General features: G+C 42.5%; 56 protein-coding genes and 2 tRNA genes (1 of these 58 only partly in view). 39 read left to right on the forward strand and 19 right to left on the reverse strand.

Translation table 11 applies throughout. The annotated features are described in order from the left end of the window. Nucleotides 1-21: 21 nt before the first annotated feature. From ACQKIC_RS17555 to ACQKIC_RS17565, 3 genes are all read left to right on the forward strand, one after another. Nucleotides 22-95, forward strand: a tRNA-Gly gene (locus ACQKIC_RS17555). A 171-nt stretch (nt 96-266) separates the two neighbouring features. Further along, nucleotides 267-340: transfer RNA gene (locus ACQKIC_RS17560), tRNA-Gly, on the forward strand. A gap of 179 nt (nt 341-519) precedes the next feature. Next, nucleotides 520-2,250, forward strand: a complete 1,731-nt coding sequence (locus ACQKIC_RS17565; RefSeq protein WP_427592046.1) for an ABC transporter ATP-binding protein — start codon at nt 520-522, stop codon at nt 2,248-2,250. 87 nt (nt 2,251-2,337) lie between these two features. Here ACQKIC_RS17565 and ACQKIC_RS17570 read toward each other — a convergent pair whose 3' ends face one another. Then, nucleotides 2,338-3,006 (reverse strand): B3/B4 domain-containing protein, encoded by a 669-nt coding sequence (locus ACQKIC_RS17570; protein WP_402867499.1) that lies wholly within the window; start codon nt 3,004-3,006, stop codon nt 2,338-2,340. Between the two features lie 105 nt (nt 3,007-3,111). Between ACQKIC_RS17570 and queG the strand changes: the two genes are divergently transcribed. After that, on the forward strand, nt 3,112-4,251 hold the full coding sequence (queG, locus tag ACQKIC_RS17575; RefSeq protein ID WP_402955236.1) for a tRNA epoxyqueuosine(34) reductase QueG: 1,140 nt from the start codon (nt 3,112-3,114) through the stop codon (nt 4,249-4,251). Here queG and ACQKIC_RS17580 read toward each other — a convergent pair. Further along, the gene (locus ACQKIC_RS17580; RefSeq protein WP_427592047.1) at nt 4,232-4,444 is read right to left on the reverse strand and encodes a hypothetical protein; all 213 of its coding nucleotides are present in this window, start codon (nt 4,442-4,444) and stop codon (nt 4,232-4,234) included. The genes queG and ACQKIC_RS17580 overlap by 20 nt on opposite strands. Nucleotides 4,445-4,493: 49 nt before the next feature. Here ACQKIC_RS17580 and ACQKIC_RS17585 point away from each other — a divergent pair, with 49 nt between their 5' ends. From ACQKIC_RS17585 to ACQKIC_RS17610, 6 genes are all read left to right on the forward strand, one after another. Then, on the forward strand, nt 4,494-5,351 hold the full coding sequence (locus ACQKIC_RS17585) for an amidase domain-containing protein (RefSeq protein ID WP_402955239.1): 858 nt from the start codon (nt 4,494-4,496) through the stop codon (nt 5,349-5,351). A 64-nt stretch (nt 5,352-5,415) separates the two neighbouring features. Next, nucleotides 5,416-5,904: a tRNA (uridine(34)/cytosine(34)/5-carboxymethylaminomethyluridine(34)-2'-O)-methyltransferase TrmL gene (gene trmL, locus ACQKIC_RS17590; protein ID WP_402867501.1), complete on the forward strand. Its 489-nt coding sequence runs from the start codon at nt 5,416-5,418 to the stop codon at nt 5,902-5,904. 69 nt (nt 5,905-5,973) lie between these two features. Beyond that, complete coding sequence (gene nfsA, locus ACQKIC_RS17595; RefSeq protein ID WP_402955242.1) at nt 5,974-6,723, forward strand: oxygen-insensitive NADPH nitroreductase; 750 nt, start codon at nt 5,974-5,976, stop codon at nt 6,721-6,723. Between the two features lie 351 nt (nt 6,724-7,074). Then, nucleotides 7,075-7,818 carry a hypothetical protein gene (locus ACQKIC_RS17600; RefSeq protein ID WP_402867503.1) on the forward strand — a complete coding sequence of 248 codons (744 nt, stop codon included), beginning with the start codon at nt 7,075-7,077 and terminating at the stop codon, nt 7,816-7,818. Nucleotides 7,819-8,284: 466 nt separating this feature from the next. Beyond that, nucleotides 8,285-10,180, forward strand: coding sequence for a PrkA family serine protein kinase (locus tag ACQKIC_RS17605; protein WP_402867504.1), 1,896 nt, complete (start codon nt 8,285-8,287; stop codon nt 10,178-10,180). Between the two features lie 268 nt (nt 10,181-10,448). Beyond that, nucleotides 10,449-10,775, forward strand: coding sequence for an SCP2 sterol-binding domain-containing protein (locus ACQKIC_RS17610; RefSeq protein ID WP_427592048.1), 327 nt, complete (start codon nt 10,449-10,451; stop codon nt 10,773-10,775). Between the two features lie 57 nt (nt 10,776-10,832). Here ACQKIC_RS17610 and ACQKIC_RS17615 read toward each other — a convergent pair whose 3' ends face one another. Continuing rightward, a complete protein-coding gene (locus ACQKIC_RS17615; RefSeq protein ID WP_402955245.1) occupies nt 10,833-11,042 on the reverse strand; it encodes a heavy-metal-associated domain-containing protein in 210 nt (69 codons plus the stop codon). A gap of 118 nt (nt 11,043-11,160) precedes the next feature. Between ACQKIC_RS17615 and ACQKIC_RS17620 the strand changes: the two genes are divergently transcribed. The 6 genes from ACQKIC_RS17620 to ACQKIC_RS17645 all read left to right on the forward strand — a co-directional run bounded on the left by ACQKIC_RS17620 (nt 11,161) and on the right by ACQKIC_RS17645 (nt 18,658). Then, nucleotides 11,161-11,340: a hypothetical protein gene (locus ACQKIC_RS17620; RefSeq protein ID WP_402955248.1), complete on the forward strand. Its 180-nt coding sequence runs from the start codon at nt 11,161-11,163 to the stop codon at nt 11,338-11,340. Nucleotides 11,341-11,918: 578 nt separating this feature from the next. Further along, nucleotides 11,919-13,088, forward strand: a complete 1,170-nt coding sequence (gene yhbH / locus ACQKIC_RS17625; RefSeq protein ID WP_427592049.1) for a sporulation protein YhbH — start codon at nt 11,919-11,921, stop codon at nt 13,086-13,088. Between the two features lie 340 nt (nt 13,089-13,428). Continuing rightward, a complete protein-coding gene (locus tag ACQKIC_RS17630) occupies nt 13,429-15,123 on the forward strand; it encodes a methyl-accepting chemotaxis protein (RefSeq protein ID WP_427668721.1) in 1,695 nt (564 codons plus the stop codon). A gap of 180 nt (nt 15,124-15,303) precedes the next feature. Then, a complete protein-coding gene (locus ACQKIC_RS17635; protein WP_427668723.1) occupies nt 15,304-16,419 on the forward strand; it encodes an HD domain-containing phosphohydrolase in 1,116 nt (371 codons plus the stop codon). A 91-nt stretch (nt 16,420-16,510) separates the two neighbouring features. Further along, on the forward strand, nt 16,511-16,717 hold the full coding sequence (locus ACQKIC_RS17640) for a hypothetical protein (RefSeq protein WP_427592051.1): 207 nt from the start codon (nt 16,511-16,513) through the stop codon (nt 16,715-16,717). Nucleotides 16,718-16,777: 60 nt separating this feature from the next. Next, the gene (locus tag ACQKIC_RS17645; RefSeq protein WP_427592052.1) at nt 16,778-18,658 is read left to right on the forward strand and encodes an adenylate/guanylate cyclase domain-containing protein; all 1,881 of its coding nucleotides are present in this window, start codon (nt 16,778-16,780) and stop codon (nt 18,656-18,658) included. A gap of 54 nt (nt 18,659-18,712) precedes the next feature. Here ACQKIC_RS17645 and ACQKIC_RS17650 read toward each other — a convergent pair whose 3' ends face one another. Both ACQKIC_RS17650 and ACQKIC_RS17655 read right to left on the reverse strand, forming a co-directional pair. Continuing rightward, nucleotides 18,713-19,258, reverse strand: coding sequence for an NADPH-dependent FMN reductase (locus ACQKIC_RS17650; RefSeq protein ID WP_427592071.1), 546 nt, complete (start codon nt 19,256-19,258; stop codon nt 18,713-18,715). 128 nt (nt 19,259-19,386) lie between these two features. Continuing rightward, nucleotides 19,387-20,343, reverse strand: a complete 957-nt coding sequence (locus tag ACQKIC_RS17655) for a bile acid:sodium symporter family protein (RefSeq protein WP_402990701.1) — start codon at nt 20,341-20,343, stop codon at nt 19,387-19,389. Nucleotides 20,344-20,510: 167 nt separating this feature from the next. Between ACQKIC_RS17655 and lepB the strand changes: the two genes are divergently transcribed. Together lepB and cobT are read left to right on the forward strand one after the other, a co-directional pair. After that, entirely contained in the window at nt 20,511-21,026 is a 516-nt protein-coding gene (gene lepB / locus ACQKIC_RS17660) for a signal peptidase I (RefSeq protein WP_402990698.1), read from the forward strand. 134 nt (nt 21,027-21,160) lie between these two features. Beyond that, entirely contained in the window at nt 21,161-22,207 is a 1,047-nt protein-coding gene (gene cobT, locus ACQKIC_RS17665) for a nicotinate-nucleotide--dimethylbenzimidazole phosphoribosyltransferase (protein ID WP_402990786.1), read from the forward strand. Between the two features lie 40 nt (nt 22,208-22,247). Here cobT and ACQKIC_RS17670 read toward each other — a convergent pair whose 3' ends face one another. The 4 genes from ACQKIC_RS17670 to ACQKIC_RS17685 all read right to left on the reverse strand — a co-directional run bounded on the left by ACQKIC_RS17670 (nt 22,248) and on the right by ACQKIC_RS17685 (nt 27,579). Beyond that, nucleotides 22,248-22,772: an HXXEE domain-containing protein gene (locus tag ACQKIC_RS17670; protein ID WP_402990783.1), complete on the reverse strand. Its 525-nt coding sequence runs from the start codon at nt 22,770-22,772 to the stop codon at nt 22,248-22,250. Nucleotides 22,773-22,805: 33 nt separating this feature from the next. Then, nucleotides 22,806-24,701 (reverse strand): N-acetylmuramoyl-L-alanine amidase, encoded by a 1,896-nt coding sequence (locus tag ACQKIC_RS17675; protein WP_402990695.1) that lies wholly within the window; start codon nt 24,699-24,701, stop codon nt 22,806-22,808. A gap of 601 nt (nt 24,702-25,302) precedes the next feature. Beyond that, nucleotides 25,303-25,902 (reverse strand): DNA-3-methyladenine glycosylase, encoded by a 600-nt coding sequence (locus ACQKIC_RS17680; RefSeq protein ID WP_402867519.1) that lies wholly within the window; start codon nt 25,900-25,902, stop codon nt 25,303-25,305. Nucleotides 25,903-26,010: 108 nt separating this feature from the next. After that, the gene (locus ACQKIC_RS17685; RefSeq protein ID WP_427592054.1) at nt 26,011-27,579 is read right to left on the reverse strand and encodes an MDR family MFS transporter; all 1,569 of its coding nucleotides are present in this window, start codon (nt 27,577-27,579) and stop codon (nt 26,011-26,013) included. A 254-nt stretch (nt 27,580-27,833) separates the two neighbouring features. Between ACQKIC_RS17685 and proC the strand changes: the two genes are divergently transcribed. Beyond that, nucleotides 27,834-28,640 (forward strand): pyrroline-5-carboxylate reductase, encoded by an 807-nt coding sequence (gene proC / locus ACQKIC_RS17690; RefSeq protein ID WP_427592055.1) that lies wholly within the window; start codon nt 27,834-27,836, stop codon nt 28,638-28,640. Between the two features lie 83 nt (nt 28,641-28,723). Continuing rightward, nucleotides 28,724-30,091: an FAD-binding oxidoreductase gene (locus ACQKIC_RS17695; protein ID WP_427592056.1), complete on the forward strand. Its 1,368-nt coding sequence runs from the start codon at nt 28,724-28,726 to the stop codon at nt 30,089-30,091. 106 nt (nt 30,092-30,197) lie between these two features. Here ACQKIC_RS17695 and ald read toward each other — a convergent pair whose 3' ends face one another. The 6 genes from ald to ACQKIC_RS17725 form a co-directional block, all read right to left on the reverse strand. Further along, on the reverse strand, nt 30,198-31,331 hold the full coding sequence (gene ald / locus ACQKIC_RS17700) for an alanine dehydrogenase (RefSeq protein WP_402867523.1): 1,134 nt from the start codon (nt 31,329-31,331) through the stop codon (nt 30,198-30,200). Between the two features lie 195 nt (nt 31,332-31,526). Beyond that, on the reverse strand, nt 31,527-32,351 hold the full coding sequence (locus ACQKIC_RS17705; RefSeq protein ID WP_402867524.1) for an EcsC family protein: 825 nt from the start codon (nt 32,349-32,351) through the stop codon (nt 31,527-31,529). A gap of 49 nt (nt 32,352-32,400) precedes the next feature. Then, entirely contained in the window at nt 32,401-33,654 is a 1,254-nt protein-coding gene (locus tag ACQKIC_RS17710; RefSeq protein ID WP_402867525.1) for a PucR family transcriptional regulator, read from the reverse strand. A 134-nt stretch (nt 33,655-33,788) separates the two neighbouring features. Then, entirely contained in the window at nt 33,789-34,787 is a 999-nt protein-coding gene (locus ACQKIC_RS17715) for an inorganic phosphate transporter (RefSeq protein WP_402867526.1), read from the reverse strand. A gap of 15 nt (nt 34,788-34,802) precedes the next feature. Further along, on the reverse strand, nt 34,803-35,423 hold the full coding sequence (locus ACQKIC_RS17720; protein ID WP_402868506.1) for a DUF47 domain-containing protein: 621 nt from the start codon (nt 35,421-35,423) through the stop codon (nt 34,803-34,805). Nucleotides 35,424-35,666: 243 nt separating this feature from the next. Further along, nucleotides 35,667-36,665, reverse strand: a complete 999-nt coding sequence (locus tag ACQKIC_RS17725) for an inorganic phosphate transporter (protein ID WP_402867527.1) — start codon at nt 36,663-36,665, stop codon at nt 35,667-35,669. A 447-nt stretch (nt 36,666-37,112) separates the two neighbouring features. Here ACQKIC_RS17725 and ACQKIC_RS17730 point away from each other — a divergent pair, with 447 nt between their 5' ends. The 5 genes from ACQKIC_RS17730 to ACQKIC_RS17750 all read left to right on the forward strand — a co-directional run bounded on the left by ACQKIC_RS17730 (nt 37,113) and on the right by ACQKIC_RS17750 (nt 41,455). After that, entirely contained in the window at nt 37,113-37,895 is a 783-nt protein-coding gene (locus ACQKIC_RS17730) for an aldo/keto reductase (protein WP_402956022.1), read from the forward strand. A 454-nt stretch (nt 37,896-38,349) separates the two neighbouring features. Continuing rightward, a complete protein-coding gene (locus tag ACQKIC_RS17735) occupies nt 38,350-38,604 on the forward strand; it encodes a GlsB/YeaQ/YmgE family stress response membrane protein (RefSeq protein WP_402867528.1) in 255 nt (84 codons plus the stop codon). A gap of 253 nt (nt 38,605-38,857) precedes the next feature. Beyond that, nucleotides 38,858-39,676, forward strand: coding sequence for a MetQ/NlpA family ABC transporter substrate-binding protein (locus ACQKIC_RS17740; protein ID WP_402990680.1), 819 nt, complete (start codon nt 38,858-38,860; stop codon nt 39,674-39,676). Nucleotides 39,677-39,752: 76 nt separating this feature from the next. Beyond that, a complete protein-coding gene (locus ACQKIC_RS17745; RefSeq protein WP_427592057.1) occupies nt 39,753-40,793 on the forward strand; it encodes a methionine ABC transporter ATP-binding protein in 1,041 nt (346 codons plus the stop codon). After that, nucleotides 40,793-41,455: a methionine ABC transporter permease gene (locus ACQKIC_RS17750; protein ID WP_427592072.1), complete on the forward strand. Its 663-nt coding sequence runs from the start codon at nt 40,793-40,795 to the stop codon at nt 41,453-41,455. The genes ACQKIC_RS17745 and ACQKIC_RS17750 overlap by 1 nt, the downstream gene beginning before the upstream one ends. 47 nt (nt 41,456-41,502) lie before the next feature. Here ACQKIC_RS17750 and ACQKIC_RS17755 read toward each other — a convergent pair whose 3' ends face one another. Continuing rightward, nucleotides 41,503-42,408 carry an RluA family pseudouridine synthase gene (locus ACQKIC_RS17755; RefSeq protein WP_427592058.1) on the reverse strand — a complete coding sequence of 302 codons (906 nt, stop codon included), beginning with the start codon at nt 42,406-42,408 and terminating at the stop codon, nt 41,503-41,505. A gap of 227 nt (nt 42,409-42,635) precedes the next feature. Here ACQKIC_RS17755 and ACQKIC_RS17760 point away from each other — a divergent pair, with 227 nt between their 5' ends. Beyond that, complete coding sequence (locus ACQKIC_RS17760; RefSeq protein WP_427592059.1) at nt 42,636-43,058, forward strand: DUF5365 family protein; 423 nt, start codon at nt 42,636-42,638, stop codon at nt 43,056-43,058. A gap of 57 nt (nt 43,059-43,115) precedes the next feature. Here ACQKIC_RS17760 and ACQKIC_RS17765 read toward each other — a convergent pair whose 3' ends face one another. Then, nucleotides 43,116-43,586, reverse strand: coding sequence for a thioredoxin family protein (locus tag ACQKIC_RS17765; protein WP_402990665.1), 471 nt, complete (start codon nt 43,584-43,586; stop codon nt 43,116-43,118). After that, nucleotides 43,586-44,023, reverse strand: coding sequence for a disulfide oxidoreductase (locus ACQKIC_RS17770; RefSeq protein ID WP_427592060.1), 438 nt, complete (start codon nt 44,021-44,023; stop codon nt 43,586-43,588). The genes ACQKIC_RS17765 and ACQKIC_RS17770 overlap by 1 nt, the downstream gene beginning before the upstream one ends. Before the next feature lie 199 nt (nt 44,024-44,222). Between ACQKIC_RS17770 and ACQKIC_RS17775 the strand changes: the two genes are divergently transcribed. From ACQKIC_RS17775 to ACQKIC_RS17785, 3 genes are all read left to right on the forward strand, one after another. Continuing rightward, nucleotides 44,223-45,770: a GNAT family N-acetyltransferase gene (locus tag ACQKIC_RS17775; protein ID WP_402867535.1), complete on the forward strand. Its 1,548-nt coding sequence runs from the start codon at nt 44,223-44,225 to the stop codon at nt 45,768-45,770. A gap of 145 nt (nt 45,771-45,915) precedes the next feature. Then, complete coding sequence (locus ACQKIC_RS17780; RefSeq protein WP_427592061.1) at nt 45,916-47,646, forward strand: phospho-sugar mutase; 1,731 nt, start codon at nt 45,916-45,918, stop codon at nt 47,644-47,646. A 182-nt stretch (nt 47,647-47,828) separates the two neighbouring features. Further along, on the forward strand, nt 47,829-48,356 hold the full coding sequence (locus ACQKIC_RS17785) for an NADPH-dependent FMN reductase (protein ID WP_402867537.1): 528 nt from the start codon (nt 47,829-47,831) through the stop codon (nt 48,354-48,356). Between the two features lie 118 nt (nt 48,357-48,474). Here the strand turns inward: ACQKIC_RS17785 and ACQKIC_RS17790 are convergent, their stop codons facing one another. Beyond that, a complete protein-coding gene (locus ACQKIC_RS17790; protein ID WP_402867538.1) occupies nt 48,475-48,723 on the reverse strand; it encodes a YhdB family protein in 249 nt (82 codons plus the stop codon). A gap of 132 nt (nt 48,724-48,855) precedes the next feature. Here ACQKIC_RS17790 and ACQKIC_RS17795 point away from each other — a divergent pair, with 132 nt between their 5' ends. From ACQKIC_RS17795 to ACQKIC_RS17840, 10 genes are all read left to right on the forward strand, one after another. Then, the gene (locus ACQKIC_RS17795; RefSeq protein ID WP_427592062.1) at nt 48,856-49,824 is read left to right on the forward strand and encodes a M14 family zinc carboxypeptidase; all 969 of its coding nucleotides are present in this window, start codon (nt 48,856-48,858) and stop codon (nt 49,822-49,824) included. Between the two features lie 51 nt (nt 49,825-49,875). Next, nucleotides 49,876-50,196, forward strand: coding sequence for a DUF3889 domain-containing protein (locus ACQKIC_RS17800; protein WP_427592063.1), 321 nt, complete (start codon nt 49,876-49,878; stop codon nt 50,194-50,196). Nucleotides 50,197-50,356: 160 nt separating this feature from the next. Next, nucleotides 50,357-51,148 carry a phosphotransferase gene (locus tag ACQKIC_RS17805; protein ID WP_427592064.1) on the forward strand — a complete coding sequence of 264 codons (792 nt, stop codon included), beginning with the start codon at nt 50,357-50,359 and terminating at the stop codon, nt 51,146-51,148. Nucleotides 51,149-51,311: 163 nt separating this feature from the next. Next, nucleotides 51,312-52,193, forward strand: coding sequence for a radical SAM/SPASM domain-containing protein (locus ACQKIC_RS17810; protein WP_402867542.1), 882 nt, complete (start codon nt 51,312-51,314; stop codon nt 52,191-52,193). A gap of 198 nt (nt 52,194-52,391) precedes the next feature. Further along, the gene (locus tag ACQKIC_RS17815; RefSeq protein WP_427592065.1) at nt 52,392-53,234 is read left to right on the forward strand and encodes a MurR/RpiR family transcriptional regulator; all 843 of its coding nucleotides are present in this window, start codon (nt 52,392-52,394) and stop codon (nt 53,232-53,234) included. A 13-nt stretch (nt 53,235-53,247) separates the two neighbouring features. Continuing rightward, nucleotides 53,248-54,402, forward strand: a complete 1,155-nt coding sequence (locus tag ACQKIC_RS17820; RefSeq protein ID WP_427592066.1) for a M20 peptidase aminoacylase family protein — start codon at nt 53,248-53,250, stop codon at nt 54,400-54,402. Then, nucleotides 54,392-55,186 carry a GNAT family N-acetyltransferase gene (locus tag ACQKIC_RS17825; RefSeq protein WP_403123383.1) on the forward strand — a complete coding sequence of 265 codons (795 nt, stop codon included), beginning with the start codon at nt 54,392-54,394 and terminating at the stop codon, nt 55,184-55,186. Before ACQKIC_RS17820 ends, ACQKIC_RS17825 begins: the two co-directional genes overlap by 11 nt. Before the next feature lie 15 nt (nt 55,187-55,201). Then, complete coding sequence (gene menC, locus ACQKIC_RS17830) at nt 55,202-56,311, forward strand: o-succinylbenzoate synthase (protein ID WP_407406470.1); 1,110 nt, start codon at nt 55,202-55,204, stop codon at nt 56,309-56,311. A 126-nt stretch (nt 56,312-56,437) separates the two neighbouring features. Further along, nucleotides 56,438-57,514, forward strand: coding sequence for a YkvI family membrane protein (locus tag ACQKIC_RS17835; protein ID WP_427592067.1), 1,077 nt, complete (start codon nt 56,438-56,440; stop codon nt 57,512-57,514). Between the two features lie 156 nt (nt 57,515-57,670). Continuing rightward, nucleotide 57,671, forward strand: part of the annotated coding region (locus ACQKIC_RS17840; protein ID WP_427592068.1) for a SpoVR family protein (this coding region is incomplete at its 3' end). The annotated region continues 988 nt past the right edge of the window; 1 of its 989 annotated nt is in view.

Consider the following 57,671-nt stretch of genomic DNA (forward strand, 5'->3'; position numbering starts at 1 on the left):
GACAAAATTCTACAAGGATATGCGGGTGTAGTTTAGTGGTAAAACCTCAGCCTTCCAAGCTGATGATGAGGGTTCGATTCCCTTCACCCGCTCCAACTATACATACTCATAACGCAGGGTTTCGTTACCTGGAGAACGAAGCTTTGCGTTTTTTATTTTCAAACAATAAGCGGGTATGAAAAAAGTTTCATTTAATGGTTGCATATTTTTCTATTAAGATATATAATTATTTTATTAGTTAATTCGACAAAATTCTACAAGGATATGCGGGTGTAGTTTAGTGGTAAAACCTCAGCCTTCCAAGCTGATGATGAGGGTTCGATTCCCTTCACCCGCTCCAATCATACATACTCATAACGCAGGGTTTCGTTACTTGGAGAACGAAGCTTTGCGTTTTTTATATTTTCGGGCAGAAATCCTACTGATTACAGCAGGATTTCTTTTTATTGTGCAAATTTGTAAGTATCTGTTCTTTTGCCTATAATTCAGGTAAGCACAAATGGAGGAATGAGGTTGTACATGGATAAGAAGCTGAATGTGAAATCATTTTTTTCTTTGTTAAGATCGGAAAAACTGCCAATGGGAATGGTGTTATTTGTCGTAGTGTTAAGTTTGGTGGAAACGGTAGCGAGTCTCGTCGTCCCGTTGGTTACGAAGAATCTGGTTGATATGATATCTGGAAGCGGGATAGAGCGAACAACGATATTCCTTTTGCTAGGGGCTTTTATTGTCCAGACCGTTGCGGGAGGTTTTTCCTTCTACTTTTTGAGCTATATCGGTGAAAATGTTGTAGCTGGAATCCGCCGGAAATTATGGGACCATATTTTACAATTACCCGTATCATTTTTTGATTCCCATCAGTCCGGTGAAACGCTTAGCCGGATCACTCAGGATACAAATACGATTAAGACGATCATCACGAATCATTTCGTGACATTCATTTCAGGGATCATATCGATCATCGGGTCGATCATCATCTTATTCCTGTTGGACTGGCGGATGACGGTCATCATGATCAGCATCGTACCGCTATCCATGCTGATCCTGATTCCGCTTGGGCGGAAGATGTATAAAGTCTCTAAGCAGACGCAGGATGAAATGGCCACCTTCAGCGGAAATCTAGGGAGGGTCCTAGGCGAGGTCCGTCTAGTGAAGTCGCATAATGGCGAAGAGTTGGAACGTGAAAAAGGCAATCGTGGCGTTAGGGAGCTCTTTCGTTTTGGATTGAAGGAGGCTAGGATCCAAGCCATCATTTCCCCCTTCATGACGACAATCATGATGGTGATTCTCGTAATCCTTATTGGATATGGGGGAGTTCGGGTGGCTTCTGGTGCACTGACAGCGGGGACACTTGTTGCCATCATTATTTATATGATCCAGATCATCGTGCCCTTTAGTCAGATGGCCTCATTTTTTACGGCATTTCAAAAGGCGATGGGAGCGACGGAACGAATCCAGGGCGTCCTTTCGATACCTGGTGAAACCTATGAAGGGAAGCATAACACATTGGTCACAGCTGATTTGACGTTTAAGGATGTATCATTTTCCTATCAAGCGTCTAAGCCCATTTTGAATGATTTATCGTTTACGGTTCCTGCCAATAAGACGGTCGCCCTGGTGGGACCAAGCGGTGGTGGGAAGACGACGATATTTTCGTTGATTGAACGTTTTTATGAACCCACGAATGGGATGGTCTCGTTGGGAACGGTGTCAATTAAGGATATTGAACTTTCCATATGGCGGTCGCAAATTGGGTATGTGTCACAGGAAAGTCCAATCATGACGGGGACGATAAAAGAAAATATAGCGTACGGGCTAGGCCGTCAAGTTAAAATGGATGAAATCATCGAAGCAGCAAAGATGGCAAATGCCAACCAGTTTATCGAAAGGCTTCCGGATGGCTTTGATACGGAGGTAGGGGAAAGAGGCGTGAAGTTATCGGGTGGTCAACGGCAGCGGATTGCCATTGCCCGGGCTGTGTTGCGCAATCCGAAAATCCTGCTATTGGACGAAGCGACATCCAATCTCGATAGTGAATCGGAACTTCTTGTTCAGCATGCCATCAAGAACCTGATGGCGGGCAGGACGACCCTGATCATTGCCCATCGGCTGTCGACGGTCATTGATGCGGATCGATTACTGGTTGTGGAAGAAGGGCGGATTACTGGGGCGGGGACACATGAAGAATTGCTTGCAAGTCATGGCTTGTATCGAAAGCTCGCCACGCAGCAATTGCAACTGCAGAATTGAGCACTTCAGGGGAGTAGCCTCCGAATCTGTTAAAAAATACACAAAAAAAACATGAGCCATTATCTCGATATGACTCATGTTTTTGCATTATCCTTCTAGGACGGAAAAAGATCCTTCTCCGCCGTGAATCTCGAGGAACATATCCATCAATGACTTTGTGAGCTGTTCGGCTTCTTTGATGGGTGTCTTTGCTTGTAAATAGATGATCTGGATGGCATGTTTGGTGTCTTCGGTGACCTTCGTCCGTTCCGAATCGACGTAGGGACTCCCGAATGCGCCGTCATCATCAGCTGAAACGATCATGTTTTCCATCGAGTTCACCCGCCCATTCAATCCAGGATATTGGTCCGGACTTCCACCAATTTTAATGGAGAGATCACCTGATAATGCATCTGCATCATAGATGCCAATCGGGACCTCGTATAAAAGCGAGAAGAAGTTATTCAAGTCGATGGCTGAATGGATAGGGGATAAGTAATTCTGCTTTTTGACTCGGCGGTATAGGGCCTCGACGGAAGGGCGATAGCGTGAAGGGTTCGTCCCGGTCATTTTGAAAATCTCCCGCCATTCTTTGATACCCGGAAAATCCGTGAGTTCCTTTTCTTCAAGATCAAAAAATAAAGCTTCTTGAAATAATTGAAGTCTCCCTTTTACCATTTGCGGCGAGGGGCCGACTTCGATGTTTTCGTATGTAATGAAACCAATCTTGAAATCGGGAACTTTGCTTGCGAGATTAGAGGAAATCTTAATTTCCAAGTGATACACCTCCAAAAATGATTGAAATTAGTTTATCATAGATACCAATGGTTTGATATGTTACAAGCATCATTGGGTAGAATGAAGAGAACGAAGGTGATAGAAATGGATATGCATGCACTCAAGCAAGAAGTGATTTTATATAGTAAGGAAATAGGCATCGATAAAATCGGTTTTACGTCAGCCACGACGTTCACGGAGTTGAAAAGCAGGCTGATCCGACAGCAGGAGCTGGATTATCAGTCCGGCTTCGAAGAAAAGGATATCGAAAAAAGGGTCAGGCCCGAATTGATCTTCGATAAACCGCAATCAATCATATCAATTGCGCTTGCCTACCCTTCGAAATTGAAGGATGCCCCTCAAAGCAAGAAAGGAGAGCGTCGCGGGATTTTTTGCCGGGCCTCCTGGGGAACGGATTACCATACCGTGCTCCGTAATAAACTGCAGCTACTTGAAGATTTTATAAAAGGGAAAGTCCCTGGAGCCATGGCGAAATCAATGGTGGATACGGGGGAGCTATCGGACCGGGCCGTTGCAGAGCGGGCAGGAATCGGATGGAGCGCTAAAAACAGCATGATCATCACTCCGGAATTTGGTTCGTATGTGTATTTGGGTGACATGATTACCAACTTGCCGTTCGAGCCGGATCAGCCGATGGAGGATCAGTGCGGCACATGCAATAAGTGTGTGGATGTATGCCCAACAGGTGCCCTTGTGCAAGGTGGACAGTTGAATGCCAAACGCTGTATTGCATTTTTGACGCAGACGAAAGATTTCCTTCCGGATGAATTCAGGACGAAAATAGGCAACCGGTTATATGGATGTGATACGTGTCAGACTGTCTGTCCAAAAAATAAAGGGATGGATTTTCATTTTCATGAAGAGATGGAGCCGGATCCCGAGCTTGCCAAACCGCTGCTGAAGCCATTGCTCACCATCTCCAATCGCGATTTTAAAGAGACATACGGACATGTATCTGGATCATGGCGTGGCAAAAAGCCGATTCAGCGGAATGCCATCTTGGCATTGGCTCACTTTAAGGATGAAACCGCCATGCCGGAACTGATCCAAATCATGCAAGAAGACCCGCGCCCCGTTTTGCGTGGCACGGCTGCCTGGGCGATCGGGAAAATCGGTCGGGAACGGTCGACCTCCATTTTGGAAGAAGCCAGGTTGAAGGAAAAAGACGAAGAAGTGCTCGCGGAAATTGAAAAAGGATTACAGTTCACTTACCATAATGAATAAAAAGGAAGGCCCCGAATGCAACCATTCGGGGCCTTTCCATTTTTAGCAGTTTGACCGATAAATAGTGTGATTTGACCGATAAAAGTGGCAAAACGACCGATAAAAAGCCGAATTGACTGATAAAACCACCCCATCGACCGATAATTGCTCCTCGGTTGAGCAATGGACCGAATGAAGTTGTGTTTTTAACCAAGCCCTCCTTCATACACATTAGAAGAGGCGCTATGAAGGAGGGCTTGATTTTGAGGGAACAGTTGAAACGGCTTTTACAGGAAAGGGTTGAACTTTACACTTCCAATGAGCATGTACGGGGAGAGGGTAAGATCTATCTGAAAAAGGAAGCACTGAAGAAGCATGATACGGAAATTGTCCGTGTGAATGCTGCTGGAAAGGTTGACTCGGAACGGCAGGAAGGGGATTTGAAAATCCTGACCTATCAAGTGCATCTGCAGTATTTAATGAAGCAGGAGGATGGCTTCTATATAGAAGAGGAGATGGAAGAGAGGGAGGCGCGGTTTCGGGATGAATACTTAATAGAAGAACGGGAGCTTGAACCTGATTTAGAACCTGACGAGGACCCGGAAAATTGGGAAGTGGGTTTGGATCGGCTTACTTATAAGTATGACCGGATGAAGGCGGTTCAGTATGCGGAGCGATGGTGGAATGAGTTCAATCCACAGTATTATAAATTCACCGATGACTGCACCAACTTTATTTCCCAGTGCTTGCATGCCGGGAACATCCCGATGTGGGGCGAGCCGAACAAGAATAAAGGGTGGTGGATCAGAGGAAAGAATTGGAGCTATACCTGGACGACAGCTCATTCTTTGTATCATCTGCTTAAGGGAGGGAAAGGGATCAGGACAAAAGAAGTGGAGACGGCACAGGAATTGAACCTGGGTGACATCCTGTGCATTGACTTTGAAGGTGACGGGCGGTTCGATCATAACTTGATTGTGACGGCAAAGGACCAAAAAGGCATGCCTCTTGTGAATGCCCATACGATGAATAGTCGCCATCGATATTGGACGTATGAGGATTCGACTCGATATACACCGAACATCGTCTATAAATTTTTCGTGATATTAGATGGAGTGTGATTGTTTTTAGTCTGTTTGTTTAATGCTATAATTAGTTGAAGTTTAAACTAGAGGTGAAAATGAAGTGGCAATACATGTAGTTTTATATCAACCACAGATTCCAGCAAATACAGGAAATATCGCAAGAACATGCGCAGGAACGGATTCACACCTGCACCTTATCCGTCCGCTTGGTTTTTCAACGGATGATAAACAGCTTAAACGGGCTGGGCTCGATTATTGGGAACATGTGAAGATTCATTATTATGATTCATTGGAAGAGTTTTTTGAGAAGAATGCCGGCGGTGCATTTTATTACTTAACCAAATTTGGTGAACAGCCGCATACAACCTTCGATTACAGTGATCAAGAAAGTGAAATTTATTTTATTTTCGGACGCGAAACGACAGGACTGCCAAAAGAGTTGATCAAAGAGAATATGGACAGATGTCTCCGTATTCCAATGACGGATAAAATCCGGTCACTGAACCTTTCCAATACGGCCGCCATCTTGATTTATGAGGCGTTAAGACAACAGGATTACCGTGACTTGGAATTAAAAAGAGAATATTAAGGAGTTATTCGTCAGCGGGGTGGGGATGCTTTGCTGACGAATGCTTATACATAATTAGGGGGTAAAGCAATGAATAACATCATCGAGAAAATTCTGGACCACCGTTCCGTCCGTTCTTTTGAGGACAAGCTATTGTCTGCGGAACAAATTTCCACGATTGTTGAGTGTGCACAGGCTGCATCAACTTCAAGCTATATCCAGGCCTATTCGATCATCGGGGTGACCGACCCGGAAAAGAAAGCCAAGCTTGCTGAATTGGCTGGACCTCAATCATATGTAGAGAATAATGGACATTTATTCGTGTTTTGTGCCGATTTACATCGTATGGACATAGTAGCCGAGATGGAAAACGAAGATCTTACTGCACCAATTGAAAGTACGGAAAAATTCATGGTGGCCTGCATCGATGCCGCACTCGCTGCTCAAAATGCGGCGCTTGCTGCTGAATCAATGGACCTCGGCATTTGCTATATTGGTGGTATTCGTAATGACCTTCAACAAGTTTCGGAAATCCTGGACATCCCACATCGTGTCGTTCCTCTATTCGGCCTTGTTGTCGGGTATCCAAAAAAACGTTCAGACAAAAAGCCAAGACTTCCTCAAGCCAATGTATATCATGAAAATGGCTATCAAACGGATAAACAGACCTTCATCGGTCAGCTAGAAGCATACAATGAAACGATTTCCGACTATTATGAGCAACGGACCAAAGGAAAACGGAAAGAAACCTGGACGCAACAAATGGCGGACATGGCCGGCAAGAAAAGCCGGATGTATATGAAGGACTTTGTGGAAAAACAAGGATTGAAAAAACAATAATTATAGGTGGATGATTCTCTACTTCATGTTCGAGCATCCATTTAAAAGGATTACATCTCATTAATTATATAGAGCTTAAAAATAAGAGCCTGACACTAAGTGTTGGGCTCTTATTTCTTGTATAAATTAAAATAATGCAGATATTCTTTTTCTGATAGGATGTAAAAAAATTTTCCGATGAATTATTTCGAAGGTTCAAGGAGGCATGTCATAAATCAAGTATAAGGAGATTATCCGCTTTTTAACAAAGTAAATATTAACAAAGGCAATAGTGAGAAAACTTCACAGCCTAATTAAGTATATAATAAACATTTGTACTGATAACTTCATAATAAGAAAGGAAGTAACAATTTGCAGGTATTAGGTGGTATTTTATTTTTTTGTAGCTTCATATCTATCTTTGTATTTATCATTTTAGGTATAGTAGCACTACTCAAAAAGAACGGAAAGGCAAAATCACGTTTTATTGGAGTGGGTGGTTCATTTATTGTCGCCATCATTTCATTTATTATTATAGGAGCAAGCGGGGAATCTGAAGAAACCACAACAGATAAAGAGAAGCCAGCTCAAGAACAGAAAACAGAAAAGGCAGAAACACCTGAAGAGAAAGCAGAGAGAGAGGCCAAAGAGAAGGCCATTGTTGAGGAGAAAGCGAAACAGGCTGCTGAAGAAAAAGCTAAGGATGAAGCAGAGGCTAAGAAGAAGGCTGAAGCTGAGAAGAAAGCCAAAGAAGAAGCTGAAAAGAAAGCTAAAGAAGAAGCGGCTGCTAAAAAAGCAAATGCAAAACCTATTGAATATAATAGGTTGAAGAAAAATCCAGATAAAATGATTGGTGAGTATACGAAATATACGGGTGAGGTTATTCAGATCCAGGAAGAAGAGGACTTTACGGCCATCCGTTTAGCTGTTACAAAAACATCATATGGATATGATCCTAATGACATTATAATGGTCATGTATGCAGGTACGACCGATTATATAGAAGATGATGTTATTACTGTGTACGGAACTATTTCTGGCGAATACAGCTACACTTCCCAAGCCGGTTGGGAAATCTCTATTCCAAGCATGCTTGCTGAAGAGTTTGAAAAGTAAAAGGAAAGTCACTCTTAGTGGAGGCACTTATATGGTGTCTCTTTTTTATATGCCTTCCAAAAAAAAGGGGCTACCCCCACAAGTCATTCCCATGACTTGTGGGGATAGCTCCCTTTTTCGTATGCTCTTATTTATTTTTCACACCTGGTTTGTCGGCATATCCACCAGTGAAGATGGCAGCTAAAAACGCAATTGTTACGGCAATGACAATAACTGTTCCCATGATGTAACCTCCCTTTACCCATATTGTCCCACTTAAGTATAGGCTTAGTATACCCCAATTTTTAGTAGATGTGCACGTAAAATTTCTTGCCTCGTGATTTGTCACCAAATATTCAAGACTTTAAAGGAAAACCTTGGATTGGGCAGCCGGACAAGATGAACCTCTTTGGAAAGTCTGACATGTTTGTCAAACTCGGCGCATAGATTTAAGTATTCTCTGAAAGTGATAGGGGGAGGTTCCTAGATGGATATTTTAAAGAAAATCGAAAAATTTAGAGAAGATGAACAGAAGCTGAAGTGGGAAGGCACCTTCGCAGAATACTTAGAGATACTGAAAGAAAAGCCATTAGTTGCACAATCTGCTCATTCGCGTGTATACAACATGATCAGAGATGCTGGGATAGAGGAAGTAGATGGAACGAAGAAGTACAACTTTTTCAGTGGTCAGCTGTTTGGACTTGAGGATTCATTGGAGAGGCTCATCGAGGAGTATTTTCATCCCGCCGCTAAGCGGTTGGATGTCCGAAAGAGGATTTTGCTTTTGATGGGACCGGTATCTGGCGGGAAGTCTACATTGGTTTCACTCCTTAAGAGGGGGCTTGAAAGTTATTCGTTAAATGACTCAGGGGCGATCTATGCGATAAAAGGATGTCCGATGCATGAAGATCCACTGCATCTCATTCCCCAAAACTTGCGGCAGGATTTCTTTGAGGAATATGGCATCCGAATTGAGGGGAATCTGTCACCGCTGAATGTGATGAGATTGGAACAGGAATATGGCAGCCGGATTGAAGACGTGATGGTTGAGCGTATCTTCCTTTCAGAAGACAAACGTGTGGGGATTGGTACATTCAGTCCGTCCGACCCTAAATCACAGGATATTGCCGACTTGACCGGAAGCATCGACTTTTCGACGATCGCCGAATTCGGATCTGAATCAGATCCGCGAGCCTATCGCTTTGATGGTGAGCTCAATAAGGCAAATCGCGGAATGATGGAGTTCCAGGAAATGCTGAAATGTGATGAGAAGTTTTTATGGCATTTGCTCTCACTGACTCAGGAGGGGAATTTCAAAGCAGGAAGGTTCGCATTGATCAGTGCAGATGAACTGATCGTTGCCCATACGAATGAAACGGAGTACAAGGCATTCATATCCAACAAAAAAAATGAAGCCCTACATTCCCGGATTATCGTCATGCCGATCCCGTATAACTTAAAGGTGAGCGAAGAAGAGAAGATTTATGAAAAAATGATCCATGAAAGCGATGTTTCCGATGTCCACATTGCTCCGCATACATTGCGGGTGGCAGCCATTTTCAGTATCATGACCCGTTTAAAGGATCCGAAAAAGGGTGATATCGATTTATTGAAAAAGATGAGATTGTACGATGGGGAAAATGTTGAAGGATTCAACTCCGCGGACATCAATGAACTGAAGAAGGAATACCAAGATGAAGGCATGAGCGGGATCGATCCACGGTATGTCATTAACCGGATATCCTCCACAATCATTCGGAAGGAAAACCCGTCCATCAACGCACTTGACGTATTGATGTCGTTGAAGGCAGGCCTTGACCAGCATCCGTCGATAACGAACGAGCTAAGGGAACGATATTTGAATTTCATTTCGCTTGCACGTAAGGAATATGATTCGATTGCCAAAAATGAAGTGCAAAAAGCGTTTGTGTATTCCTATGAAGAGTCGGCGAAGATCCTTATGGACAATTACCTAGATAACGTCGAAGCATACTGCAATAAATCAAGACTGCGCGACCCACTTACTGGGGAGGAAATCAATCCAGACGAGAAATTGATGCGTTCGATTGAAGAACAAATCGGCATTTCTGAAAATGCCAAAAAAGCCTTCCGTGAAGAAATCCTGATCCGTATCTCGGCCTATGCAAGGAAAGGAAAACGATTTGATTATAATTCCCATGACCGCCTACGTGAAGCCATTCAGAAAAAGCTGTTTGCTGATTTGAAGGATGTTGTCAAAATCACGACTTCAACCAAGACACCGGATGAAAGACAATTGAAGAAAGTGAATGAAGTCATCAAGAGGCTTATTGACGAACATGGGTATAACTCGACTTCCGCCAATGACTTACTTCGCTACGTAGGAAGCTTGTTAAACCGCTAAAACAAGAAGACCCCTGCCTTAAAAGGTGGGGGTATTTATTGGAAGAAAATATTGTAAACAATACCAGTTCGTGGTATCTTTTAGCTGAAGCAGTTATTATCCGATGTTAATAAAACAACCTATTAAAATCCTCTGAAATACTTCGCGCTTCGGGTATTTTCACATGATCGGACAACATGTACATGAAGAAACGTTGTCGTGCCATGGATTAGTAAGGTTTTTCTGTTTTGTAAGCGTAATCATAAAAAGGTTGATGGAGGGATTTCAAATGAGTGTAATTGCTGAATTGAATGAATTGGCTGGTAAAATCAACAGTAATCCGGAGCATATCCAAAACGAGGAAAATCGTGTGTATCAATTCAACATTGAAGAGATTGGACCGATTCAGCTGTTGATTAATAATGGACAAGTTGAAGTGATCGAAGGTACGACAAATGATCCAGAAGTGACATTGAAATTATCAGAGAAGAATTTCTCCAAGTTATTAAAGGACGATTTAAATACAACGGTCGCTTTCATGACAGGTGGCCTAAAGGTAGATGGAAACATCGCTTTGGCATTGAAACTGCAGGAAATTGTAAAACGTTATAAATGAAAATACCGAACTCTGCCGTTCTTGGGAGAGTTCGGTATTTTTGTGTTGTGGGTTCTTTTATTCAGTGACATTTAATCCGTATTGTTCGATGAGTGTGACGAGCTGGCTTGGTGATAATTTGTCTTCGCGGTATTCGATTTTGATTTCGCCGTCATCCACATCGATGATGGCACGCTCGACGCCTTCCGTACTCAATAGGATGGACTCTAAATTTAAAATCGGGCCCTCGGTTGTCGCTTCCCTCACATAGAGTGTAGTGGTTTCCATGCTCCATTCACCTCCTGGATTTTTTCCATATAGATTATCTATACCCTTTATCCATTGGACATATGTACGGTTTGAAAATTGGAAATATAGGGTATCAATAAGGTAGAGGTGATATAAAATGAGTAAAGAAGAATTGAAAAGAGAACATGTTCCAGAGAACAGTTCGATGGCGAAAGACTTAGACGAGATGAAAGAACTTGGGAAGCAAATGGAACGGCAGAGAACGAACGAAGAACTGAAGGAATGGGATAAACGACCAGGTACCGTCCAACATGAAGTCGAGGAAAAAAAAGAGTGAAAAGGCCTGCCATTGAAATCGTTCCATCCATGTAAAAGGGTATCCAAGGAAATCACAGGATGCCCTTTTATTTGTGTCAATGCCTATCGAAAAACCGCATTGATCGGGATGGGAGACCGACATCCCCTGCAACTCCTCCTTTTATAGATCCTTCAAATCTTAATAACCCGTAACGTAACTACTTCATTCTCTTTGTTTTCTCTCTAAAACAACGATTCCGCCCGCTTATATCATTTCATTAGCACCGGTCACTCACTGAGGATATTCCACGCAGTGAGTTTCTTGATGTTCAGGTTTATCCTTCCCTGTCGGCCTGGGACAGCTGCAAAGCATGTCCAATTTCTTTTATCGTGTAGGAACCCGTCTTATTTTTTTTAGGCAAAACAACCATTAATGAATTTTTGTGTAAATTATCCAACGCCGCTGCATAGGATAGAGTAATACTTTTATTTTTATCCGATTTTTCTCGAATTGTATATTTGAATAGCTAAACCTGTGTTGATGTGGGCTTTCTCACACTAATTTATTATATGAAGGAATGATGAAAAGCGTGCAAACATTTTTAAGGGGGGAAGAGAATGTCAGAAGAGAATAATAAACAATACGTGATCTCAGAGGAAAACTGGTCCCTCCATCGGAAAGGCTATGATGATCAACAACGCCATCAGGAAAAGGTGCAAGAGGCTATCAAGAATAATCTGCCTGATTTGATTTCTGAAGAAAGCATCGTGATGTCCAATGGTAAGGATGTTATCAAAATCCCGATTCGCTCCTTGGATGAATATAAAATCCGCTATAACTATGATAAAAACAAACATGTCGGTCAAGGGGACGGAGATAGTAAAGTCGGGGATGTCATTGCAAGAGATGGATCGCCATCGAATGCCGGTTCCGGAAAAGGGCAAGGTGCTGGGGACAAGGCGGGCGAGGATTATTATGAGGCCGAAGTGTCGATGATGGAGTTGGAGGAAGCATTGTTTAGCCAATTGGAGCTGCCGAACCTTCAGAAAAAGGAACATGCGGAGCATACGCTTGAGCATATTGAATTCAATGATATCCGGAAAACCGGCTTGATGGGGAATATCGACAAAAAGAAAACGATGATATCGGCCTTCAAACGGAATGCCTTAAGCGGCGATCCAGGCTTTCATCCCATTTATAAGGAAGACTTCAAATTCAAGACATGGAATGAGGTCGAAAAGCCGGATTCCAAAGCGGTCGTGCTGGCGATGATGGATACATCAGGAAGCATGGGTCTTTGGGAAAAATATATGGCCAGGAGCTTCTTCTTTTGGATGAACCGCTTTTTACGGACAAAATATGAAACTGTCGAGATAGAATTCATTGCCCATCACACCGAAGCGAAAGTTGTGCCTGAAGAGGATTTCTTTTCAAAAGGGGAAAGCGGTGGAACGATTTGTTCATCCGTCTACCGTAAAGCATTAGAACTTATCGATCATAAATATGACCCTGTGAAATTCAATATCTACCCGTTCCATTTTTCCGATGGCGACAACCTTACGTCCGATAATGCCAGGTGCGTCAAGCTCGTAGAAGAACTCATGAAGGTCTCCAATATGTTCGGTTACGGCGAAGTCAACCAGTATAACCGCCATTCCACCCTCATGACTGCCTATAAGAACATTAACAATGAAAAATTCAGGCATTATATCCTTAAGCAAAAGGCCGATGTATTCCATGCGATGAAGAGCTTTTTCAAGGAAGAAGAAAGTAAGAAATACGCATAAAACAAAGAAAAAGAAGCCTGTGATGGCTTCTTTTTTTGTTAGTTTAAGAGGTCCGAGCTTAGTTATCGAGTAACCAGGGATCATCCCTTTATGTAAATTGGCTGGTAATCCAAGGGCATTGGTCGATGTTTACTCACAAAATATCCTGGTGATCGATGGATAACACTTTTTTTCAAGGGAAGCTAAAACTAAAATTATTAATGTGAGTGTGCTGGTTGCATTAACTAATTTCTTGAAGTGCCGATATAAGAAAAGAATGAAGGATTTTATACCTAAAAGGGGAGAGTTTTAAGAATAATAATAGTATACGGAGGGAAATAAAGTGAAGATGTATAGGAACTTGAAGATAAAAGTAAAATTGATTGTGGCATTTTTGTTAATGAGCATGATTCTAGGAGCTGTCGGAATATACGGATTAACGAATCTAAGTCATTCTAACGATGATCTTGAATCCATGTATCATGACCAGCTGGTGCCCCAGCAATATCTTAATGAAATCGAGGTTGCGTATCAAGATATTCGAATCGGTGTCCGTAATTTGGCATTTGTCGCAAAAACGCCTGCAGAAAAAGAAGCGGGTGAGCAGGTAATCCTTGAAAAGATGGACGAAATTGATGCATTAACGAAGAAATTTGAAAGCAGTAATATGAATGCTTCTGAAAGAAGCCTTGTTGAAGAATACAAGATAGCCCTGGCGGATTTTTATGTCCTGACGGAAAAAAATATGGCATTAGGGAAGGCGAATGATATAGAAGGATTCCTCCGAACATTAAAAGAAAACAAAGGGAAGGGCGACCAATTGGAAATAAAGATTGAGGAGCTAAATATCATGACGGATGAATTGGCCCGTGATGCTTATAAAAGCGCCAATGATTCCTTCACCCATACTAAGAGCACTACATATATCCTTATCATTTTTTCAGTATTGCTTAGTATTGCTCTAGGCTATTTTATTTCTCAGGTGATATCGAAACCGTTGAATAAGGTCGTGCAATTGGTCGTGGATATCTCAAAAGGAGATTTAACCCAAACATCGGATATTGATACGAAAGATGAAGTGGGGGTTCTTGCCAAATCAATGAATGAAATGGTAAGCAATCTTAGAAATATGATGAAGGGGGCATTCCACACATCCGATCAGGTGGCTGCCTCGTCAGAAGAGCTGACAGCAAGTGCTGAACAAACAAGTAAGGCAACGGCGGATATCTCCAGTGCCATCCAAATGATAGCGGATGGAGCCGGCAGCTCTGCAGCAAGCCTTGAGGAAAGTTCGACGGAGTTAGGGGAAGTATCGCTTTCCATTCATCATATGGCAGAAAGTTCCCATGCCATTGCGAAGTCTGGATTACATGTCGCTGAGCAAGCGAAATTGGGTGGCGAATTCGTTGATAAAACGGCGCTACAGATTCAGACGATTTCCCAATCAGTTGATAAAAGTGGAGAAGCGATTCAATCACTGGATAAAAGGTCTCAGGAAATAGGCGAAATAACAAAAGCGATTACAGAGATAGCGAATCAGACGAACCTGTTAGCATTGAATGCGGCCATCGAAGCAGCTAGGGCAGGAGAACACGGGAAAGGGTTTGCCGTGGTCGCTGATGAGGTCCGTAAGCTGGCTGAACAGTCTCAGCACTCTTCGACTCAAATCGCTGAACTTATTAAAGAAATTCAAGAAGACATGATGAAATCCAATCAATCCATCAACCAAGTCAAATTGGACGTGAAAGAGGGACTTGGTATCGTCTCGAAAACAGAGGAAAGTTTCAAAGTCATCTTGGATTCGATTAGGGATTCGAGTGATCAAATCGAAGAAATGGTCGCAACTTCCGAGCAAATGTCAGATAGTGCTCAAGAGGTTTTAACCAATTTAACGGGCATCACGACCATTGCAAGAAATGCAACAGGTCATAGTCAAAACGTTGCAGCTGCCACGGAAGAACAATTGGCATCCATGGAAGAAATAGCTTCTGCCTCAAATAATCTTTCGAGGATGGCCAGTGACTTACAGGAACTATTAGGTACGTTCAAACTATAAAAACGTCCAGCTCCGCCATCCCTACACTTCATAGGGATGGCATTTCCATTAGCGGTTTGTTTTCAAGTACGAAGCTCGGCAGGGAATAGATAAATAAAAACAATAAACAGCCGATATTATGGAATAAATTGATAATTCGGCCGGATGAAAGGATCAAAAATGAGTGAAGAAACTAGGTATATGGAAAATGAATTATTAAATCTTTTAGATGCTTTCAAGGAGTTGAATTCAGATTTAGATGTGAAGGTTGTCTTTCAGAATATCATTCTCCAGATGGCCAAGCTTTTGGATGCAGAAGCAGGTACGTTATGGGTGACAGATCCCGATCGTGATGTAATAAAAGCCACTGCCGTATATGGGCCGACTTCCTCATCCATTCTCAAAGTAGAATTGAAAATGGATGAGGGAATCGTCGGAAAGGTGATCTGTTCAGGAAAACTACAGTTGATTTCTGATGTATCAACAGATCCGGCTTGGGCACCGAGAGTGGACAAGGATAGCGGTTTTACCACCAAGTCCATGCTTACGGTTCCGTTAATTGCAAAAGGGAAAGCGATTGGTGCCATGCAGCTTCTTAATAAAAAGAACGGCCAAAATTTCACTAGGAAAGATGCCCAAATGGCCCTCGTCTTAGCCAACCAGTCAGCATTGGCACTGTACAATAGCCAAATGTTCGAGGAAATTCAAAATATTAATCTAAGCATGATCCGCACGCTTGCCAAAACCCTGGATAAGAGAGACCCATATACTGCCGGTCACTCGGAAAGGGTGGCCACTTATTCTAAATGGATGGCTCTAAAAATCGGCTTGGATACCAAAACATGTGAGGAATTGTATAAAGCGGCCTTGCTTCATGACATTGGGAAAATCGGTATCCCCGATGAAATTCTACGAAAGCCTACTAAACTGTCGAATGAAGAATACGAGATCATAAAAAAGCATCCTGAAATCGGCGCGGATATTTTGTCGACCATGGAGCCAAAAAGAACAATCATGAATGCGGTGGAAACGGCAAGATACCATCATGAAAGGCTGAATGGAAGTGGATACCCTGATCAATTGGCAGGAAAGGAAATCCCTCTCTTTGCGAAAATCGTCGGAATTGCCGATACTTTCGATGCGATGACGACAGATCGACCATATAACAAGGGACTTAGTTACCATGAAGCGGCAAAAGAGCTGATGACATGCAGGGATACACATTTCGATGAAGCATTGGTTATTGCTTTTCTGACCGCCTTGGAAGAGCGGAAATACATAACGATAGAAGAGGGACATGCATTGGAGGGAAGGTAAATGAATCCATTTGATTTCATGCTGATTGGGCATTTCGTGGGGGACTTTCTGTTTTTAGACCCGGTGGATTGGCTAGCAACAAAGCCACAAAGTGGATTCTTCTATTCACGCATGTGACTGTCTATACTTCATCGTTTTTTTATTCGGTCTATTGGCAGGAGGAATCTTACTTTGGGGGCTCACAGTCATCTATTTCGGACATATCGTATTGGATCGGCAAACCTTCGTCTCTTTCTGGGGGAGGAATATCCAAATGGCCGATGAAGATCCAGGGTTGGTTATCGATCATGGTCGATGAAATCTTCCATATCATTCTACTGGCCATAGCGATTTATCTTTCATAAAGGGGGAACAGGGAATGGAACGTTTTATAAGAAAATATAGCATCGAAAAAGATTTTCCTTTATCTAGATCCTTCGTTTGGAAGGTGTTGGGGGACAATGATCGCTTAAACCGGTTCATTGGTTTATTCCCTGTCGAATTCGGTAAAGTGGAAAACAAGCAAGGTGGGATTTTTTATCGAGATGCAATAGCAAAGGTAGCTGGATTCGTCGATATCTTGTGGAAGGAATATCCCTTTCAGTGGGTGAAAAATGAACAATATACCTTTGAACGCATATACGAAAAAGGTCCTTTTACTAAGTTGGTAACCACTTTTGAATTTTTGGAATCAACGATATACGAAAATGGATGCAAGGTCTTGATCAAGAGTGAATTTACTCCTCGTAATCTATTGGGTTTGGCGGCGATCCCCCTCATAGGAATCAAATCAATGAAAAACACGATCCGGTATGTGGACGAGCAGATGCTAGTGGCCAACGGTACCATTGAAAAAATCCACTATCAGAAAAAATCAGTAGGACAAGTAAATCTTGAGGAATTGAATCGCTTAGAAACGCTGCTTGATGAAGCACCCGTTAACCCGGATTATAGGATAAAGTTGCATGGATTATTGAGGGATGGCGAAAGCAATGATGTAGTCAAGATGAATCCTTATAAAGTTGCAAGCGAATGGGGAGCGGAGCCACTAGAGGTCTTGCGTCTTTTTCTCTACGCAACAAAAGCGGGCCTCTTAAATTTAAGCTGGAACCTGATTTGCCCGAATTGTCGTGTCTCCAAGGTGGAATATACGACTTTATCAAAGCTGGAAGGTCAATTTCATTGTGATTTATGCGGAATTGACTATAACGCGGACTTCGGTAAATATGTGGAACTGAATTTTTCCGTGCATCCATCCATAAGGAAAGCATATGACCAGGTTTTTTGTGTAGGCGGGCCGATGATCACCCCGCATGTACACATGCAAAGGGTGATACAAAAGGGGGATTCCTTTGCCTTCCCTCTTCCCGATGGTTTTGTGAAAATGAGGATACGCGTGTTGCAGGCGAATCATATTGTTACATTCGATGAATGGCCGGAAGATGAAAATATTAAGGCGATGGCCTATACATATGAGGACAACGGTTGGCATAGAAGCGGAGAACAATATAATCTAAAGAATGATGAAATGATGATATCCAATGAAAGTTCGTCGGATATCGTCGTTGTCATGGAAAAAGCCGAATGGAACCAAGAAGTCGTAACAGCTGCTTGGGTCACCTCTTTGCAGGAATTCCGGGACCTGTTTTCGTCTGAAGTATTATCCCCCGGGCAGCAGGTTGGCATCGAGAGCGTGACCATTTTATTTAGCGACCTTCAAGGATCGACATCCTTATACGAAAGCATAGGGGATGCAGACGCCTACGGGCAGGTTCGCAGGCATTTCGAGTTTCTGAGCCATTGGATTTCAAAGAATTCCGGGGGTGTCGTCAAGACGATCGGAGATGCCGTGATGGCGGTATTTCATCTGCCGGAGGATGCCCTGAAAGCCGCCATTCAAATACAAGAACATGTGTCAGAGTTCAATGCCACGGTAGGTGATCCCATTGTCTTGAAACTAGGTTTATATAGTGGCCCAGCGATTGCCGTGAATTCGAATGATCGATTGGATTACTTTGGAAGGACTGTGAATATGGCTGCACGCGTACAAGGTCAAAGCGCCGGTCATGATTTAGTGCTTAGTGAGGATGCCCTTCAAAATGAAAAAATGCAAGCAATCATCATGGGGCTCGAAAGGTTTGAGATAATTCCATTCAAGGCTTCTCTAAAAGGAATCAATGATGATGTGGCGTTAATTCAGCTAAAAAAAAGAGTACCAGGCTCCCTTATCGTACAGAATGAAGAAGTGAGTGATGTATAATAAATACAAAAAATCCCAGTAAAATGAAGACTACTGGGATTTTCAGGCTGAGTATTACCGATTATGCTGGTTAAACCAAGTAATGAAATTATCGACGACCACATCCAAAAACTGTACAGTCGGTTCATGGGTCAGGTTGCCTTCTTGATCGAATTTTTCATGCACGGCCCCTACATACACTTCATTTCCAGGAAGAAGCGGAGACGAGACGCCTGCGGCAAATAAGATATCCCGTAAATGCAATTGGGCCTTAACCGTCCCCAAATTCCCCATGGAAGCCCCGACGATCCACGATGGTTTACCAATCAAGACTTTATCCACACGAGACATCCAATCAATCGCATTGACTAACACGCCTGGCACTGTCCCGTTGTATTCAGGGGTCACCCACAAAACCGCATCCGCATGGGCCACTTTGTTTTTAAACTCTTTCACAACGACTGGCGGGTCGTTTTCGATATCCTGGTCGAAAAATGGTAGATCCCGAATGTTCAAGATTTCAAGTTCGAATTTATCTTGATACCGCTTTTGAATGTATTTAGCGAGTTTCAGGTTATAAGATTCCTTTCGAATGCTTCCAACGATGGCAACAACTTTCATCATAAAACCTCCTATTATTTGATTGCACGAGCTGATTCTTCATTAATAGTATAATTGTTATTTTATTGAAAGGGAAAAGAGACGCTCATATGCTTTGCTCGAATGTCTCCATTCAAGAGATAAAAAATCTATGCCTCGTTTACCCTTCGATGGTAATACTTATCAAGGAAATAGCCGAAAACGGATGCAAGCATTTGTTGAAAGAGCATCCCGAGAATCACGGGCACGGCAACGGCTGCAGGGAAATAGGTGGTGGCAAGGACTGCACCGGCACTGATATTGCGCATCCCCCCGGTAAAGGTCAAGGTAATGACGTCTTCTTTTTCCCAGTGTAGTAGTTTACCAATCCACCAGGAAAATGCATAGCCTGAAGCGGCGATGAAGAGTACCAAGAGTGCCATGACCAGTAGTTTCTCGTTGAAATGGGTCAGGTAGGGTGCGATTTTTGAACTGTTCAAGATCACGACAATCCCTACGCTTAGTTTGGAAAAAGGAGCCAGACGGGGGGCAAGCCTCTCTTTTATTTTCCCTTTTGTGGCCTGGTTCAAGAACATCGCAAGCATCGAAGGTATAACGATCATCCCGATCAGGCCTTTCACCATGGGCCATATCTCTATTTCAATCGTGCCTCCCCCAAAAAGTGAAACGCTATAAGGCACAATGAAGGGGGAAAGAAGGGTGTCGATAAGGATAATCGTCAAAGCTAACGCGGCATTCCCTTTATAAATGGTGATCCAGATGATGCTGGTGACTCCGGTTGGAATGACGACACCAAGGACCAATCCGGTAATCGTGAAAGCATCCCCTTGAAACACCAGGTGCCCGAGGGCCCAGGCCCAAATCGGCATAAGGATATGCAGGATCATTAATACTATGAAAATGGGTAAAGGATGATAGACTGCTCGTTTCAAGGATTTGAAATTGGAGCCTAGGCTACCGGTAAAGGTAATGAAAGCAAAAATCCATGGAACCAAAAATGTATAATCGGTTAGCCGTTCGGCCAACAAGACACCGATGACAACGCTTATCGGTGTGATGAATGGCATGGCTCTATTTAAATATGTATTGATTGACTGCAGTGACATCCATCCACTTCCTACCGTTTAGTTTCTTCGTTTTTAAGTGTACCATATTCCCAACAATGAATATCGGAACAAAAATCCTTAGTTTATCACACTTGTGTATATACAAAAATAAACCAGTTTAGTAAAATATTTTTAATGACTAATATTTTGGAGCGAAAGGGGATTTCATGAAAAAAGAACTTTTTTCTTGGGTAAAATCGGTACTTATTGCATTAATCGTCGTTTTCATTTGTCGTCAGTTTTTATTTGTTCCAGTGACTGTAAAAGGTGAGTCCATGGAGCCCACTTACGAAAATAATGACCGGATTGTCGTTACGAAAGTCGGAAACATCGAGCATTTTGATATGGTTGTATTTCACGCTCCGGATGCAGAAAAAGATTATATTAAAAGAGTCATCGGACTTGCGGGCGATAGTGTGGAAATGAAGGATGACGTGCTTTACATAAATGGGAAACAATATAAGGAACCATACGTGGAATCAAAAAAAGAGGAAATCCAATCTGATGAAAACTTGACTGAGAATTTCGACGTGAAAGTTCCAAAAGGGACTTTATTCGTAATGGGAGATAATCGCAGGCATAGTTGGGATAGCAGAAGGTTCGGTGTCATCCACGAAGATTCACTTGTAGGGAAAGTGGAGTTTCGTTTCTTCCCTTTGAATGAACTGGGTGCCCCTCAATGACATGATATTTTGTTGATTAAAAATAATCCTATGGATAGATAGTATAGACTAATTCGAACTTTTAGAAGATGATAGATAGGGACCTTTTCCATTGGGTAAGGTCTTTTATTTTATATGTGGAGGTTTTTTGAATGATGAAGAATGGGCTAGCCGCTCTATCCATCCCAAAGTTGGATGAAGAGATGGGAAGGCAAGTGAAAGGGTACGTGGATTCGCTGACTGTTCCGCAGGGAAGTTTGGGAAGGCTTGAGGAATTGGTTATCGAACTGGCGAAGATGACAGGCGAGGCATTTCCGGAGGTTTCGAGACCAGGCGTTATCGTATTTGCGGCAGATCATGGGATTACGGATGAAGGGGTATCCGCTTATCCAAAAGAAGTGACCGAACAAATGGCGCTCAATTTCCTTAATAATGGAGCAGCAATCAATGTATTTAGCCGTGCGATATCCGCTTACTTTGACATTGTCGATATTGGGATTGATGCGGATATTGAAGCACCTGAATTGACGTCAAGGAAAGTTCGTCGAGGAACTCGAAACTTTTATAAAGAGGACGCGATGACGCTAGAAGAAGTAAACCAAGCGCTTGAAGTCGGGTATGAACGGGCAGAGGCGATGATCGAGCAGGGTGCGAAATGTCTGATCCTTGGTGAAATGGGAATTGGCAATACGACAGCGAGTTCTGCCATCATCTCGGTCGTTAGTGGAAAAAGCGTGGAATCGCTAGTAGGTCAGGGGACCGGCCTGAAAAGGGAAGGAATCATACATAAACAAAGAATCATTGAAGAGGCCATTTCGTTAAGAAATCCTAATCCGAAAGATCCAATCGATATTTTAATGAAAATCGGTGGACTCGAGATTGCCGGTATGGCAGGGGCGATGCTTGCAGCAGCCAACAAACGAATACCGATTTTGCTTGATGGGTTCATTACGACAACGGCTGGTGTGATTGCAAACTTGATTTCGAATCGTTGCGCTGATTATATGTTCGTTGGCCATCAATCGGCAGAACCCGGCCACAGAACGGCCATAGAATGGCTTGGTAAAGAGCCGATTCTCCAATTGGACATGAGAATTGGGGAAGGAACCGGTGCTGCGGTTGCATTTCCCATTCTTCAGGCAGCGACCCTGGTCGTAAAAGAAATGGCAACATTTGAATCAGCAGGGGTATCCAATAAATAATGAAAACAAAGAGGCCTTCTTGATGGGGGCCTCTTATTTTTCATGTGAAAAATCCAGCTAAACGAAGCATAAGCCAGATGATCAGGGGGTAGGAAAGTAGGCTTCCGGTAAGCGTTATACATAAACTCCATACTCGGACTACCTTATTTTTTAATACGTGTGCAAGCAGTATCATAGAAAAGAGACAGATGAAAAAGGCTGTAATAGCTCCTGGATTATACGAGCCAAAGTAAAAGAATAAAGCAAGATGCTGTACCGCATTGAAGAAAATGGCACCCTGTGTGAAGATGACCCAATGAATGGATGATAAGACCTGAATCTGATAAAGACAAATGGTGAGGAAAACTAGAACAGTCAAGATAGAAGCGGCAAGGATGAATTGAGATTGACTGATAAAAGGTATATGAAAGTGTTTTGTTAAGTATTCGGTCATACTTAATGATTCTTCCGAGTTGTGGAGGAGAAATAATAAAGGAATGAGCCATAACGTTTTGTTAATAGAAACACCTCCTTTAGGATGGAGAAGAAAACAAAATGGATAGAAAGAAACCCGGACGATGAACATGTGAATGTCCATGAGTCCGGGCCGGTTGATCATTTACAGATTATAAGCGTCGACGTTGAAACCTTTTGCTTTGTAATAATCTAGTGTACCTTGATAGATTGCTTTGGCAGCCTGTTGTTTGTAATAAGTTTGTTTCAGTTTGGCTGCATCGCTAGCATTATCGATAAAACCTGCTTCCACTAGCGTTGCTGGCATGGAATTGTATTTTAGAACATAGAAGTTAGCTTCTTTTGTCCCTCTATTTTTAAAGTCCATATAATCTATCAATCTTGCTTGTATTTTTTGTGCTAGAAGTTTGCTATCAGCATTGTATGGATTGACGGCAGCCCTGCTATACGAACTATAATAGTACGTTTCGCCGCCAGTGCCACCGCCGGCATTAATATGGACGCTGACAAATACATCATCATCTGATTTCTTGTTCGCTGAAGCAAAGTCCATGCGTTTTTGCAGGGATTGGCTGGTGGAAATTTTACTTCCCGCCGTAACACTGCTTGTCTTTGAGGTTCTGGTCATGATCGTATGGATGGGTGTTTTATCAAATAAATCTTGTGCTCTCTCGCTGATTTCCAGAGTGAGAGCGGCTTCTTGCAGACCATTACCCACTGCACCGGGGTCCGTTCCACCATGACCGGGATCGAGAATGATGCTAAGTTCGCTTAATGGGGAGACGGTGGAGAGAGAATTATCCCAAACCCAGCCTTGAAGATTACCAGCCTGGATGTATCTCCAACCATTTTTCTCCTGAAAATAGCTCACGGTAGACCCTTTTGGGATAAGACCAATCGTTCCTAATGACTTTGTGGCAGATAAATATACATTTACATTATATATAGATTGAGAAACACCCTCAGATTTGGAGGAAATCTTCATCGTTTCCTTCATGTACTTATCTTCAATCCAACCCGTTGTATTGCTGCTTCTCACAGAGCGCCATCCGTTTTTCAGCTCTTTAATGGCAACTGTTTTATTTTTCGCAAGGGTTTTGCCTGTGGTTCCGCCGATCTTATTAGGAGATTTGTAGATTTTAGCCGAACTCGTACCAGTGATTTTTGCGGTAGCTGTCGTGTCTACAAGAGAGTCTGACCAAACCCACCCTTCATTTGATGAGGTTTGGATATATGTCCAATTTCCCATCGTTGCTAACGAAACAAGCGGTGTACCGTTGGTCACTTTTGTTTTAGCACCAGAACTTTTGGCTGGTCCTTTATATAGGTTGGCATAATTTTTTGAGATGACAGTTTGGTGTGAAAGGGTATCGTAATCGGTGTTAGTTAAATGAGCGTTCCAAATCCAATGGCTCTTTCCATTTACAAACACATGACGCCAATTATTTTTCACTTCTGCATATGCGACAACACTACCGTTGCTCAATTTCCCAGACGTACCGTATTTCTTGCCGGCTCCATTATACAAATTGACATAACTAGCTTTGACCTTTCCTACACCGTATGTAGGCTGAATGTATTTCTCAGCTACCCATGCTTCCTGACCATTTACATAAATATGTCGCCAAGAGCCGGTCTTTTCAAATAGGATGGTTGTAGTACCTGCTTTTGAAGATCCTTCTTTCCCAAATGATGTTCCAGGTCCGGAATAAAGAAGATGGGAAGCTTTTCCGTTTGTCAGTACAGCTTCACCAAGAGAAGACTGTACAAACCTTGAAGCAATCCAGCCATAATCATCGTTACTTTGGAAATACGTCCAGTTGCCGGAGGTTTTGATGATTGTCACCAATTCCCCTTTTCGCACTTTTCCGCCCGTTGTCCCATAAGCCTTACCAGGCCCTTTATAGACATTGGCACTTTTTATTGTATGGATTATTCCCGTGTCATTGGATTCTGCAGCATTGACCTTAAGCGAAGGGCTGAGTGAAGTGGTCGTTATGAAGAATACGGCCATTGTAAGTAGTAGGATTTTTTTAAACATAATGGGTGACCTCCTTAGTTATAAGGACGCACAAAGAAAATGACTAATAATAACAGTCAGTTATGGATTGATCGTTATTATAAAAATGGCAACAAAGATTATGATTGTTCGAAAGGCACCTCCATTTATTTCAGCCGATATTTTTTCCATTTAAAGCACGTCTCGACATAATATAACATATTTAAGAGGTTTTGTTCAAAAAAATGTTAAATTGTGAGTTCTAAAGTTTCATGGATTTTAAGAATTGCTAGTCTAAAAGACTGGTTGTCTTACAAACATTTCCTTGAGACAGTGATGACCGGTCAATTGAACGCATCAGGAATAAAAAAGGGAGGTGAATGGGTGGATTGGGAGTAAGCGGTAAAGTGGGTGAGGGAAGATGAAGGGAATAGCCAATGTACTTTTAGCAGGTAGACACTGGCTTTGCTTGAGAATGTCTCTTTCAATAAAGAATGACTCTGGCCATTTAATGGGGAAGGGAGGCAAAAAAAAGCGTGGGGAAGCCAGCAGGGGTAAAGAAATGTGTGCACTAATCGGGACATTTCATGGTTTTCAAAGCCTAGCTTTCACCCGCAATTTCTCTGCATTCGCTTTTGACATGCTAGCGTGAAATAAAAGGACTGCCGGTCACCCAAAAGCGCCAAGGATAGTCTTTTGCTTCACCCGAGTTCCCGATGCCGATACGGGGTCCGCTTGAAATGTGATCGGGTCGTTTGCCGGAAGCAAGATAAAGTGGGGGTTCTGTAAACATATGTCCGTAATCTGACATCGTGATGCCAAGTGCCTTGGATAACTTCCCGGGTCCGTTCGTCAGTTTGCGGACATCAGGAAGACCACGCCTTTCATGCATTAATTCCACTCCCACATAGGGCTCCACTGCCCGAATCAAGATGGCTTCCGGAATTTCGGGACCGCCACTCACGACATTCACAAGGGTATGGGTATGCATGGAATATGTATAAATCATGCCGGACTCACCGAACATGACTTCCGTCCGCTTCGTCCTTCTATTGCCAAAGCTGTGAGCTGCCCTGTCTATGGCCCCCATATAGGCTTCGGTTTCGACGATAAAACCAGCAGCCGTTCCTTCCGGGGTCTCTTTCACAAGCAGGCAACCCAAAAGGGATTGGGCCAGCTCAATCGTGGGCTGGTTGTAAAATTCCGGTGGCAAAATGGATGGGATGGTAGGTTCTTTTTGCATCGTATCACTCCAATAAGTAGGTTACAGTTAAAATTCCCTTATCGAAGAAAAAGAAACCTCAGGATACAAAATGAAAAAATCGACTACGCATGCAGCCGATCCATTAGCTTATAGGCTCCTATCGCTTTGCATTTCCTGATCCCGCTTGATTTTACCCGGCCCCACGGAAAGAGCGACTAATATTCCGGCAAAAATAAAAAAGACACCGGTAATGAAGACACTGGAAAAGGCATCGATCCAAGCATGTTCAATCGTCTTGATCAGGACTTGGCGGGCTTCTTCCGGCAGTTTTAGGTTTTCAGGATAAAGCATGATATTGAATAGCTTATCTGTCTGATTGGCTAGCCCCTTCAATGCTTCATGCAGTACAGGGTTCTTTTCGCTCAGCACGGCATCATCCATATTTTGTTGAAGATGATGGTTCATGACGGCATTCAAAATCGTAATGCCCATCGTTCCGCCAATGGAACGAAAGAAGGTAGAGGCTGCGGTGACCGAACCAAGCTGCGACTTTGGGAATTCATTCTGAACGGCAATCATCAACGTCGGCATGACTAGCCCCATTCCCACTCCAAGGACTGCCATGAAAATAAAGGCGGTCAGGATATTGGTTTCACTATCCATCGTACTCATGAGGATGAATCCAAGCGTTGCAAAAAACATTCCGGAGGTAAGCACCGTACGAAAGCGGAAGGTTAACAGCAGCCGACCTCCGACGATACTGGCGAGAATCATGCCGATCATCATCGGGGTCATGGCCGAACCCGCTTTAGTCGGTGACACGCCAAGCACGCCTTGCATGAAAAGCGGAACGAACATGATGGCCCCGAACATGCCTAGGCCCAGTAGAAACCCTAAAATGTTCGTGGTGGCAAATACCCTATTTTTAAATAGGGATAAATCCAGGATCGGTTCAATGGCCCTTCTTTCAAACACCACAAAAAGGGCAAGGAAAACGAGGGTGCTTCCAAAGATGGATATAGAGTCGATCGACATCCACTCGAACTTATCACCTCCGAAGGTCAAGCCCAACAAAAGCAACACGATGCCAGGGATTAAGGTGAAAATCCCTAGATAATCGATGTGAACGTTCTCTTTTTTCAAGATGGTTTCATGCTTTAATCCGACGTAAATCATCCCTGCTGATAATAAACCGGTTGGTACATTGATGAGGAAAATCCAATGCCAGCTAATATGGTCTACAATCAGTCCACCCAAAAATGGCCCGATAACGGCACTTAATCCAAAAATGGCCCCGAATACACCTTGCCATTTAGCTCTCTGTTCAGCTGTGAAAATGTCTCCGATAATGGTCTGGGATAAAGGCATGATCATCCCGCCCCCGATTCCTTGAAGGCCACGGTAAATGATGAGCTGCTCCATTGAAGTGGCGGTGGCGCATAAAAAGGAGCCAATCGTAAAGATGATCGTTCCCAGCAGGTAAAGGGAACGCCTGCCATATAAATCCGATAATTTCCCGACGATAGGAACGACGGTGGTGGAGGCAATTAAATAAGCGGTCGTCACCCAAGCGAAGATGGTGAAGCCATTCAATTCCCCGATGATCGTCGGCATTGCTGTACCGACAATCGTTTGCTCCAATGAGCTGAAAAACATCCCGATGATCAATCCGGTCAAGACAAGCGTGGTATTGATTGACTTTTTCTCCATGTCCATTTCGCGTCTCCATTCTTGTAAAGTTCAATCTCCATTGTAAGATATTGACTAAGTGGCCAAAATTATAAACTTTTTCTGACTATATAGTCAATCCATATTTTTCGCTAAAAAAATCACTTGATTGGGATGGAATCTTAAAGGAATGGATCCCGTGATATTTTTCTTTTACACACTAGGAAGTCTTGGGCATGTTTCTCATTTCTGAATCCGTTATAATAAGATACTAAATGAAGTTATGATTGGAAGTGGGAAATATGAATAAAAAAATTGGATTCATTGGATGCGGTAAAATGGGAGAGGCGATGCTGGGAGGCATGCTTCGTTCGGGCGTCGTATCTTCAGAAATGATCATGGTCAGTACGGCAAGTGTAGGGACCTTGACTAAAGTCACTTCAAAATATGGAGTGCAAGGGTGTTTGGACAATAAGGAAGTGGCAGGATTTGCCGATATGCTTTTCCTTGCTATTCCACCGTCCATGCACGAGCGGGTGCTATCTGAAGTGAAGGATTATATAAAAGAAGATGTTGTGATCGTTACGATGGCCGCTGGAATCACCACGTCACAAATCGAAGAGGGCATCGGAAAACGGGTGAAGGTCGCAAGGACGATGCCCAACACTCCATCACTAGTAGGGGAAGGCATGACAGTAATCAGCATGAATGATGAAATCGATACTGCCGACATAAGGGAAGTCACAACTCTATTGAACAGCTTTGGAAAAACGGAGCTCATCCAAGAACACCTGATGGATGCGGTGCCGGCAATCAGTGGATCTTCACCCGCCTATGTGTACATGTTCATCGAAGCCATCGCGGATGGCGGTGTACGTGATGGTATCCCGAGGAAGCAAGCTTATCGGATGGCTGCCCAAGCTGTTTTAGGCGCGGCTAAAATGGTACTTGAAACGGAGAAGCATCCTGGAGCGTTGAAGGATGATGTGTGTACCCCGGGTGGTTCAACGATTGCGGCCGTTGCCACTTTGGAAGAGAATCGGTTCAGGGCAAGCGTTTTGGAGGCGATGAAGGCCTGCACGGATAAAACAATGGGAATCAATCACTGAGAGAAGGGAATTTGCCTGACAAATGGGTAACTTCCCCGGGAACTTTAATCAGAATATTTCGTTAAAAAACAGGGGGAAATGACATGAAGGAACATATTGAACAATTAAGAAGCATTTTATCGTCAGGACAAATATCCGTGAATGAAACGATACTGGAACAACATAGTCATGATGAATCGTATCATGCGCCAAGGTTACCGGATGTGGTCGTTTATCCGAGAAATGCCTTAGAAACGAGTGCTGTCGTACGGTACGCCAATGAGCAAGGAATCCCAATCATTCCTTTTGGTTTGGGGTCGAGTTTGGAAGGGCATGTAGTCCCTGTAAACGGAGGGATCTCACTTGATTTATCCTTGATGAATAAGGTGCTTGAAATCAGCGCAGGCGATTTTTTAGTGAAGGTCCAACCGGGAGTAACACGGACACAATTGAATAAAGAACTGAAAAAATACGGGCTCTTTTTCTCGGTTGACCCAGGTGCCGACGCAACATTAGGTGGGATGGCGGCAACGAATGCAAGTGGGACGACTTCTGTTAAATACGGGATCATGAGGGATCAGGTTAGGGATTTGGAAGTGGTGCTTGCGAATGGGGAAATCATACATACTGGAAGTTCAGCGGCAAAATCTTCATCCGGGATTCACTTGAATGGTTTATTTGTCGGTTCGGAAGGCACGCTAGGGGTATTTACCGAATTAACGTTAAAGGTCTACGGGATCCCGGAAGTGACGATGGCGGGGAGGGCCTCATTTCCAACCGTCGAAGCTGCGGTGGCAGCCGTGAATGGCATCATGGTTGCCGGAATTCCCATCGCACGAATCGAGCTAGTGGACTCGGAATCTATGAAAAAGGTAAATCAGTTCTTGGATAAGTCCTATGATGTAAAACCTACATTATTCTTGGAGTTTCACGGGAATGCAGCGGGGCTTGAACAGGATGTGACATTCGCAAAGGAAATTGTCCGGGATTTAGGGTGTGAAGATATCCAGTTTGAAACGGATTCGAAAGCGCGTAACGAATTGTGGGAAGCCCGCCATAATCTTGCTTATGCATTCATCCATAGTGCACCAGGCAAAAAATTGATGGTGACTGATGTAAGCGTGCCTTTGAACGAATTGTCTCATGCCATTTTGGATTCGAGGGAAAAGATCGAACAATCGAAAGTGGAAGGTGCGATCGTCGGTCACGTGGGTGATGGGAATTATCATGTCTTGTTCATGGTGGACCTTAGTAACCCAGAGGAAGTGGTGGAAGCAAAGCGGATAAATGAAGAGATTGTCGAATACGCACTAACTAAAGGCGGTACGTGTACGGGGGAACATGGAGTGGGACTTGGGAAAAGAAAATATCAGCGGAGAGAGCATGGCACTGCATACGAAGTGATGAAAACGATCAAGCAGGCTTTGGACCCGAAAGGCATCATGAATCCTGGCAAAGTATTTGAAGACTGATTACACATAACGGTGGGTCGAAAATGATCATGTTCTTGTGCGTGTAGAAAAATACAAATACAAAAAAGGCTCCAGGACGTCATGAACGTCACTGGAGCTTATCATTTTAGGCATTAATATTATTTTGATCCAAGGCACTTACTACATTGACGTAATTATATCCAAGGTCCGTCGCAACAGCCTCAAACGTGATTTCGCCGTTGGCCACGTTTACCCCTTTTGCAAGGGCTTCATTTTCAAGAATGGCTTTAACAGCCCCCTTATTGGCAATTTGCAATGCGTAAGGAACGGTTACGTTCGTCAACGCTGTGGTCGATGTTTGAGGGACCGCACCAGGCATGTTCGCCACTGCATAGTGGACAACTCCGTGTTTTACGTAAGTAGGGTTGTCATGTGTTGTGATATGGTCAACCGTTTCAAAGATACCACCTTGGTCAATGGCTACATCGACAATGACTGACCCCGGCGACATGGATTTGACCATTTCTTCCGTGACAAGTTTTGGAGCTTTTGCACCTGGAATCAGGACAGCCCCGATGACTAGGTCCGCATCTTTAACGGCTTCCGCTACATTGAATGGATTGGAAATGAGAGTGGTCAACTGATTTCCAAAAATATCATCCAGTTGGCGCAGACGGTCGGGACTTAAGTCAAGGATGGTTACATCCGCTCCCAGACCGATGGCGATTTTGGCTGCATTCGTTCCAACCATACCACCCCCGATGACCGCTACTTTACCGCGTTTGACACCAGGTACACCGCTTAGGAGGATACCTTTACCCCCGTTGTTTTTCTCAAGGAATTGAGCACCGATTTGTGAGGCCATGCGTCCAGCGACTTCGCTCATTGGCGTTAATAATGGAAGTGTGCGATTTACGGAAACGGTTTCATAGGCAATGGCCAATACACCATTTTCCTTTAATGCTTTTGCCAATTCCGGTTCGGCGGCAAGGTGAAGATATGTGAAAAGAATCAAGTCTTTACGGAAATATTTATATTCAGATGGGATAGGTTCTTTTACCTTCATGATCATGTCCGTGCTTTCCCAAACGCTTGCAGCATCTTCGACCATGATGGCGCCGGCTTCCTGGTAGGATTCATTGGTGAAACTGCTTCCTAAGCCTGCGTTTACTTCTATAAAAACTTCATGTCCGGCATTGGCTAATGCCATAACACCAGCGGGAGTGATAGCTACACGGTTTTCGTTGTTCTTGATTTCTTTCGGAATGCCTATTCTCATCTAAAATACCTCCAATGGTTTCTTTTAAGTATTACCTAAAGTATAAACGCGATTGGAAAAGGTTAGTATGTGGAAATCAGAAAAGTGGAAAAGAGGCCTTTGTGAAATTCCACAAAGGCAGAGTCAAAAGGTATGGGTAACTATTGGATACGAGCCTGGATGACCAAGGTGTACGTAAGAAAATCTGACATGGAACTAATCAGTGGAACCGATTTCCTTCATTCGTTCTATAATTCTTCTTTTCTTATAAAGCATCATGCCTGTATCGGCCATATCGGAGATCATGGAACGATTGGTGAATGCACCAAAGATGATGCCTGCGACGGGAACCATCTGCAAAAGTTTCTTCCAACCGAATTGATCGCGATATGTATAGACCACTTCCCGCCAGCCTTGAAGCTCGGAAGCAATTTCTCTTTTAGATTCGGACCCAGGAAGGACCATGTTCTCCATTTCCTTTAAGAGCGTCTTTTTCCCGACGACATCAGATGTAGTGAACTGTAGGCATTTGACGATGAAAACCCGTTCCTGCTTGTCCCGTGGATTGTAACCATAGGCTACGGCCATGTCTTGCAGGGTTTTAATGGACATGCCAAGGAGGAGGGGGATATCGATGGCTAAAGTGAAAACTCCGCCTATTCCTGTACTGGCCCCCTGGACCGTCGCTAAATGACTACCCGATTTTTTAATATCTTGACCAACTTTGTCCATCACTTGGAGTGGCACATCCCTGGAGATATCTTCAATGGTAGTGATGTTCAAATTTGGGCTATGAACCTCCACCTTCCTGATGATGGCAGATTCCTTCGTTAGGTATTTGCCGCCTGTTTGTATGTAGCTACCTATTTCATCGAGCAGGGCACCCAACCTTTTTTGAATGAAGGACGGGGTCACTTTGTCGAGTATCTTAAAGGGGAGGCGACCGATCCGGTCCCAAAACCATAGACCTTTCTGTTCCTTTTCCCACTTATTTATGATTTGCAATTCTTTCTCAAGTTCTTCTCTTGGTTCCAGATTCATGGTGGTCATTCTCCTTTCCGTCTTCCTATCTTTACCCGTAATGTAAGATTCATCGTGCTTTTTTTAGAAATTCTTTATATTGTTCGATCTTGATATCTAGAAAGAGGGACATCTTTTGAATCGGGTCCTTTAGGCGGATATTCCCGATTTCACTTATCCGTTTTAATCGGTAGTTCAACGTATTCACATGGATATGGAGAGTCCTTGAAGCTTCATTGGGATTGCCGTCTTTTTCGAGATAGACGGTCAGTGTGTGCAATAATTCGGTCTGATTTTTCATATCGTATGCTTTGAGCTTTAAAACAGAAGGATGGACCGTTCGCTGTTTGTTGTTTGCAAAGACATCAAGCATTTGAAACATGCCGAGCTCTTCATAATGCAGGATGTGATTCATATCGTTTGGAAAAATCGACTTCATTTTCAGGGTATATAGCGCTTCCTCATAACTTGATTTCACGTCGGTCAGGTTTTTATACATGTTCCCGGATGTTCCAAGGATATGTTCCACACCAAACCGTCGTTGCATTTCCAATATGAAGTAAGGGATGAATTCATAAGTGGAGAAGGCAGATTCATTCTCCTGATTGAATCCAGTAAAAAGGATGAGTCTATTCTGGTCTATGGCAAAAAGGAAACTATGAATCTTTTGGGTGGTCGTTAGCATATAGGAAATGAAACGTTCGACTTCACGGTTGATTTCGTTTGGGAATTCAAATACCAATATGGAAAAGACGACTGGGACATGGATGGAAAACTTAGTGAAATGTTCGAGTATTTCCGATTCTTCCTGATAGTGTCCCGTCAACATGCGCCAAAGAAACTCCTGGTGTCCCGCTTCTTTCCTTTTCTTTTTCAATTGCAGTTGTTGTAGTTGATTTTTGGCTTCCTTGGCAGAGAAGTGGAGAAATTCCATATCCTCTTCGGAGAAAGGTTCGTTTACTTCCAATGCCCAGATGAAGCCCAGGACTTCATTGTTTTTCCGGATGGAAACCGCTGCCCGATTGCCAAGCCCAACGTCATGCCTGGCATCTATTTTTATCGGCATCCCATCTTTCAACAAGGAAGGAATGATGCCGTCTTTCCATAAGCTATTGATGACTTTTTCGGGTACCCGTCTGCCAATGATGGTCATGATCCGGGCTTGGTCTGTTGTATCATCATGGGTACTATAGGCAAGGAGACGATGGTTTCCGTCTTCTATTGTAATCGGACAACCTAAAACGGAACTGATTCTATCAGCAAACTCCATCATATCCCCATAAAGGTCTTTAAAAATATCTCTATTTTTCGTAAATTCCTTCATACTGCTAAGGCACCTCGCTTAAAAAATTCCTTCTTATACAAATTTTAAACGATTATCCTTATTTAACATAGTGATAGGATAGAAGAATTCCAGAAAATGAAAAAACCTGCTGAATCAGCAGGTTTTTGGAAACGTTAGAAAAAGAAATTAATAACCATGTAAATCAACCCTGCTAATGTAGCAGAAATAGGCAAGGTAATGAACCAAGTGATTAGCATTCTTTTTGCCGTTCCCCATTTAACACCCTTAACCCGGTGGGATGCACCGACTCCTAGGATGGAAGATGAAATAACATGAGTCGTACTTACTGGCATATGAATCAAAGTGGCACCGAAGATGATGAAGGCGCCCGTTAAATCAGCGGCAACCCCATTGATAGGGCGAATCTTCATGATCTTTCCACCGACGGTCTTGATGATTTTCCATCCACCGATCGAGGTTCCAAGACCCATTGCCAAGGCACAACTGAATTGAACCCATAAAGCGATATCCGTGCTTGATGCATATCCATTGGCGATCAGGGCCAGTGTAATGATCCCCATCGCCTTTTGAGCATCATTCGTTCCATGTGTATACGATTGAAGGGCTGCGGTAGCAATCTGGATCGTACGGAACCTTTGATTCGTTTTCGTCAGGTTGTTGTTTTTGAAAACAACTTTAAAGATGCTGTAAACGATATACCCTATCACGAAAGCGATGATAGGAGAGAAAATCAACGCTTCGAGAATTTTCAAGAACCCTTCCCACTTAATGGAGGAGAATCCGGCTGCTGCAATTGCGGCACCTGCAATCGAACCTATCAATGCATGGGAGGAACTACTTGGTATTCCGTAATACCAAGTAAGAAGATTCCATATGATGGCCGAAAGTAGAGCAGCCATGATTACATAAGAACCATTCGGGAGGGTGAACGGATCCACAATATCCTTCGTGATCGTCTTCGCCACACCTGTGAAAGTCATGGCTCCAACAAAATTCATGATAGCTGCTAAGATGATAGCATGCCTTGGTTTTAACGCTTTTGTTGAAACAGATGTAGCAATGGCATTCGCTGTATCATGGAAACCATTGATGAAGTCGAATGCAAGTGCTAGGAAAACAATGATAATCGTTAAAATCAATAAAGTATCCATTTTTGGGGGTACTCCTTAGGCGTTTTTCATTATGATTGTTTCAAGTGTATTGGCAACGGCTTGACAGTTGTCGGCAATTTCTTCAAGGCTCTCGTAAATCTCTTTATATTGGATGATTCTGATTGGATCTTTCTCAACCGTGAACAGGTTTTTGATGGATTGGCGTTGGATGCCATCACAAACAGATTCAAGTTCTTTAATCTTAATCGCGTTTTCACGGATCATTGGTAATTTTTTAGTAGATAGCGTATCGACAGCTGTTTCGATTTCATAGGTGCATTCTTTAATGGCATCGACGAATTTAAGCATGTACTCATCGGCATTAACGATAGAATACATTTCGAATAGAGCGGAACAATGCTCCAAACCGTCTATGACATCATCCATTCTCATGGTTAATTCAAGAATATCTTCACGCTCTATAGGAGTAATGAAGGCGTTGTTTAATTCTTTAATGATGGTGTGAACCATTTCATCGCCCTTGTGCTCATAATCTTTCATCGTATCTGAAAAAACTTTTAAGTCGCTGATATTTTTAAGCTTATAATCTGCGAAATAGTCCGCACTTTCTTTGATGTTTTGAGCAATATTTAATAACATCACTGCAAATTTGTCTTTTTTAGATTTAAAAGCCATGGTTAATGCCTCCCAATTAGTCAAGCGTAATTTTACGTATAGATGTGTACGCTTTAGTATTAACAACTTGATTGTAACGAATTCATCTAGCAATAGGGAAGGTTTTTCGACGAAAATTTACAAAATCTTAATAAAACTTTACAAAAAGATAAAGGAAAAGTGAAATTTGGGAATATCTACAATGATGAAGAGAGAAAAGAGAAGAAAAAAACCTTTCCGGATTGGAAAGGTTCAAGTGTTGGATTATAAAAATAATGAAATAATATAGTATATGGTTGCAGCCAATCCTGCGGAAATTGGTAACGTGATGAACCATGTCACCAGCATGCTTTTGGCGGTTGTCCATTTTACCCCTTTGATTCGGTGAGCTGAGCCTACACCAAGTATTGAAGAGGAGATGACATGGGTTGTACTTACAGGCATATGAATGAAGGTAGCCCCTAAGATGATGGCGGCACCCGACATATCAGCGGCCACTCCGTTTATCGGACGGATCTTCATGATTTTCCCACCGACCGTCTTGATGATTTTCCATCCGCCGATTGAAGTACCTAAGGCCATGGCAATCGCACAGGAAAGTTGTACCCAGAATGGGATGTCGGAGCTATGAGCAAATCCATTAGCCATTAAAGCCAATGTGATGATCCCCATCGACTTTTGCGCATCATTTGTTCCGTGTGTATAGGATTGAATCGCAGCCGTAAGAATTTGAATCCTCCGGAAACGTTTATTGGTCTTGCCTAAGTTATTATTTTTAAAGATGATCTTGAAGATGCTATACACGATAAAACCGACTGCAAATGCAATGATAGGAGATAAGATCAAGGCTTGGACGATCTTAGAAAACCCACTCCACTTGATGGAATCGAAACCACCTGATATTATGGCAGCTCCAGCAATGGATCCGATGATGGCATGGGAAGAACTGCTTGGAATGCCAACGTACCAGGTGACCAAATTCCAAATAATTGCAGATAGTAGGGCAGCAAGAATGACATAAGAACCATTATTTAAGGTAAATGGATCAACAATGTCCTTTGTTATGGTTTGGGCTACCCCTGTAAAGGTCAATGCTCCCAATAAGTTCATGATCGCAGCCATGATGATGGCGTGCCGAGGTTGTAGTGCCTTAGTTGAAACAGCGGTAGCGATTGCATTGGCCGTATCATGGAACCCATTGATAAAGTCAAAAACTAAAGCAAAGAAGATAATTGCAGCTGTTAAAATGAATAGACTACTCATGCATGTAAGACTCCCTTAATGTTCAAGTATGTAAATATAAAACCTAGTTTGCGGATACAAAGTGGACGAGAGATTAGTCTTGAAACTCCTACTATTTAGAATGGGAGTTATATCGATTGATTATTCTTTTGAAAAGGTGGCACCTACTTTTAACATTTTTTTGCCCAACTATTCAATTGTAACGAATTTCTTATCTATAAGGATAGATGTTTCGTCATTTTTTTACAAAATATTTTATTCATTCGATGAAAAATTACCTATTCATTCTTTTTTTAAATAATAATGGATAGTTTACCAAAGGATTTGGTGGATTGAAAGCTGAAAATTCCGAGGTGAATGGTTAGAAATGCAAGGTATCTGATGCTATAATTGGAAAATAAAACTAAGGGGGAATGTCACGTGATTTCAAGTGTTGGTGAGAAGATAACTTTACATAATGGAGTGCAAATGCCGCAGCTGGGCTTCGGTGTCTTTAAGGTGAAAAACGGTGAGGAAACGGTTGAATCAGTCAAGAAGGCGATTGAGGTAGGTTACCGTGCAATCGATACGGCCGCCATCTACGAAAATGAAGAAGGTGTGGGGCAGGCGATTCGGGAAAGTGGCATCCCACGTGAAGAACTGTTCATTACGTCGAAAGTATGGAATACGGAACAAGGATATGAAACGACCCTTCAAGCTTTCGAGGATAGCATGGAACGTCTAGGTTTGGAGTATTTGGACTTATATTTGATCCATTGGCCAGGTCAGGATAAATACCTGGAAACATGGAAGGCACTTGAGAAACTTTATCATGATGGAAAAGTGAAAGCGATCGGCGTAAGTAATTTCCATGTTCACCATCTGGAAAACTTATTGGCAAACAGTGAGGTTAAGCCTGTCGTCAATCAAATTGAATTACATCCATTGTTAACTCAAACCGAAATTCGTGATTACTGCAAAAAACATGATATCAAGGTAGAGGCGTGGAGTCCGCTTGGACGCGGGCATTTAATCGATGAACCTACAATCAACCATATTGCGAAAAAGCATGGGAAAAGCGCTGCACAGGTATTGATCAGATGGCACCTACAACATGATATCGTAGTTATTCCAAAGTCGATTACACCTTCGCGTATCGTAGAAAATGCTCAAGTGTTCGACTTTTCATTGAGCCTTAATGAGATGAACCAAATCGACGCCTTGAATAAAAATGAACGATTCGGTAGCAACCCGGATGAACTGATTTTTTAACCAGTTTCACGAACCCTAAAAAGAGTGCCCAGAGAAATTCTGGACACTCTTTTTTTTAACATATTATAGATGGAAACTGTCTATACTAACAGTGGAAGACGAAATGAAAAATAGTATATACCCCTTTCTCTACATCGATAATCTCTTTTTCGGTTCCAAAAAAATTAAAATAAAATAAGGTTTTAGATTTAGAATAAGGGGAAAATACTTAGTACAACAGCAAACAAGAAGAAAACACACACAGACATTAAGCGGTGTCCAATCAACTTCATTTTAAAATGACAATTACCTTTTTAAATAACCAAAAACATTCGCATTATTAAGATATGCGTACCAGGCATTATACCTTTTGAGTGTAAAGGTTATGGTGTTGATCGGACACGAATAATGAAAGTGATGAGTATTTCTTCAAGTCTGTTGAATAAAATTCATTTACTCAAGGAGGAAATATATTATGGGATTCTTATGGTCATTAATTATCGGTGGTATTATCGGTTGGTTAGCAGGTATGATTATCGGACGTGACGTACCATTCGGTATCGTTGGTAACATCATTGCAGGTTTTGTTGGTGCATGGTTAGGTTCATTAATTCTTGGAACTTGGGGACCTTCAGTAGCAGATTTCGCTATCATTCCAGCATTAATCGGTGCTATCGTATTTGTCTTCATCTTAAGCTTAATCTTAAGAGGAACAAGAAAAGCTTCATAAATAAAGAAAATGTAGCTGGCCTAAACGGCCAGCTTATTTTTTTTGGGGAATTTCAAGGTAATCGCTTTTAGCGGTTGCCTTCTTTCCGTTAATTAATATAGAAGAAAGCATTATTTGCTATTTAAATATATAAAAATTATTGTCATTTACTTAATAAAAAGGATAAACAATCAATATATAGGATGAATGTAAAATTATGATGTTTTTAAAATAATAATAATTGTATACTGAAAAATGGGGAGGGAGAATGAGAATGATGATATCAAAAAAAATGATGGGGATGCTTCTTGCAGTCACGGGCTTATTATTAGTGGCAGGCTGCGGGAGTGAAGAGAAAGTTCAAGAACAGACGATTAAAGTGGGCGTTTCCGCGGGACCTTTTGAAGAGGTGGCCAAAAAGGTGAAAGAGGTGGCCAAGGAAGAGGGAATCAAAATGGAGATTGTCCCATTCAATGATTTCGTCACGCCTAACCGCGCTCTTGAAAATGGGGACTTGGATGTTAATGTATTCCAAACCAAACCATATTTAGAACAATATAACGAGAATCACAAAGCCAATATCGCAACGGTGGGGAAGGTTTTCACCACGAATATGGCTTTTTATTCGAAAAAATACAAAACGATCGAGGAAATTCCTGAAGGGGCCACTCTAGGAATCATGAATGATCCTCTTAATCTGTGGCGTGGTCTTTTGTTATATGAAGAAGCGGGTTTAATTAAATTGAAGCCGGGTCTTGAAAACTACGCAACCATCCAGGACATCGCAGAAAATCCAAAAAAATTGAAATTCAAGGAGTTAGAAGGCGGCATGCTTGCTCCAGCGATGAATAGCCTGGACGTAGCGATTATCCCTAGTAATTTTGCAATCCAGAATGGATACGACCCGAAGGAAGATCCATTATATATCGAACAAGGGGACAAGTTCCCGATTTACTTGGCAACCGCAGAAGAAAATAAAGATAATGAAGACTATAAAAAATTAACTGAATTATATAGTTCCAAAGAAGTGAAAGCGTTCATTAAAGAAAAGTACGATGGTGTGTTCAAAACGGTCGATCATCCTTTTGAATAAAAGGAGAGAAAGGCACAGTAAAGAAGGCTCTTTGCTGGTCCAAACCTGGAAATGATGGATAAGTAGGGGGGCTAGAATGATCCAGTTGACTGATATACACAAAACATATGTAGAGGGAAAAAAAAGCATTCATGCCTTAAAGGGTGTATCCCTTTCCGTGAACAGGGGAGAGATTTTCGGTGTGATTGGTTTTAGCGGAGCCGGAAAGAGCACGTTGCTTAGGACGGTCAATCTGCTGGAAAAGCCGACTAGCGGAAAAGTCATCGTGAATGGAGTCGATTTACTGCAATTGAGTGAACGGGAATTGCGGTCATCCCGAAAGAAAATCGGGATGATCTTTCAGCATTTTAATTTGCTGGATTCCTATAATGTGTTTGATAATGTCGCAGAAATCTTAAGAATGAATAAGATGTCCAAACGAGAAATCAAGCAAAAAGTGGACGGTTTGCTTTTGTTAGTGGGCTTGCAGGATAAAGCGGGGGAATATCCTGCCCAGCTGTCAGGAGGACAAAAGCAAAGGGTAGGGATCGCTCGCGCCTTGGCGATGGACCCCGAACTTCTTTTATGTGATGAGGCCACCTCCGCGTTAGATCCACAAACGACGGAATCCATTCTTGAGCTTTTGTTTGATATTAATGAAAAAATGGGATTAACGATCATGCTGATCACCCATGAGATGGATGTCATTAAAAAAATCTGTGATCGGGTGGCTGTCATGGAGCAAGGGGAAATCATCGAACAGGGGTCAGTTCATGATATTTTCAGTACACCTCAAGCTCCGACGACGAAAAACTTCATCCGAACCGTTTTCGATGATACGGTTCCCAAAGACTTGTTGAATAAAATGCAGCATGGAAGTTCGTCCTATAAAGTGGTCAGGATCTCATTCAGGGGAGACGATGCACTTAATCCTGTGCTACATTCTCTTGCCGTACGGTTTTCCGTGGTCACCAATGTGCTAAGCGGTTCGATGATTTCAGTGAAAGGAATGCCACTTGGGATGATGGTGCTACATATTTCAGGTAAGGAAGAATCGATTTTACAAGCCATCGATTTTCTCAAACAGGCGGTTCATCATGTGGAAATAAAACAGGATCCCGAGGTGATGATGTCATGATGGAGAGATTGGTAGAGATGTCGCCGTTATTTACACAGTCGCTTTACGAAACATTAATGATGGTTGGGGTCGCTCTTTTCGTGGCCACCATCATTGGCATTCCGCTTGGGGTGTTATTGGTGATAACAAGAAAAGATCATCTTGCACCGAATAAAATGGTCTTTCTTATATTGAATATACTTGTTAACATCATCCGGTCCGTGCCGTTCATCATCTTGATCGTGGCCATCATCCCTTTCACTGAATGGGTGGCAGGCACGGCGATAGGCGTTAAGGGCGCGATTGTCCCGCTGATCGTATTTACCGCCCCGTATATCGCACGATTGATAGAAACGGCTTTGCTTGAAGTGGACCGCGGCATCATTGAAGCCTACTTGGCCATGGGAGCGACACGGACACAAATTATCTTTCGAATCATGTTACGTGAAGCTAGACCAGGGATCGTTCTTTGTTTGACGATTGCAACGATAGGATTGATCGGAGCAACGGCAATGGCCGGGGCTGTGGGAGCGGGAGGACTTGGTGATCTGGCACTACGGTATGGGTACCAGCAATGGGATCTTCCGGTCATGTTCCTGACGGTCCTCCTATTGATCTGCCTCGTTCAGCTAATCCAATCTTTTGGCAATTGGACCGCTGCTAAATTAAAAAAAGGATCATAATCAAAAAAAGCTGGCTCAAAGACGATGAGCCAGCTTTTTGGTATGGTTTATAACCCTTCAAAGATACTGGGCTTATCCAGGAAAGGTGCTTCGATGGCGATTTTTTCTTCGGAGATAGGATGGATGAATTCCATTTTCCTGGCATGAAGGGCCTGGCGTGGAAAGGAACTCTTTCCGCCATACAGAGTATCCCCGGCCAAGGGATGATTCAAGTGGCTGAAGTGCACCCGGATTTGGTGGGTCCTGCCACTTTCTAATGTGCAGCTGACAAGTGTCCGATTTTCTTTAGGGTACCGTTCAAGGACTTGATAATGAGTGATGGCTGTCTGTCCGGATGGAGATACTCTTCGTCTCGTCGCATGATGCCGGTCCCGCCCAATCTTTTCTTCGATTTTTCCTGCATTTTCTTGAAGGATCCCTTCCACTAAAGCATAATAGGTTCTCTTGATGTTCCGTTCTTCAAGCATTCTATCGAGCATGGAGCCGGTCAGTCGCTCTTTAGCAAAAAGGACGGCGCCAGTGGTATCTTTATCGAGTCTATGAATATGTTTTATCATGCAGGTTTGGCCGGTTACCTGAAGGTGGTGGGCCACCCCGTTGATCAGTGAATTCCTATCACCAGAATGAGAGGGGTGGGTATCCATTCCTGCCGGTTTGTTTGCAATCAATAACAAATCATCTTCATATAAGATGGTGATTCCCAAATCTGTAGCGGGTACTCGATCATCATCAACGTGAAGCAACGGAATCTGGATCGTATCCCCTTCAGAAATTTTACTTTTCCAAGGAGTGATAACATCATTCACTTTTACTTTCTTACTCATTCTCCATTCATGAACAAGTTTCTTTGGAGCCTTCCAATGGTCTCTAAAAAGACCTTCTAATGTAAAACCATCCAATTGTTTATGTACAGTGATGAATAATTCATCGTTTTTCACTGTGAAATGTTTCAAATTTATTCCTACTTTCGTTGGATTAGATTGTATTTTTAAGAAAAAAATATATAATAATTACAATGAACTGTGAAAAAAGAATCATTAGACCTATTGAAAATGAGTCAGTGGGTTAAATTACCACATTATTTTTACAGTTTTTATGTTATTCTATAAAAAAAAGGATGATCCTCTAAGATTAAGCAAACAAAGATAGGACCAAAGTATTTGAAAAAGGTGGTTTTGTTGTGAAGGTTGTCTCTCCATCAACGGAAGAACAAGAGCAAGAAATTGCTGATCTTGTTGAACGTTTCTACGAATCTGTATTTCCGAGTTACTTCACAAAAGATGAAATCCTTCATTTTAAAGAAATAGGCGTTTTACAGCCTAATAAGGGCCGTTTCACCTACAATGGTACACTGAGGGAAGCGTATCAGGTGATGACATGCCTTCAAGTCCTCCTAACCATTATGGACAAGGAGGAGAAGGTGGATTCAAAGGCAACTGAACGTAAATCAGATGAATTGTTCAAGCGCAACATTACACTTTTGAATGAATGCGGGATATTCTTCCCCTTCGATTCTAATCATTTTAACCGAATGAGCGAACATGTGGGAATGGAAGGTTTGCCCATGTACAATGTTCAAGTGGCGAATTCATACTTAGTATAAGGCAAATAAAAAGAACCGGCTATAACGGACTGTTCCCGTTATAGCCGGTTCTTTTTATTAATTGATGTCGTTTTCCTCGAACCATTCTTTAAAGTCTGACTTTTCATGGTAGCCAACTAACCGGGCTTTTTCTTTTCCATCAACATAATGGACAATCGTCGGCGTGCTCTTTATCCCATAATCGCTCCATCCTTGCTCGAATTCCAATAAATTGTATTGAACAAGGTCAATGCCCATCTCTTCGGCCAGGGGTGCGACGACTGGGGTGGTTTTTTGGCAATGCACGCATGTAGGGCTATAATAGTAAACCGTCACTGCTTCTTTTTCCTGCAGGTCATTCTCTAACTCGGCGGGGAGAATCAGATTTTGATAATTGGGATCATCCAATTGATCGACGGTGGCGGATTTAAGACTATCTTTTCCGTAAGGATTGCCCTTTGCCTTTTCTTCTTTTTTCATATTTGTCACAACGCCCAATACGATAAATAGGGCGACGATTAAGACTAAAAATATCGCAATCTTTTTCATTAAGCTGAAGCCTCCTTGGATCTTGTCCATACGATGTAGCTGCATAGGAATATAATGATGAATGCAACGAGAGCTAAGGCAGGGATCGTAATAAATCCAAACCAGTTAATATATTGACCTGTACATGGGACCCTTCCGCACGTAAGGGAATGGTCGGAAAAGAATGAAACCTTTTGAATTAAATAGTGATAGGTTGAAATGAGTGCACCGATACCGGACAATATCATCGTATAAAAGCTAATCCAATGGTCCTTACGAATGATGGCTATACCTAAAATGACTGTAAAAGGATACATGATGATCCGTTGATACCAGCAAAGGGTACAAGGTTCGTATTGCTTAATTTCAGAAAAATATAAGCTTCCAAACATGGCAATGATGGAAGCAGCCCATGCAATAAATAGCCAGTTTTCTTTACTGTCTTTTGTCTTGTTCATCGCTTCCCTACTCCACCTTCTTTTTCTTTAATAAAAGTATAGTCTGTATCGATGGCGTCTGTAAAATATATGTTCTTAAAATATGCTTCAGACGGGGTTTTTTCCAGGTACATAACAAGGGAATTAGGAGTTTCAAGTGTTATATTTTTAAAATTAGGGGTATAATCTTCGATGAAGAGAATAAAGGAGCCTGAGAAAAATGCCTAATTTAGACCTGCATAAATTTGAGAAAATCATGGAAATACGAAATATGAAGCTAGGGGACATAGACGAAATCATTGCTATGCAAGCGTCTTGTTTTCCAGGGATGGATCCATGGAAACGAGATCAGCTCGAGAGCCATTTGGAAATCTTTCCGGAGGGCCAATTCGTAGCTGAGTACGATGGCAGAGTGATTGGTTCTTGTTCAAGCCTCATTATCAATTTTGACGAATATGATGATCGCCATACTTGGGATGATGTAACGGATAATGGCTACATCACGAATCACAATCCAGACGGTTATAATCTATATGGAATTGAAGTCATGGTTCATCCAAAATTCCGCAGGATGAAAATAGGACAACGACTATATGATTCAAGAAAAGAACTAGCTGCACAAATGAACCTGAAAAGTATCATTATCGGCGGCAGAATTCCAAACTACCATAAGTATGCGGATGAATTGCTACCGAGAGAATATGTCAAGGAAGTGCAACTGCATAAAATATATGATCCAGTCTTATCGTTCCAGCTTTTAAATGGGTTCACCCTTATGAGGATCAATCCCAACTATTTGCCTGATGATCTGGCTTCCAATAAATACGCGACACTCATGGAATGGAATAATTGGGATTACCAACCGAAATCGAAGCGTTATTACAAGACGTCCGAACCTGTTCGGATATGCGTCGTGCAATACATGCTCCGTCGTATCGAATCATTTGAAGATTTCGCGAACCAAGTGGAGTATTTTACGGATGTAGCGTCCGACGCCAATGCTGATTTCGCTGTATTCCCAGAGCTGTTCACAACCCAGTTGATGTCGTTCTTAAATGAACGGTCTCCAAGTCTGGCAGTCAGGAAGCTTTCGGAATTCACGGAACAGTACATTGAATTGTTCACGAAGCTTGCAGTAAGATATAACGTCAATATCATCGGTGGTTCTCATTTCGTTAAAGAGGAAGATGACAATATTTATAATATTGCCTACTTGTTCCGTCGCGACGGAACCATTGAGAAACAATATAAAATTCATATTACACCAAATGAAAGAAAATGGTGGGGGATTAATGCGGGAGACCGCGTACGTGTCTTTGATACGGATTGCGGAAAGATCGCCATTCAAATCTGTTATGACATCGAATTCCCGGAACTTGCTCGTATAGCGACAGATATGGGTGCCAAGATCATTTTCACACCTTTCTGTACGGAAGATCGACAAGGTTATCTGAGGGTTCGCTATTGTGCCCAGGCACGTGCTGTGGAGAATCAGGTCTACACAGTCATCTCCGGAACTGTCGGGAACTTGCCACAAACGGAAAACATGGATATCCAATATGCACAGTCTGGAATTTTTGCCCCTTCAGACTTCGAGTTTGCCCGTGATGGTATCGTAGGGGAAACGAGCCCTAACCTTGAGATGGTGCTTATCGGCGATGTCGATCTGGAAATCTTACGACGGGAGCGTCAATCCGGTACGGTAAGACAATTAAAAGATCGTCGCCATGACATTTACAAATTGCAATACCAAAAAGGAGATAAATAAGGATTTACATGTGCTCGTGACGAAAAAGCAACAGTTGCTTTTTCGTCACGAGCCTTTACTTCATTTATGGGGAAAAATATGTTAATTTTATATTAGGGTTAATACATAAAATTCAAAATATGGGCGTTGAGAGGAGATGTTGGAGATGGAATGGAAATCTTTCTACACCGCTTGGGCAGGTTACCAGAATTTAAATGGGGAATTACGTGTCCTGCTCGAGGAAATGCAACGGGATGAAGCAAAACTCGAAGATGCCTTTTATAAGAACTTGGAATTTGGGACAGGTGGCATGCGTGGGGAAATTGGAGCTGGAACGAACCGGATGAACCTGTATACGGTTCGAAAGGCAACGGTGGGACTGGCACAATATATTTCATCATTCGGGGAAGAGGCAAAAAGTAGAGGGACGGTCATCGCCTATGATTCGAGGCACAAGTCACCGGAATTCGCACTGGAAGCGGCTAAAACATTGGCGACTTTCGGTGTGAAAGCCTACTTATTCGATGAGCTGCGACCAACGCCTGAATTATCGTTTGCCGTCCGGGAGCTGAATGCCTTTGCTGGAATCGTGATTACAGCAAGCCATAACCCTCCTGAATATAACGGATACAAAGTTTACGGGCCGGATGGTGCACAGTTGCCTCCAAAAGCCGCTGACCAGGTCATTCAGTACGTGAATGCCATTGAAAGTGAACTTGATATACAAATTAAAGAAGTGGAAGCGTTAAAAGAGAAGGGGCTTATCGAGATCATTGGGGAAGAGTTGGATATCGCTTATAATCAACAGCTTTTGACGGTTCCTGAGAATCCGCAATTAGCCGAAGAAATAGATGTGTCACTTGTCTTCACCCCTCTTCATGGAACAGCCAATAAATCGGTTAGGCGCGCACTTAAGGACCTGGGGTATCACAATGTCCATGTCGTCAAGGAACAGGAATTGCCCGATCCGGACTTTTCGACGGTGAAATCTCCTAATCCTGAGGAGCCAGCCGCATTTGAAATGGCCATCGAACTTGGCAATCAGGTGGAAGCCGATCTATTGATTGCAACGGACCCTGATGCCGACCGGTTAGGGATTGCCGTGAAAAACGAAGCGAATCAATATGTCGTTTTAACTGGTAATCAAACGGGAGCCTTGTTCTTGGATTACTTATTGAGTCAGCAAAAGGAAAAAGGGACGATTCCTCAGAATGGAGTGGTCTTGAAAACAATTGTGACTTCGGAAATCGGGAGGACGATTGCAAAGTCCTACGGGTTGGAGACGGTGGATGTTCTGACTGGCTTCAAGTTCATTGCCGAGAAAATAAATGAGTATCAGAAAACCGGGGCACATAGCTTCGTGTTCGGGTATGAAGAAAGTTACGGCTATCTAATCAAGGATTTCGCACGTGATAAAGATGCCATCCAAGCAGCGGTTCTTGCTGTTGAAGTATGTGCTTATTACAAAAAGCAGGGCTTGACCCTTTACCAAGGCTTGATGAATGTCTTTGAAAAATACGGATTCTATTTGGAAGGGCTACGTTCATTAACCCTAAAAGGAATGGAAGGGGCAAAACAGATCCAAGGAATATTGGATCGATTCAGGCAAAACCCACCTACTCAAATCGGGGGTATCCCCGTAGTCATCGCCGAAGATTATCAGAACGGTAAAAAGTACGATTTGAGAACGACTGTTGAGGAAGTGATTGAACTTCCGACATCCAACGTTTTAAAATATTTCCTCGATGATGGAACGTGGGTATGCCTCCGTCCTTCAGGTACCGAACCGAAAATCAAATTCTATTTCGGGGTCCAAGGAAGTTCCCTGCAGGAATCGGAAGATAAGCTTTCCGCCGTCATTAACGATTTCATGAGTGAAATAGAAGCTTTGGTGTAATAAATAAAGGGAGAGCGAAGGCAAGTTCTTCGCTCTTTGTTCCGAAATTGGATAGAAATGGAATGTCTCAAATTCAAGGAAATTACGCATGGACTTTGGTATACTGATTGAGGATAATGGGATATTTTGATGAAATATATTTCAGACCTATCATTTCAAACTTACCAAGGAGGGGAATATCCATGAAATTAGTCATCATTAATGGTTCACCACGTAAACAAGGACGTACAGGGATTGCTTCACGCTTCATATCTAAACAATACGGAGCAGAATTAATCGATTTAAGCAATAGTGAAATCCCTTTATATACCGGGGAAGGCGAGCAATACCAATTGAAAGTGATTCAAGATCTTCGCACAAGCATCGAAGAAGCGGATGGTGTCATTTTAACGACGCCGGAATATCACGGTTCTATGAGTGGTGCTTTGAAAAATGCGTTGGATTTCCTAAGCAGCGATCAATTTACACATAAACCAGTCGCGCTTCTTGCCGTTTCAGGCGGAGGTAAAGGTGGAATCAACGCGTTGAATTCCGTGAGAACGGTAGGCCGTAGCCTTTATGCGAACGTGATTCCAAAACAACTAGTACTTGATCCGCACTGCTTCGATTACGAAAATGACGGATTGAATGAAGAATCCGCATTGCTTGTCGACGCTTTGATGGATGAATTGAAAATGTATGCAAGTGCATATGCGACAATAAAGAAATAATGGAAAAAGGGGTCAGGTATGAAAATACCTGACCCCTTCCTTGTTTCCATTAGGGTTTCACCAGCCATAGTTTAATCCCTGATAAGCAACTTGCATAATATTTCCCATTTTGTACAAACTATTGTTGAACTTCCGTTACATATTCATATTCACTCGTCTGTTCAGCAGCATGATCGAGATAACGAAATAGGGCATACAGCTGAGATTGAACGATTTGGTAATCATGCTCAAACCGATATGCGTGTAAAAAATGCTCAATTTTCTTCGAAAGAATGTGATCTTTCGTTCGTACCATCAAAACTAAAAGGCTGTCCCAATCCGATCGGTGTGTGTGAAACAACGCCTGATCATAATCCGCTATCCTCATATCATTCTCCTCCTTACTAAGGAGCTATTTGTATTTTGTACAGAATGGGCAGAAGCTCTCCTTACAATAAGTGGTGATATAGAAAAACCGCGTTTGTTGTTTTTTACCTGAATAATAATCAAAGGTGAGTTCATGAAAAAAATCATTTTGCTTTGGTGGATCTGTTTTCTGCTTTATCCTTCATACGCATTCTCTGAACAGCTATATTCACCTGAAACAATGGAAAAAGATCTTCTGGAAATGGAAAAAAAGTATCAACTAAAAACGGTAACAATCGGTGAAACTGAAAAAGGAAAACCGATAAAGGTCGTTAAACTTGGTAGGGGGCAGAAGTCGATTTTAATGGTCGGTGCCCATCATGGACGGGAATGGCTTAGTACGATGATTCTGATGAAGATGCTACAAAATTATGCCTCCGCCTATCAAACAGGTGAGCCAATCGGTGATATCCCCTCGGACTTATTGGATGAGGTCAGCATCTGGTTCATCCCGATGTTAAATCCTGACGGGGTCAGGATCCAGCAGGGTGATTTCTCTCACTTAAATGTATGGGAGCGAGTGGCGGTCTGGAAAATGAACGACTATAGCACAGAGTGGTCCCGGTGGAAAGCCAATGCGAATGGCATCGATTTAAACAGGCAATATCCAAGTGGTTGGGATGACATAATCAATGAAGCGAAACAACCCACGTATCAGTTTTATAAAGGAAAACGTCCACTGATGGCATCGGAGGCAAAAGCACTTGTGTCCTTCACGAAGAAGCTCGACCCCCTTATTGCTGTTTCCTACCATACGTTTGGACGGGAAATATTTTGGCACTATCACAATAAACCTAAGAACATGGCAAGGGATTACGGCATAGCGAAGAAAACGGCAGAGCTAACCGGTTATGAACTGACCATCCCGGAAAAGGAAGCAATAGGCAGTGGATTTACGGATTGGTTCATTACCGAATTCGAGCGGCCGGCGCTGACCATTGAACTTAGTTATTTAGTGGAGGAAACGAATCCACCCTTGTCCGTATTTCCCGAAGAATGGGACCGGAACCGTCAAGTGGGGATGATGCTTGTCCAAGAAGCGAATCGATTGAATAACTATTGAGATGTTATACATAATAAGACTAATAAGTGAGAAATGGTGGGAGGTAAAGGGATGAAAAAACTTCTGATGCTGGTCATGGGGCTCATGATACTAACGCAAATGGCTCCAAGTGCACCAATTGCTGCAACCCCGGATTATGAGAAATACGGGAAGATTGCCATCACTGTCGTTCAGGCCGATTATCCTGGAGACGATGTGACCGACTATCAATATAAAGGCCGTAAAAAGTTAGGCAATAAACAAGTGGAAGACGACTTTGTATTCGTAGTGGTGGAAAATGGCAAGGAATTCAACGTCATCGTTACCGTCCAGCATGATCTGGAGAATAAAAAGCTTTTGAGCTTGAAGGTCATGGAACAGAAAAGAAAATGAATGCAAAGGAATCAGCACCCTTCTTTTTATCGAAGGTGCTTTTTCTATGTCCGTAGTTGCATCTGCATCCATATCTAGATTGTTTTGGTTCTGACCTATGATACACTAGAATTAACATAGTTTTCCTGTGAATAGTTGCATGATCAGTGGAGGTGTATCTATGCCCAATCTTTCCAATGAGGAAGAGTTAACAGGTGGGAACGTTTCGAAAGTATATCGTTCAGGTGATACCGTCAGACGGGAAATGAAGCCAAATAGCCAAAGGATTCATGCGTTATTAAAGCACCTGGAGGGAAAAGGTTACGAATATGCCCCTAAATTCCTTGGTATCGATGATAAGGGCAGAGAAATTCTATCTTTCATTGAAGGAGAAGCGGGGAATTATCCTCTACAAACATACATGTGGTCAGAAGATGTCTTACGGGAAATCGCTAAGATGCTCCGTCTTTATCATGATGCTGTAAGCGACTTTGCATTGGATGATCATTGGCAAGCAATCGATAATACCCCACAGCAAGCAGAGGTGTTATGCCATAATGACTTTGCCATGTACAACATCATTTTTCAAAATGACCGACCGATTGGCATTATTGATTTTGATGTGGCTGGACCTGGTCCACGACTTTGGGACATCGCGTATACGCTATACACTTGTATTCCATTAAGCAGATTGTATCTTACTGAGACGGGTGAGACGGTCCATTATCATTCAGTTCACGATGCTTCCCGCATAAAAAACAGGGTAAGATCATTTTTTGATGCTTACGGTGAAGGAATTGCGGAGAATTATATCGAGATGATCCTGTTACGTTTAGAAGGATTATGTAAGACAATCACAAGAAGAGCGAGTGAAGGTGATCTTGCCTTTCAAAAGATGGTGGAGCAAGGTCATCTTGAACATTACCGAAACGAAATGACATTCATTTCTGAGCATAGGAAGGAATGGACGTAAATCCTGGTCCTCTAAAGGGACATAATGGAAGAAAGAAGGGAACTTCTAAATGTGGAAGTTCCCTTCATTTTGTTCGGAAATCCATTTTTCCATTGCATTTATAAGGAAGGAACAAGTATAGTTAATAACAGATTAAATACAGCAAGATTTTAGGGGAATTATAATGAGAAAGTTTAAAAAAGTATATGTCGAAATAACGAACATATGTAATCTGAAGTGTAATTTTTGTCCGAGTTCTAGCTTGCAAAGGACATTGAAATTTATGAATCCAGAAGGTTTTACGCACGTGATTGAAAAGATAAAACCACATACGGACCATATATATTTCCATCTAATGGGTGAACCATTTTTGAATAAAGATTTGGGCACGTTCCTGGATATTAGCGCCGAGAATGATTTGAAAGTGAATATTACGACAAACGGCACACTGATCCAAAAGGTGAAGGATAAGCTTCTGTCCAAAAAAGCGCTTCGTCAGGTGAATATTTCCCTTCATAGTTTTGAAGCGAATGATACGAGCAATAGCCTGGAAAGTTACGTAAGTAATATAACGGATTTCATTAATGAGGCAAATGCAACGAGTGAAGTGATCTGTGCCATACGACTATGGAATATGGATTCAGATGAACTTAAAGCGAGTAATGGGTTGAATGATGATATTCTTTCGATGTTGGAAGAGAAGCTTTCACTGGACATTCGTTTAAGTGAAGCCCTTCAGGAAAAGAATAATATCAAACTGAAGGATCGGGTTTACATCAATATGGCGGAAAAATTCGAGTGGCCGGAACTTGACCGCGATATCATTGATGAAAATATTTTCTGCTATGCATTGAGAGATCAACTCGGAATCTTGGTGGATGGAACGGTGGTCCCTTGTTGCTTGGATAGTGAAGGGAAGATACCACTTGGGAATATATTCGATTCATCCCTAGAAGAAATCCTGGATGGCGAACGGGCGAAGAATATGTATGATGGCTTCTCGAGAAGATGCGCCGTTGAAGAACTCTGTAAACGATGTGGCTACGCAAAGCGCCACAAAAAATAAAAGATGGATGTAACCCACGGAGATACTCTTCGTGGTTTTTTTTGAATTCATTTTGATTATTTTATTAAAATATTCAGAATATTATTGATTTATGGAAAGGCTGGTGTTAGAATGTTCTCTATTATCAGTGAAGTTAAAACTTCAAATCTATTTAAAAAAAGTATACGATTCATTTTTGTTACTGAAGGGAAGGATTTTATGGATGTTCAGCAAAAAGCAAAAGAGATATTCCCGGCATTAACGACTGGGCAAAAAAAAGTGGCCAAATACTTGTTGACTCATGCCCATACATTTGCCGTCAGTTCAGCTCAAGTGTTAGGGAAAGAAATTGGCGTGAGTGAGACCACGATCATTCGCTTTTGTTATTCGCTAGGGCTAAGTGGTTTTGCTGAACTTCAAAAACTGATTCGCAATCAGCTGATTTTTGAGAGCAGTAGCTTGAATGAATACCATACTTCTAAACTCGAAGTCGCAAACGAGCCAAACTTCATGGCACAAGTGATGGAACAAGATATCGAGAGCATCAAAAAGACCATACATAATCTATCAAATGAGGATTTCACAAAAGCGGTGGACAAAATTACGTCAGCCGATAGTATTTTAATTTCCGGACATCGTTTATCCTTTTCGGCCGCACATTGGCTGACGTTCACACTAAGGCTTGTGAAGGAGGATGTTCATTTATACCGGCCGGATACAGACGATATCTTTTTACAATTGGATAAAATGACGGAACGTTCCGTTTTCATAGCGATATCCTTTCACCGTTATGTGAAAGAAACAGTGAAAATTACGGAGATGGCTAAACAGGCAGGGGCCTTTGTGATCGGGATTACCGACTCCGAACTTGCCCCTCTTGCAGATTTCGCGGATGTATTATTACCGGTATCAACGCCGAAGACTTCGACCATCGATACAGCACCTGTTTTATTTTCCTTATTGAATAGTTTAGTAGCGGGTGTCTCAATAAAAGACGAACAAGGATTCAAAGATAGAAAGTCTAAATACGACACATTTAAACAGGATGATTTTTTCTTCTGAAGGGGAGTTGGAAATGGATATAACACAATCGCTTGTAAAGTTAAGACCACGGATCATCGAGATATTTGACCATCTGCACGCTCATCCAGAAACGAGTTGGAATGAAGTGAAGACAACAGACTTCATTGCGGACATTTTAACGGAAAACCAATGTACCGTGACAAGATTTGCCGACTGTACCGGTGTGATTGGTGAGATGGGGGAAGGCCGGTTCACGGTGGGCCTACGATCGGATATCGATGCATTATGGCAAGAAGTGAATGACACATTCCAGGCCAACCATTCATGTGGCCACGATGGGCATATGACTCTGGCTCTTGGCGTTTTCCTTGTATTGAAGGAAATGAACTTTCAACCAAAAGGGAAACTCAAATTCCTTTTTCAGCCTGCAGAAGAAAAAGGAACGGGTGCCTTGAAGATGATTGAGGAAAAAGTCGTCGATGATATAGATTTTCTGTATGGCGTGCATGTAAGGCCTGCGGAGGAAGTGAGCGATGGCCAGGCGGCACCAGCCATTGTTCATGGTTCAGCACAGTTCATAAAGGGCGAAATCCTAGGAACGGATGCACATGGTGCAAGGCCCCATCAAGGTCAAAATGCAATCGAGATCGGGGCCTCTTTCATCACATTGTTGAACAGCATCCATCTTAATCCTTCCATCCCTTATTCCGTGAAAATGACGCAGTTTTCTGCAGGCGGGGAAAGTTCGAATATCATTCCAGGGAAGGCTACTTTTTCGCTGGACTTGCGCGCCCAGGATAATGATGTCATGAAGGAATTGACCATGAAGGTGAAGAAAATCGCACAAGCTCTGGCCATTGCCAATGGCGTTGAAATTATCCTTGAACCAAGTGCATATGTAGCCGCTGCACATGTTGACGAACAAGCCCAAGCCATCATGGCAGAAGCCATAACAGATACACTCGGTAAAGAAAATTTGGTGCCTCCCGTCATTACGACTGGTGGAGAGGATTTTCATTTTTATACGTTGAAGAAACCGACCATTAAAGCGACGATGCTTGGATTGGGTTGTGGCTTAACGCCAGGCCTGCATCATCCACTTATGACCTTTAATAAAGAAGCGCTGCTTTCGGGGATCGAAATTGTAACGAAAGCCATCCTTCTTACTTTCGATAAATATGGAGAAGGGGATCGCCATGACTCATGAATTACACATCAAATCATTATCGACATTAGAAGAGTTACAAGAGGTGCAACAATTGGAGACGCTTGTATGGGGGATGGATTCCATACCAACCCACCAGACGCTGACGGCAGTTAAAAACGGGGGGCTTGTCATAGGCGGTTACCTCGATGAGCAGTTAGTGGGCTTTCAATACAGCTTCCCTGGATTTAAGGATGGCAAGGTCTTTCTTTGCTCACACTTGTTGGCGATCCACCCGGAACATCAAAAGAAGGGATACGGAAGATTGCTTAAATTGGCACAAAAAGAAGAAGCACTGAAAAAGGGCTACGACTTAATTTGCTGGACATACGATCCATTGGAAAGCGTGAATGCGAATTTAAATATCGGAAAACTTAAAGCAGTTTGCCGTACCTATATGGAAGATTGCTACGGAAAGCTTGAAGGCTCACTTAATGAAGGGCTGTCGACAGATCGCTTCATGGTGGAATGGACGATCAATCAAGATTTGCAGGCAGATGCGAATCTCCCTAGTGAAGCGGCACAACTAGTGACGGTAGAAAAGGATGAACAAGGTTTTCCAGTCATCACGGAATATAGGCTGGATACATATGCAGACATCATTGCCATTCCGATACCAACGGAGATACAAAAAATGAAGAAGGAAAATCTTTCGTTGGCGATTGATTGGCGTTCGAAAACAAGAGAGATATTCAAAAACCTCTTTGCCCAGGGATATGCTGTAGTGGGAATTGAACGGATCAAAGAGGACAACATACAACATTACATCTTACAAAAACAGAAATAAGTGGGGGAATTAAACATGAAAATAAAAGAAGTGCGTTTACGTCATCTGAATATGGATTTGATTGCTCCATTCACAACTAGCTTTGGTACATTTGTGGATAAAGAGTTTATTTTAGTAGAGGTGAAAAATGAAGCGGGATTATCAGGATGGGCTGAATCTGTAGCTTTTGCCGCGCCATGGTATAACGAAGAAACCATCAAAACGAACTGGACGATGCTGGAGGATTTCCTGATTCCGCTCGTGCTTGATAAAGAAATAGAGCACCCAGGTGAAGTAGCGGAACTGTTCGCTCATATTCGGAAAAATAATATGGCGAAATCGGCAATCGAAGGTGCTATTTGGGATCTGTACGCGAAAGAAAAGAACATTCCACTGAGCACGGCACTAGGTGGAGAGCTGGATAAAATCGATGTCGGCATCAGTATCGGTATCCAAAAAACCGTTCCAGATTTATTGAAAAAAATCGAGAATGGACTGAAAGATGGTTATAAACGAATCAAGATAAAGATTCAGCCGGGCTGGGACGTCGATGTTATCAGGGAAGTACGTAATCATTATCCGGATGTACCGATCATGGCGGATGCAAACTCGGCTTACCGTTTGAAGGATATCGAATTATTGAAACAGCTGGATCAATTCGATTTAATGATGATCGAGCAGCCTTTGTCATCGGATGATATTGTCGATCATGCGACATTGCAAGCGAGCATCACAACACCGATTTGCTTGGATGAAAGCATACATTCCGTCGAAGATGCCAGAAAGGCGCTGGATTTGGGAAGCTGTAAAATCATCAATATCAAGATTGGTAGAGTGGGTGGCTTAACGGAAGCTAAGAAAATTCATGATTTATGTAAAGAGCGAAACGTGCCAGTATGGTGCGGTGGCATGTTGGAATCTGGGGTCGGTCGTGCACATAATATCGCATTGACCACACTTGATAATTTTACAATGCCTGGCGATACGGCCGCTTCTGCGAATTATTGGCATAAAGACATCATTAAACCGGAAGTGACGGTGGAAGATGGGGTCATCACCGTGCCAAAGACGGCAGGTATTGGATACGAAGTAGATACGACCATTGTCGATGAATTTACCTCCTATAGTAAACGATACAAAAATTGAGCAGGTTGAGTCCGCCAAGCTTTGGTATTTTCTTACTGAAGATTGGCGGAGCTTTAAACGCGAGGTAGGCAAAAGCTATCTACGCACCAAATTGTCAGAATTATCTTTAAATTGGAGTGGATTTCCATGAAGAACAGTATCAATCTAGCAGGCGCATATATTGGAATCATCATAGGGGCAGGTTTTGCTTCAGGACAAGAAGTATTGCAATTTTTCACGAGCTTTGGAATCTATAGTGTATTGGGAATTGTCGTAGCGACTGTATTATTCGCTTTCCTTGGAATGCAAGTTACGGAGTTAGGGAGCTCGCTTCAAACACGCTCTCATAAAAGCATAATCGATCACCTTTGTGGCCGTCATCTAGGCAGGGTTGTCGATGTGATCATTACCTTTTTCTTATTTGGCGTAACGGTGATCATGATTGCAGGTTCCGGATCTATTTTCGAAGAACAATTTGGCATCCCAAGTATCGTGGGTGCCGCGATCATGACGATCCTCACCATTGGAACGCTTTTGCTTAAAGTCGATAAAATCATGTCGATCATTAGTGCCGTAACGCCATTCTTATTCATCATCATGATTGTCATTGCGGGTTATTCATTCTTTACATCAAATCTTAGCTTCAGTGAAATCATTGCCTCATCCAGTAAAGAAACGGCCGCAACGGGAAATTGGCTAATGGGTTCATTGCTATATGTTTCTTATAATATGACGGCTGGAATCGCGATGCTGGCCGTAATGGGAGGCACAATGAAAAGCAAGAAAGAAGCAGGAATGGGAGGCATTTTAGGCGGGATAGGTTTAGGGATTTTATTACTTCTAATCAATATGGGGATGATGTCCGACCTTAAATCGATTGAGGGAGTAAGCATGCCCACTCTTTATTTAGCAAATGAAATCTCGCCTTGGTTGGGAAATATTCTGTCCGTAGTGCTGTTAGGCATGATTTATAATACGTCAGTTGGTATGCTGTACGCATTTACTGCTAGACTTGTACCTTCCGAAACAAAGAATTTTAAAATCTCGGTCATCGTCGTAGGGATGTTAGCTTTCCTTGCCAGCTTTGTTGGCTTCATTAAATTGGTTGGTACGGTATATCCTCTTACAGGATATTTAGGTTTTGTCATCATTGCAGCTCTTATCATTTCGTGGGTTCGCTCAAAAACGAAAAAACGGGCATTACATGCAGAAATAGCCAAGTAATAGTAAGAAAGAGTGCCTGTTCTACTGATTCCTGACATCTTCCCTTTTGGAGGATGTCTTTTTTCTATGTACGATTGCCCTTTAAGAAGGAACAAAGCATTTTTCCGCCCTTTTTTCATACATTAGACTAAAGACAAAAGACTAGGGGGATATAAGA

The organism is Peribacillus sp. NPDC046944 (assembly GCF_050272735.1).
In the GTDB taxonomy this organism is placed as follows: domain Bacteria; phylum Bacillota; class Bacilli; order Bacillales; family DSM-1321; genus Peribacillus.

Excerpts from the sequence above, each read along its gene's own strand:
- ACQKIC_RS17800 (WP_427592063.1), top strand. The coding sequence starts at position 49,876 with ATGAAAAAACTTCTGATGCTGGTCATGGGGCTCATGATACTAACGCAA.
- cobT (WP_402990786.1), top strand. The coding sequence starts at position 21,161 with ATGAAGAATGGGCTAGCCGCTCTATCCATCCCAAAGTTGGATGAAGAG.
- ACQKIC_RS17790 (WP_402867538.1), bottom strand. The coding sequence starts at position 48,723 with ATGAGGATAGCGGATTATGATCAGGCGTTGTTTCACACACACCGATCG.
- ACQKIC_RS17730 (WP_402956022.1), top strand. The coding sequence starts at position 37,113 with ATGCCGCAGCTGGGCTTCGGTGTCTTTAAGGTGAAAAACGGTGAGGAA.
- ACQKIC_RS17675 (WP_402990695.1), bottom strand. The coding sequence starts at position 24,701 with ATGTTTAAAAAAATCCTACTACTTACAATGGCCGTATTCTTCATAACG.
- yhbH (WP_427592049.1), top strand. The coding sequence starts at position 11,919 with ATGTCAGAAGAGAATAATAAACAATACGTGATCTCAGAGGAAAACTGG.
- ACQKIC_RS17650 (WP_427592071.1), bottom strand. The coding sequence starts at position 19,258 with ATGAAAGTTGTTGCCATCGTTGGAAGCATTCGAAAGGAATCTTATAAC.
- proC (WP_427592055.1), top strand. The coding sequence starts at position 27,834 with ATGAATAAAAAAATTGGATTCATTGGATGCGGTAAAATGGGAGAGGCG.
- ACQKIC_RS17750 (WP_427592072.1), top strand. The coding sequence starts at position 40,793 with ATGGAGAGATTGGTAGAGATGTCGCCGTTATTTACACAGTCGCTTTAC.
- ACQKIC_RS17680 (WP_402867519.1), bottom strand. The coding sequence starts at position 25,902 with ATGCAAAAAGAACCTACCATCCCATCCATTTTGCCACCGGAATTTTAC.
- ACQKIC_RS17805 (WP_427592064.1), top strand. The coding sequence starts at position 50,357 with ATGCCCAATCTTTCCAATGAGGAAGAGTTAACAGGTGGGAACGTTTCG.
- ACQKIC_RS17710 (WP_402867525.1), bottom strand. The coding sequence starts at position 33,654 with ATGAAGGAATTTACGAAAAATAGAGATATTTTTAAAGACCTTTATGGG.
- ACQKIC_RS17810 (WP_402867542.1), top strand. The coding sequence starts at position 51,312 with ATGAGAAAGTTTAAAAAAGTATATGTCGAAATAACGAACATATGTAAT.
- ACQKIC_RS17655 (WP_402990701.1), bottom strand. The coding sequence starts at position 20,343 with ATGTCACTGCAGTCAATCAATACATATTTAAATAGAGCCATGCCATTC.
- ACQKIC_RS17815 (WP_427592065.1), top strand. The coding sequence starts at position 52,392 with ATGGATGTTCAGCAAAAAGCAAAAGAGATATTCCCGGCATTAACGACT.
- ACQKIC_RS17715 (WP_402867526.1), bottom strand. The coding sequence starts at position 34,787 with ATGGATACTTTATTGATTTTAACGATTATCATTGTTTTCCTAGCACTT.
- ACQKIC_RS17620 (WP_402955248.1), top strand. The coding sequence starts at position 11,161 with ATGAGTAAAGAAGAATTGAAAAGAGAACATGTTCCAGAGAACAGTTCG.
- ACQKIC_RS17705 (WP_402867524.1), bottom strand. The coding sequence starts at position 32,351 with ATGAATCTGGAACCAAGAGAAGAACTTGAGAAAGAATTGCAAATCATA.
- ACQKIC_RS17795 (WP_427592062.1), top strand. The coding sequence starts at position 48,856 with ATGAAAAAAATCATTTTGCTTTGGTGGATCTGTTTTCTGCTTTATCCT.
- ACQKIC_RS17720 (WP_402868506.1), bottom strand. The coding sequence starts at position 35,423 with ATGGCTTTTAAATCTAAAAAAGACAAATTTGCAGTGATGTTATTAAAT.
- ACQKIC_RS17685 (WP_427592054.1), bottom strand. The coding sequence starts at position 27,579 with ATGGACATGGAGAAAAAGTCAATCAATACCACGCTTGTCTTGACCGGA.
- nfsA (WP_402955242.1), top strand. The coding sequence starts at position 5,974 with ATGAATAACATCATCGAGAAAATTCTGGACCACCGTTCCGTCCGTTCT.
- ACQKIC_RS17565 (WP_427592046.1), top strand. The coding sequence starts at position 520 with ATGGATAAGAAGCTGAATGTGAAATCATTTTTTTCTTTGTTAAGATCG.
- ACQKIC_RS17785 (WP_402867537.1), top strand. The coding sequence starts at position 47,829 with ATGAAATTAGTCATCATTAATGGTTCACCACGTAAACAAGGACGTACA.
- queG (WP_402955236.1), top strand. The coding sequence starts at position 3,112 with ATGGATATGCATGCACTCAAGCAAGAAGTGATTTTATATAGTAAGGAA.
- ACQKIC_RS17765 (WP_402990665.1), bottom strand. The coding sequence starts at position 43,586 with ATGAAAAAGATTGCGATATTTTTAGTCTTAATCGTCGCCCTATTTATC.
- ACQKIC_RS17745 (WP_427592057.1), top strand. The coding sequence starts at position 39,753 with ATGATCCAGTTGACTGATATACACAAAACATATGTAGAGGGAAAAAAA.
- ACQKIC_RS17825 (WP_403123383.1), top strand. The coding sequence starts at position 54,392 with ATGACTCATGAATTACACATCAAATCATTATCGACATTAGAAGAGTTA.
- ACQKIC_RS17615 (WP_402955245.1), bottom strand. The coding sequence starts at position 11,042 with ATGGAAACCACTACACTCTATGTGAGGGAAGCGACAACCGAGGGCCCG.
- lepB (WP_402990698.1), top strand. The coding sequence starts at position 20,511 with ATGAAAAAAGAACTTTTTTCTTGGGTAAAATCGGTACTTATTGCATTA.
- ACQKIC_RS17740 (WP_402990680.1), top strand. The coding sequence starts at position 38,858 with ATGATGATATCAAAAAAAATGATGGGGATGCTTCTTGCAGTCACGGGC.
- ald (WP_402867523.1), bottom strand. The coding sequence starts at position 31,331 with ATGAGAATAGGCATTCCGAAAGAAATCAAGAACAACGAAAACCGTGTA.
- ACQKIC_RS17610 (WP_427592048.1), top strand. The coding sequence starts at position 10,449 with ATGAGTGTAATTGCTGAATTGAATGAATTGGCTGGTAAAATCAACAGT.
- ACQKIC_RS17735 (WP_402867528.1), top strand. The coding sequence starts at position 38,350 with ATGGGATTCTTATGGTCATTAATTATCGGTGGTATTATCGGTTGGTTA.
- ACQKIC_RS17835 (WP_427592067.1), top strand. The coding sequence starts at position 56,438 with ATGAAGAACAGTATCAATCTAGCAGGCGCATATATTGGAATCATCATA.
- ACQKIC_RS17695 (WP_427592056.1), top strand. The coding sequence starts at position 28,724 with ATGAAGGAACATATTGAACAATTAAGAAGCATTTTATCGTCAGGACAA.
- ACQKIC_RS17670 (WP_402990783.1), bottom strand. The coding sequence starts at position 22,772 with ATGTTCATCGTCCGGGTTTCTTTCTATCCATTTTGTTTTCTTCTCCAT.
- ACQKIC_RS17820 (WP_427592066.1), top strand. The coding sequence starts at position 53,248 with ATGGATATAACACAATCGCTTGTAAAGTTAAGACCACGGATCATCGAG.
- ACQKIC_RS17725 (WP_402867527.1), bottom strand. The coding sequence starts at position 36,665 with ATGAGTAGTCTATTCATTTTAACAGCTGCAATTATCTTCTTTGCTTTA.
- ACQKIC_RS17645 (WP_427592052.1), top strand. The coding sequence starts at position 16,778 with ATGGAACGTTTTATAAGAAAATATAGCATCGAAAAAGATTTTCCTTTA.
- menC (WP_407406470.1), top strand. The coding sequence starts at position 55,202 with ATGAAAATAAAAGAAGTGCGTTTACGTCATCTGAATATGGATTTGATT.
- ACQKIC_RS17770 (WP_427592060.1), bottom strand. The coding sequence starts at position 44,023 with ATGAACAAGACAAAAGACAGTAAAGAAAACTGGCTATTTATTGCATGG.
- ACQKIC_RS17605 (WP_402867504.1), top strand. The coding sequence starts at position 8,285 with ATGGATATTTTAAAGAAAATCGAAAAATTTAGAGAAGATGAACAGAAG.
- ACQKIC_RS17780 (WP_427592061.1), top strand. The coding sequence starts at position 45,916 with ATGGAATGGAAATCTTTCTACACCGCTTGGGCAGGTTACCAGAATTTA.
- ACQKIC_RS17775 (WP_402867535.1), top strand. The coding sequence starts at position 44,223 with ATGCCTAATTTAGACCTGCATAAATTTGAGAAAATCATGGAAATACGA.
- ACQKIC_RS17635 (WP_427668723.1), top strand. The coding sequence starts at position 15,304 with ATGGAAAATGAATTATTAAATCTTTTAGATGCTTTCAAGGAGTTGAAT.